The sequence below is a fragment of the Pseudoalteromonas sp. PAST1 genome, from assembly GCF_021532515.1.
GTDB lineage: Bacteria > Pseudomonadota > Gammaproteobacteria > Enterobacterales > Alteromonadaceae > Pseudoalteromonas > Pseudoalteromonas simplex.
This window is the reverse complement of record NZ_JAKGBH010000002.1, coordinates 115343-173013: the sequence shown is the minus strand read 5'-3', so window position 1 is coordinate 173013 and position 57671 is coordinate 115343. Positions and strand designations below refer to the sequence as shown.

At 41.3% G+C, this 57671-nt stretch carries 59 protein-coding genes, 1 pseudogene and 1 riboswitch (2 of these 61 running past the window's edge); of the genes and pseudogenes, 18 read left to right on the top strand and 42 right to left on the bottom strand.

The features are described from left to right. On the bottom strand, positions 1-655 hold the 5' portion of the coding sequence (locus L1272_RS01700) for an ExeA family protein (protein WP_138599682.1). Its footprint begins 266 nt before the window's first position; only the first 655 of its 921 coding nucleotides appear in the window; the start codon lies at positions 653-655; its stop codon lies off the left edge, out of view. Positions 656-780: 125 nt separating this feature from the next. Here L1272_RS01700 and L1272_RS01695 point away from each other — a divergent pair, with 125 nt between their 5' ends. Then, positions 781-1890: a tRNA nucleotidyltransferase gene (locus L1272_RS01695; protein ID WP_054551114.1), complete on the top strand. Its 1110-nt coding sequence runs from the start codon at positions 781-783 to the stop codon at positions 1888-1890. On the opposite strand, the gene L1272_RS01690 is transcribed toward L1272_RS01695, so the two are convergent. The 4 genes from L1272_RS01690 to L1272_RS01675 all read right to left on the bottom strand — a co-directional run bounded on the left by L1272_RS01690 (position 1878) and on the right by L1272_RS01675 (position 5234). Continuing rightward, entirely contained in the window at positions 1878-2399 is a 522-nt protein-coding gene (locus L1272_RS01690) for an Lcl C-terminal domain-containing protein (RefSeq protein ID WP_194441804.1), read from the bottom strand. The two genes, L1272_RS01695 and L1272_RS01690, sit on opposite strands and share 13 nt — an antisense overlap. A 1-nt stretch (position 2400) precedes the next feature. Then, a complete protein-coding gene (locus tag L1272_RS01685) occupies positions 2401-4077 on the bottom strand; it encodes an Lcl C-terminal domain-containing protein (protein WP_194441805.1) in 1677 nt (558 codons plus the stop codon). Between the two features lie 83 nt (positions 4078-4160). Further along, positions 4161-4493 carry a hypothetical protein gene (locus tag L1272_RS01680; protein WP_054551111.1) on the bottom strand — a complete coding sequence of 111 codons (333 nt, stop codon included), beginning with the start codon at positions 4491-4493 and terminating at the stop codon, positions 4161-4163. 27 nt (positions 4494-4520) lie between these two features. Continuing rightward, positions 4521-5234, bottom strand: a complete 714-nt coding sequence (locus tag L1272_RS01675) for a DUF2982 domain-containing protein (RefSeq protein WP_138599679.1) — start codon at positions 5232-5234, stop codon at positions 4521-4523. A gap of 242 nt (positions 5235-5476) precedes the next feature. Here L1272_RS01675 and L1272_RS01670 point away from each other — a divergent pair, with 242 nt between their 5' ends. The 3 genes from L1272_RS01670 to msrA all read left to right on the top strand — a co-directional run bounded on the left by L1272_RS01670 (position 5477) and on the right by msrA (position 10249). Further along, positions 5477-6529 carry an efflux RND transporter periplasmic adaptor subunit gene (locus L1272_RS01670; protein ID WP_138619266.1) on the top strand — a complete coding sequence of 351 codons (1053 nt, stop codon included), beginning with the start codon at positions 5477-5479 and terminating at the stop codon, positions 6527-6529. A 3-nt stretch (positions 6530-6532) separates the two neighbouring features. After that, on the top strand, positions 6533-9631 hold the full coding sequence (locus tag L1272_RS01665) for an efflux RND transporter permease subunit (RefSeq protein ID WP_235372613.1): 3099 nt from the start codon (positions 6533-6535) through the stop codon (positions 9629-9631). 84 nt (positions 9632-9715) lie between these two features. After that, positions 9716-10249, top strand: coding sequence for a peptide-methionine (S)-S-oxide reductase MsrA (msrA, locus tag L1272_RS01660; RefSeq protein ID WP_054551107.1), 534 nt, complete (start codon positions 9716-9718; stop codon positions 10247-10249). Between the two features lie 60 nt (positions 10250-10309). Here msrA and L1272_RS01655 read toward each other — a convergent pair whose 3' ends face one another. The 3 genes from L1272_RS01655 to L1272_RS01645 form a co-directional block, all read right to left on the bottom strand. Continuing rightward, positions 10310-12163 carry a TonB-dependent receptor domain-containing protein gene (locus tag L1272_RS01655; protein WP_138599676.1) on the bottom strand — a complete coding sequence of 618 codons (1854 nt, stop codon included), beginning with the start codon at positions 12161-12163 and terminating at the stop codon, positions 10310-10312. A 34-nt stretch (positions 12164-12197) separates the two neighbouring features. Beyond that, positions 12198-12353, bottom strand: a riboswitch (cobalamin riboswitch). A 189-nt stretch (positions 12354-12542) separates the two neighbouring features. Continuing rightward, the gene (locus tag L1272_RS01650; RefSeq protein ID WP_054551105.1) at positions 12543-12782 is read right to left on the bottom strand and encodes a hypothetical protein; all 240 of its coding nucleotides are present in this window, start codon (positions 12780-12782) and stop codon (positions 12543-12545) included. A 143-nt stretch (positions 12783-12925) separates the two neighbouring features. After that, positions 12926-13408, bottom strand: a complete 483-nt coding sequence (locus L1272_RS01645; RefSeq protein WP_054551104.1) for a YajQ family cyclic di-GMP-binding protein — start codon at positions 13406-13408, stop codon at positions 12926-12928. Positions 13409-13565: 157 nt separating this feature from the next. On the opposite strand from L1272_RS01645, the gene L1272_RS01640 reads away from it, so the two are divergent. Further along, positions 13566-13916: a VanZ family protein gene (locus tag L1272_RS01640; RefSeq protein ID WP_054551103.1), complete on the top strand. Its 351-nt coding sequence runs from the start codon at positions 13566-13568 to the stop codon at positions 13914-13916. Further along, positions 13909-14802: a ketopantoate reductase family protein gene (locus L1272_RS01635; protein ID WP_235372612.1), complete on the top strand. Its 894-nt coding sequence runs from the start codon at positions 13909-13911 to the stop codon at positions 14800-14802. The genes L1272_RS01640 and L1272_RS01635 overlap by 8 nt, the downstream gene beginning before the upstream one ends. A gap of 192 nt (positions 14803-14994) precedes the next feature. Here L1272_RS01635 and thiI read toward each other — a convergent pair whose 3' ends face one another. Together thiI and L1272_RS01625 are read right to left on the bottom strand one after the other, a co-directional pair. After that, positions 14995-16452, bottom strand: coding sequence for a tRNA uracil 4-sulfurtransferase ThiI (thiI, locus tag L1272_RS01630; protein ID WP_235372611.1), 1458 nt, complete (start codon positions 16450-16452; stop codon positions 14995-14997). A gap of 108 nt (positions 16453-16560) precedes the next feature. Beyond that, complete coding sequence (locus L1272_RS01625) at positions 16561-17214, bottom strand: TetR/AcrR family transcriptional regulator (RefSeq protein WP_054551100.1); 654 nt, start codon at positions 17212-17214, stop codon at positions 16561-16563. Between the two features lie 217 nt (positions 17215-17431). Here L1272_RS01625 and coaD point away from each other — a divergent pair, with 217 nt between their 5' ends. Both coaD and L1272_RS01615 read left to right on the top strand, forming a co-directional pair. Further along, positions 17432-17914 carry a pantetheine-phosphate adenylyltransferase gene (coaD, locus tag L1272_RS01620; protein WP_054551099.1) on the top strand — a complete coding sequence of 161 codons (483 nt, stop codon included), beginning with the start codon at positions 17432-17434 and terminating at the stop codon, positions 17912-17914. After that, positions 17911-19287, top strand: a complete 1377-nt coding sequence (locus L1272_RS01615; protein ID WP_235372610.1) for a capsule assembly Wzi family protein — start codon at positions 17911-17913, stop codon at positions 19285-19287. The genes coaD and L1272_RS01615 overlap by 4 nt, the downstream gene beginning before the upstream one ends. A gap of 10 nt (positions 19288-19297) precedes the next feature. On the opposite strand, the gene L1272_RS01610 is transcribed toward L1272_RS01615, so the two are convergent. The 9 genes and pseudogenes from L1272_RS01610 to argC all read right to left on the bottom strand — a co-directional run bounded on the left by L1272_RS01610 (position 19298) and on the right by argC (position 27493). After that, complete coding sequence (locus L1272_RS01610; RefSeq protein ID WP_054551097.1) at positions 19298-19831, bottom strand: hypothetical protein; 534 nt, start codon at positions 19829-19831, stop codon at positions 19298-19300. Then, complete coding sequence (locus L1272_RS01605) at positions 19824-20390, bottom strand: hypothetical protein (protein ID WP_138619254.1); 567 nt, start codon at positions 20388-20390, stop codon at positions 19824-19826. Before L1272_RS01605 ends, L1272_RS01610 begins: the two co-directional genes overlap by 8 nt. A 264-nt stretch (positions 20391-20654) precedes the next feature. After that, the gene (locus L1272_RS01600; RefSeq protein WP_138619252.1) at positions 20655-21173 is read right to left on the bottom strand and encodes a hypothetical protein; all 519 of its coding nucleotides are present in this window, start codon (positions 21171-21173) and stop codon (positions 20655-20657) included. Between the two features lie 32 nt (positions 21174-21205). Further along, the gene (locus tag L1272_RS01595; protein WP_138619250.1) at positions 21206-21415 is read right to left on the bottom strand and encodes a hypothetical protein; all 210 of its coding nucleotides are present in this window, start codon (positions 21413-21415) and stop codon (positions 21206-21208) included. A 252-nt stretch (positions 21416-21667) separates the two neighbouring features. Then, a pseudogene (argH, locus tag L1272_RS01590) lies at positions 21668-23532 on the bottom strand (argininosuccinate lyase). Between the two features lie 52 nt (positions 23533-23584). Then, the gene (locus L1272_RS01585) at positions 23585-24787 is read right to left on the bottom strand and encodes an argininosuccinate synthase (RefSeq protein WP_054551091.1); all 1203 of its coding nucleotides are present in this window, start codon (positions 24785-24787) and stop codon (positions 23585-23587) included. Between the two features lie 9 nt (positions 24788-24796). Beyond that, positions 24797-25717 (bottom strand): ornithine carbamoyltransferase, encoded by a 921-nt coding sequence (locus tag L1272_RS01580; protein WP_054551090.1) that lies wholly within the window; start codon positions 25715-25717, stop codon positions 24797-24799. Positions 25718-25724: 7 nt separating this feature from the next. After that, a complete protein-coding gene (gene argB / locus L1272_RS01575; RefSeq protein WP_235372609.1) occupies positions 25725-26483 on the bottom strand; it encodes an acetylglutamate kinase in 759 nt (252 codons plus the stop codon). Beyond that, positions 26483-27493, bottom strand: coding sequence for an N-acetyl-gamma-glutamyl-phosphate reductase (gene argC / locus L1272_RS01570; RefSeq protein WP_235372608.1), 1011 nt, complete (start codon positions 27491-27493; stop codon positions 26483-26485). Before argC ends, argB begins: the two co-directional genes overlap by 1 nt. A 221-nt stretch (positions 27494-27714) precedes the next feature. Between argC and argE the strand changes: the two genes are divergently transcribed. After that, the gene (argE, locus tag L1272_RS01565) at positions 27715-28866 is read left to right on the top strand and encodes an acetylornithine deacetylase (protein WP_138599665.1); all 1152 of its coding nucleotides are present in this window, start codon (positions 27715-27717) and stop codon (positions 28864-28866) included. Between the two features lie 22 nt (positions 28867-28888). Here the strand turns inward: argE and panP are convergent, their stop codons facing one another. Further along, the gene (panP, locus tag L1272_RS01560; RefSeq protein WP_194441811.1) at positions 28889-30517 is read right to left on the bottom strand and encodes a pyridoxal-dependent aspartate 1-decarboxylase PanP; all 1629 of its coding nucleotides are present in this window, start codon (positions 30515-30517) and stop codon (positions 28889-28891) included. Positions 30518-30877: 360 nt separating this feature from the next. Here panP and L1272_RS01555 point away from each other — a divergent pair, with 360 nt between their 5' ends. Further along, positions 30878-32617 carry an EAL domain-containing protein gene (locus L1272_RS01555; protein WP_328249617.1) on the top strand — a complete coding sequence of 580 codons (1740 nt, stop codon included), beginning with the start codon at positions 30878-30880 and terminating at the stop codon, positions 32615-32617. On the opposite strand, the gene trmB is transcribed toward L1272_RS01555, so the two are convergent. From trmB to folB, 8 genes are all read right to left on the bottom strand, one after another. After that, a complete protein-coding gene (trmB, locus tag L1272_RS01550) occupies positions 32614-33279 on the bottom strand; it encodes a tRNA (guanine(46)-N(7))-methyltransferase TrmB (protein ID WP_194441812.1) in 666 nt (221 codons plus the stop codon). The genes L1272_RS01555 and trmB overlap by 4 nt on opposite strands. Further along, positions 33279-34046, bottom strand: a complete 768-nt coding sequence (locus L1272_RS01545) for an ABC transporter permease (RefSeq protein WP_054551083.1) — start codon at positions 34044-34046, stop codon at positions 33279-33281. The genes trmB and L1272_RS01545 overlap by 1 nt, the downstream gene beginning before the upstream one ends. Next, positions 34046-34975, bottom strand: coding sequence for an ABC transporter ATP-binding protein (locus L1272_RS01540; protein ID WP_166340578.1), 930 nt, complete (start codon positions 34973-34975; stop codon positions 34046-34048). Before L1272_RS01540 ends, L1272_RS01545 begins: the two co-directional genes overlap by 1 nt. Beyond that, entirely contained in the window at positions 34972-35595 is a 624-nt protein-coding gene (locus L1272_RS01535; protein ID WP_054551081.1) for a flavin prenyltransferase UbiX, read from the bottom strand. Before L1272_RS01535 ends, L1272_RS01540 begins: the two co-directional genes overlap by 4 nt. Before the next feature lie 22 nt (positions 35596-35617). Then, complete coding sequence (mpl, locus tag L1272_RS01530; protein ID WP_054551080.1) at positions 35618-36961, bottom strand: UDP-N-acetylmuramate:L-alanyl-gamma-D-glutamyl-meso-diaminopimelate ligase; 1344 nt, start codon at positions 36959-36961, stop codon at positions 35618-35620. A 159-nt stretch (positions 36962-37120) separates the two neighbouring features. Further along, positions 37121-37924: an undecaprenyl-diphosphate phosphatase gene (locus L1272_RS01525; protein ID WP_194441813.1), complete on the bottom strand. Its 804-nt coding sequence runs from the start codon at positions 37922-37924 to the stop codon at positions 37121-37123. Then, complete coding sequence (folK, locus tag L1272_RS01520) at positions 37921-38409, bottom strand: 2-amino-4-hydroxy-6-hydroxymethyldihydropteridine diphosphokinase (protein WP_194441814.1); 489 nt, start codon at positions 38407-38409, stop codon at positions 37921-37923. The genes L1272_RS01525 and folK overlap by 4 nt, the downstream gene beginning before the upstream one ends. A 2-nt stretch (positions 38410-38411) precedes the next feature. Beyond that, the gene (gene folB / locus L1272_RS01515) at positions 38412-38768 is read right to left on the bottom strand and encodes a dihydroneopterin aldolase (protein ID WP_138599658.1); all 357 of its coding nucleotides are present in this window, start codon (positions 38766-38768) and stop codon (positions 38412-38414) included. A gap of 227 nt (positions 38769-38995) precedes the next feature. Here folB and plsY point away from each other — a divergent pair, with 227 nt between their 5' ends. Next, a complete protein-coding gene (gene plsY / locus L1272_RS01510) occupies positions 38996-39598 on the top strand; it encodes a glycerol-3-phosphate 1-O-acyltransferase PlsY (protein ID WP_194441815.1) in 603 nt (200 codons plus the stop codon). Positions 39599-39607: 9 nt separating this feature from the next. On the opposite strand, the gene tsaD is transcribed toward plsY, so the two are convergent. The 3 genes from tsaD to L1272_RS01495 all read right to left on the bottom strand — a co-directional run bounded on the left by tsaD (position 39608) and on the right by L1272_RS01495 (position 41623). Further along, positions 39608-40621 carry a tRNA (adenosine(37)-N6)-threonylcarbamoyltransferase complex transferase subunit TsaD gene (tsaD, locus tag L1272_RS01505; protein WP_054551076.1) on the bottom strand — a complete coding sequence of 338 codons (1014 nt, stop codon included), beginning with the start codon at positions 40619-40621 and terminating at the stop codon, positions 39608-39610. 62 nt (positions 40622-40683) lie between these two features. Then, on the bottom strand, positions 40684-41274 hold the full coding sequence (locus L1272_RS01500) for a YjaG family protein (RefSeq protein ID WP_054551075.1): 591 nt from the start codon (positions 41272-41274) through the stop codon (positions 40684-40686). Further along, positions 41258-41623, bottom strand: coding sequence for a putative signal transducing protein (locus L1272_RS01495; RefSeq protein WP_054551074.1), 366 nt, complete (start codon positions 41621-41623; stop codon positions 41258-41260). The genes L1272_RS01500 and L1272_RS01495 overlap by 17 nt, the downstream gene beginning before the upstream one ends. A gap of 86 nt (positions 41624-41709) precedes the next feature. Between L1272_RS01495 and L1272_RS01490 the strand changes: the two genes are divergently transcribed. The 4 genes from L1272_RS01490 (at position 41710) to L1272_RS01475 (ending at position 45462) form a co-directional block, all read left to right on the top strand. Next, the gene (locus L1272_RS01490) at positions 41710-42117 is read left to right on the top strand and encodes a DUF2721 domain-containing protein (RefSeq protein WP_054551073.1); all 408 of its coding nucleotides are present in this window, start codon (positions 41710-41712) and stop codon (positions 42115-42117) included. A 51-nt stretch (positions 42118-42168) separates the two neighbouring features. Further along, entirely contained in the window at positions 42169-43695 is a 1527-nt protein-coding gene (locus tag L1272_RS01485; RefSeq protein WP_054551072.1) for a response regulator, read from the top strand. A gap of 119 nt (positions 43696-43814) precedes the next feature. Continuing rightward, positions 43815-44702 (top strand): LysR family transcriptional regulator, encoded by an 888-nt coding sequence (locus L1272_RS01480; RefSeq protein WP_054551071.1) that lies wholly within the window; start codon positions 43815-43817, stop codon positions 44700-44702. 139 nt (positions 44703-44841) lie between these two features. Next, positions 44842-45462 (top strand): 2OG-Fe(II) oxygenase, encoded by a 621-nt coding sequence (locus L1272_RS01475; RefSeq protein WP_054551070.1) that lies wholly within the window; start codon positions 44842-44844, stop codon positions 45460-45462. Here the strand turns inward: L1272_RS01475 and ubiA are convergent, their stop codons facing one another. Together ubiA and L1272_RS01465 are read right to left on the bottom strand one after the other, a co-directional pair. Next, positions 45463-46341, bottom strand: a complete 879-nt coding sequence (gene ubiA, locus L1272_RS01470) for a 4-hydroxybenzoate octaprenyltransferase (protein WP_194441816.1) — start codon at positions 46339-46341, stop codon at positions 45463-45465. Beyond that, complete coding sequence (locus L1272_RS01465) at positions 46338-46883, bottom strand: chorismate--pyruvate lyase family protein (protein WP_235372607.1); 546 nt, start codon at positions 46881-46883, stop codon at positions 46338-46340. The genes ubiA and L1272_RS01465 overlap by 4 nt, the downstream gene beginning before the upstream one ends. A gap of 201 nt (positions 46884-47084) precedes the next feature. On the opposite strand from L1272_RS01465, the gene L1272_RS01460 reads away from it, so the two are divergent. Next, positions 47085-47453: a flagellar basal body-associated protein FliL gene (locus tag L1272_RS01460; protein ID WP_371351978.1), complete on the top strand. Its 369-nt coding sequence runs from the start codon at positions 47085-47087 to the stop codon at positions 47451-47453. A gap of 41 nt (positions 47454-47494) precedes the next feature. On the opposite strand, the gene glpG is transcribed toward L1272_RS01460, so the two are convergent. The 6 genes from glpG to L1272_RS01430 all read right to left on the bottom strand — a co-directional run bounded on the left by glpG (position 47495) and on the right by L1272_RS01430 (position 52723). Next, entirely contained in the window at positions 47495-48310 is an 816-nt protein-coding gene (glpG, locus tag L1272_RS01455) for a rhomboid family intramembrane serine protease GlpG (RefSeq protein WP_209327193.1), read from the bottom strand. Then, positions 48307-48624: a thiosulfate sulfurtransferase GlpE gene (glpE, locus tag L1272_RS01450; RefSeq protein WP_054560963.1), complete on the bottom strand. Its 318-nt coding sequence runs from the start codon at positions 48622-48624 to the stop codon at positions 48307-48309. Before glpE ends, glpG begins: the two co-directional genes overlap by 4 nt. Positions 48625-48678: 54 nt before the next feature. Continuing rightward, positions 48679-49704 carry an L-threonine 3-dehydrogenase gene (gene tdh / locus L1272_RS01445; protein ID WP_054551064.1) on the bottom strand — a complete coding sequence of 342 codons (1026 nt, stop codon included), beginning with the start codon at positions 49702-49704 and terminating at the stop codon, positions 48679-48681. Positions 49705-49759: 55 nt separating this feature from the next. Continuing rightward, positions 49760-50956 (bottom strand): glycine C-acetyltransferase, encoded by a 1197-nt coding sequence (locus tag L1272_RS01440; protein WP_138599652.1) that lies wholly within the window; start codon positions 50954-50956, stop codon positions 49760-49762. Positions 50957-51119: 163 nt separating this feature from the next. Next, the gene (gene gmhB / locus L1272_RS01435) at positions 51120-51665 is read right to left on the bottom strand and encodes a D-glycero-beta-D-manno-heptose 1,7-bisphosphate 7-phosphatase (protein ID WP_235372606.1); all 546 of its coding nucleotides are present in this window, start codon (positions 51663-51665) and stop codon (positions 51120-51122) included. Next, complete coding sequence (locus L1272_RS01430) at positions 51665-52723, bottom strand: glycosyltransferase family 9 protein (RefSeq protein ID WP_235372605.1); 1059 nt, start codon at positions 52721-52723, stop codon at positions 51665-51667. The genes gmhB and L1272_RS01430 overlap by 1 nt, the downstream gene beginning before the upstream one ends. Before the next feature lie 124 nt (positions 52724-52847). Here L1272_RS01430 and L1272_RS01425 point away from each other — a divergent pair, with 124 nt between their 5' ends. Further along, complete coding sequence (locus L1272_RS01425) at positions 52848-53570, top strand: 3-deoxy-D-manno-octulosonic acid kinase (RefSeq protein ID WP_235372604.1); 723 nt, start codon at positions 52848-52850, stop codon at positions 53568-53570. On the opposite strand, the gene hldE is transcribed toward L1272_RS01425, so the two are convergent. The 3 genes from hldE to L1272_RS01410 are packed head-to-tail and all read right to left on the bottom strand — an operon-like array spanning position 53560 to position 57076. Continuing rightward, positions 53560-54999: a bifunctional D-glycero-beta-D-manno-heptose-7-phosphate kinase/D-glycero-beta-D-manno-heptose 1-phosphate adenylyltransferase HldE gene (gene hldE, locus L1272_RS01420; RefSeq protein WP_138599690.1), complete on the bottom strand. Its 1440-nt coding sequence runs from the start codon at positions 54997-54999 to the stop codon at positions 53560-53562. The two genes, L1272_RS01425 and hldE, sit on opposite strands and share 11 nt — an antisense overlap. Continuing rightward, complete coding sequence (locus tag L1272_RS01415) at positions 54999-55589, bottom strand: D-sedoheptulose-7-phosphate isomerase (RefSeq protein WP_054560969.1); 591 nt, start codon at positions 55587-55589, stop codon at positions 54999-55001. The genes hldE and L1272_RS01415 overlap by 1 nt, the downstream gene beginning before the upstream one ends. 32 nt (positions 55590-55621) lie before the next feature. Beyond that, positions 55622-57076 carry a capsule assembly Wzi family protein gene (locus tag L1272_RS01410; protein WP_235372603.1) on the bottom strand — a complete coding sequence of 485 codons (1455 nt, stop codon included), beginning with the start codon at positions 57074-57076 and terminating at the stop codon, positions 55622-55624. Positions 57077-57230: 154 nt separating this feature from the next. Between L1272_RS01410 and waaA the strand changes: the two genes are divergently transcribed. Then, positions 57231-57671: the 5' portion of a lipid IV(A) 3-deoxy-D-manno-octulosonic acid transferase gene (waaA, locus tag L1272_RS01405; RefSeq protein ID WP_235372602.1), read on the top strand. Its footprint extends 819 nt past the window's final position; 441 of the gene's 1260 nt are visible here — the first part of the coding sequence; it begins with the start codon at positions 57231-57233; its stop codon lies off the right edge, out of view.

Here is a 57671-nt window from a genome sequence, read left to right as displayed (position 1 = left end):
CCCCTGAGAACAAGGCTTGCTCTGTCCCCGCTTTAAATAAACGATGCTTAACATAGGCAAACACCTGCCCTTCAGTAAGTGGCAATAAGTGATAACGAGCCGTAATGCGCTGGGCAAGCTGCCTTAATTCAGTGCGTTTTAATAACTCTTGAAGCTCAGGTTGCCCTACTAACACAATTTGCAGTAGCTTTTTATGATCTGTTTCGATATTGGTTAACAGGCGCAATTGCTCTAGCACATCAGGGGCGAGTAATTGAGCTTCATCAATAATTAAAATGGTATGACCGCCCGCTTGATTATTTGCCTCAAGGTGCTTTTTAATCACATCAGTAAGCGTCTTCAGAGTCGCATTCGCGCTGTCATACTCAATCTTTAATTCGTCACAAATACTGGCAAGCAGCTCAAGCTGTGACAAAGCTGGGTTATGAATTTGTGCCACTTGCGTGTTTTCAGGTAACTGCTCTTGCAGGCTTCTTGTTAGTGTTGTTTTACCTGTACCCACTTCGCCTGTTAATAATACGAAGCCTCCCGCTTCACCTAATCCATAGGTAAGGTGCGCTAATGCCTCTTTGTGGCGCTCACTAAGAAATAAATACTCAGGATTTGGGGCAATCGAAAAGGGTTTTTCTGACAAGCCAAAATAGCTTAAATACACCGTGTTATTCCTTGCGTTTAAAATCACGGTCTATAATGGCAAAAAACATCGCTACTTAAAACCTTGTTTACATTTTATTGGTTAAATAACGTAAAATAGCGAAAAGGTAAAATTATAGGTGTTTTATGCAGGTTTATTTAGTCGGTGGCGCAGTCAGAGACGCCCTACTTGGTCGTGACGTTAAAGAACGCGACTATGTGGTAGTTGGTGCCACGCCAGAACAACTGATCAGCCAAGGTTATCAACAAGTTGGTAAAGATTTTCCGGTATTTTTACACCCACAAAGTAAAGAAGAATATGCGCTGGCGCGCACCGAGCGAAAACAAGGTCAAGGTTACACTGGCTTCATTTGTGATTTCGCGCCGGATGTCACATTAGAGCAAGACTTAGTTCGTCGAGATCTCACCGTAAACGCCATAGCACAAGCCCAAGATGGCAGCTTAGTTGACCCATTTTCTGGCCAGCAGGATCTTGAAAATCGTGTCTTACGCCATGTCTCAGATGCCTTTAGTGAAGACCCTCTACGAATATTGCGAGTAGCCCGCTTTGCTGCTCGTTATCATTACCTAGGTTTTACTATTGCGCCAGAAACCCAGTCACTATTGACCGAGATGGTTAAAGCCGGTGAACTGAACACGCTAACTGCTGAACGCGTTTGGTTAGAATGCGAAAAATCCCTCAGTGATGGCGCATTTAGCGAGTTTCTAAATGTACTTGCCAGCATCCATGGCCTGTATGTAATTAGCCCTGAGCTTGAAAGTAAATGGTGTGATGAGCTTTACCGTACCTTACAAGCTCGATTTGCCTATGCGAATGAACAACAAATTAGTGACACTGCGTTATTATTCAGCCAAGTTACCTTAGCGCTTTCAAGCAATGAGATAAAAGCGATAGCTAGCAACATACGCTTACCTAATGAAGTGCGCGATTTAGCGCTGTTTAGCCAAACTCATCAAACAAGTTTAAGTGCAGAAAAGCCGACTAGCGAGACCGTTTTTGCTTGCTTTAATCAACTTGATTTATGGCGTCGCCCTGAACGTTTTGAGCAAGTACTCAAAACATTAGAAGTTAGTCACCAACAGCCTGTAGTTTGTTATGACTCTCTCAAAAACGCAGCCACGCAAGCACGAGCAGTCAGCCCGCAACAGTTTATTGCACAAGGTATTAAAGGCGCAGAAATAAAAACCGCGCTTGAGCAAGCGCGGTTAGAGATTATTAAAGGCTACTTTTCGTAGCGCACTAAACGCAAATAAACATCGGACGTTTTTGCGTGAAGACTGTTGATGCCTTTATCAAATTGATACACCCAAGCTAGATCAGTACGACTGATACCTGAAGTGCTACTCCAATAGTTTTGCAGCTTAGTCGATAAAAATGCGTTTTCGTTAATGCTAGGCTGCACACAACTGTGCTCTAAAATACTGGCTAACTCTTTAACATTTGGCACATGCCAATCGCTGTAATCAGCAAAGGTTGCATTTTCAGCCCCGCGTAAAGCTTCGCCCCAAGTAAGCTGCTGACTATTACCTTCACACGTATCCGTTTCAGTGTTGTAGCTTTGACCAAACGTACAACGTTGCCACATTAGACCTGTTTCGCTGTCGCTCACTGTGCCATCTTCGTTAATAATAAAGCGGCTATCAGGAGTCGTTTCATTGACAGCGCTATAACATACTTGCGCAGCGGCATAACCCGATTGCAGAGCAATAACAGTAAGTGCTGTAATTAATGGTAACTTTCGCATATTACTCTCCTGGCGTTCTAACTAAGCGCACAAAGGCGGTGTTACTTTTCGGATACGCTAAATCATTAGCACTACTCATATCGATAATATAAGCTTGCGATAAACTTGTACCGTCTGCCGCGGTTTGCGAAGTCCAATAAGGCATAAATGAACTGCTACCAGTGCTTAACTGAGTATCACTTGGTTGATTTGGGAAGAAGTCACTGTTAAGTAACGTAGACTCACCTTGCTTGGCATAATCTAATAACCCTAATAATTCCGTGTAAGTTGGCACACGCCAGTTTGTACCACCGCAAAAGTCGCTGCTGTTCACATCATTAATGTAAGTTTGTAGGCCACAGTCACTGGTGCTTGGACAGGTAGAGCCCGCAGCCCCTTGTACACTACCCGTTTGCACACCGCTTGAACCATTTAAATACCAAGTATAATGATTTGATGCTGCACGCTCGGAGGTTGCCGGTGGCAATGTTGAACTTGCTTCTTTTACTTCCCAAATAAGCCCAGTTACATTATCGCGTACGCAACTAAAGCTAGTCGCATCATCTGGAAGTTCGTCAGCAAACTCATTCATCTTAGTAAAATCAAATGCCAAATCACCTAGGCCGACTTTATCGAGCTGATTTGCGACGCTGTCACGACCTATATCTGCGTCTTGGCTTGGGAAGTCTTCGCTGTCACAGTTAATTTTTTGCGAATTGTTGTAGCAATCACTCATCCCGGTATCGTTAATTAACCCCAGTGGTTTTGGGCTAATATCAATAATCACTGTATCTGTGTCGCTACGCGATTTACTGTCTGTCACGGTAACTTCAAAACTAAGCTCTGAATCGGTATCAACATCAGGGGCTACAAACGTCGTGATACATTGGTTCTGGTTTGCCAAGGTCACAGTTTCGCCTGTTAATTGCTGCCAAAAACATGATTTTGTTGCCGTCACAATTTCACTATTGCTGGCATCAAGGGTTACGGTATCAAACTCGATAACCTGCTGATCAACACCTGCATCAGCAATAATTACCTCAACCGTTTTGTTTAAGGTGAACGACGCCTCTGTACTTGCTGATCCACCTTCATCATCCGTTACAGTTAAACGCCATGTCATCGCTGTATTTGATTCAAGTAGTGGGTGAGTAAAGCTAATGGTTTGGTTGTTGTAGCTGTCAGCCGTTAAATCAGGGCCATCAAGTTGAGTCCATAAATAACTGTCAACTGTACCGTTTTCATCTATATCAGCAGATTCTTCGCCACTTAATGTGATCACATCATTATATTTTGACGGTAACTCTTCTGGCGCAGTTTGGGTGATCACTGCAACTGGCAGTTGATTATTCGAGGTAATAAAAATACTGACCTGATCGGAAACAAGTTGCCCATCGTCGGTTTGGTAATTTACTTTTAAAACAAGTTCTGAGTTAAGTTTAATATCAGGAGCTGTAATGGTTTGTTCAGCACCTTCGGCAGGAAAACCTTCTACTGCGGGGCCACTGACTCGCTCCCAGGTAAAGGTACCATCAGCAGGAGAGCCTTTAGCTGAGACAGTAAATTCACTTTTTTCAATAATTTGTTGATCTGAGCCAGCATTAACTGTCGCTGCGATTGTATTCGAATCACTCGAACCGCCACCACCACAAGCTGTTAATGTTGTTAATGCTATTAGGCTAAGAGGCACTAATCTCATGAATACCACCTTAAAATACAAAGCCGGCAATAACCGGCTGCCAAATAAACTAACAACTAGCAATTAAAATGCCAAACTTGGGGTTATAAATAACTTTCTTGGTGGATACGTACGAAGAGCTTGGTGCCTATTTTACTGTAATCTACTTTGTATTCTCTGCCATCTAGGGCTTGGATAAACAACAAACGTTTTTCTTCTGCAAATACATCTGGGCTTGATACATACACCATTTCTAAATAACGCTCTTTAGCCTCGCGACGATTTTTTGGCAGGTCTTCTTTAAACGGCTCTAAACCATTTTGAGTTACTTTAATGCGCGGATGGTTCTCACCATTCACAACCACTAAATCGAGTTTCTTATCTTTATGTATAATTGTGTTTCGACCGCTTTTAATAAAAGAACGTTCTTGACTCATAGTCTTTTCCTACTACATAACTGCCGCCTATAGCTTACTTTTCTGTAAGCGAGTCTCTAAAAACTCTTTAGGGTTCAGTTTCCAACGATTCAAATCAGCACTGAATTGCCAAATATCAACATCAAGAACATTGGCAGGTAATAGTAAATCGTATCCTGTCAACTGCCTTAAATGTTGCGTACGATTGGCAAACATGGCAATCAATCCTTTATAAATCTGACCACTAGGGGCCGTGTAGTCCGTCTCTTCTATTAACCATTCTGATGGGCAATCACCATTTTTGCAATACTTTTGAATGACTTGCATAAATAAATGACGTTGCTCGATAAGTAATCGTCCGGCAATTCTTGGGTGAATCTGTGTTAAAAATTCATCTATGTTATTGAGTTTAATACCAACTGCATTTAACTCAAGGTATTCTAAGCCCTGTTCCACTTTTGGTATACCACTATGATGAAAATTAGCACGATTTAACTGCCAATTCCCAATCTTATGATGATAAATAAGCAAATTCTGAGTAAAAGTTAAGCTAAAGTATGGTTCTTGAGTTTTTAAAAAGCCAATAAAAATTGCCGCTATGCAGGTTGTGGCTAAAAAAATCTCAACAATGCTAATTTCACCGGGTCTCAATAAGTTAACCAGCATAATAATGATTAACCCAATTCCGCCAACAATTAAAAACTCACTGCCATGGCGAGATGATTGAGCACGCACTTTTAGTGCAGGAAGATTTTTATCCATAAACAGAGAAGTAAAAAATAAACATCACAATTGTGACCAATATTATTTTTCTGAGCGTTAAACAATAATTACACTTTGGTGCTTTACTCATTCTAAACCTTTCTTAATTTGTCACAATAAAGGAACAAATTAGCATAACTTTTCACTTTTACGCTAAATGCACAAATTTATGAGATACCTGACATACGTGGCACGTACTAATTTTGTACACTACACTCAACTAAATTTCTGGTAACACGACGATGTACTCTACACAATCTGGTAAGGCACTATTCCCTTTTATTATTACCCTTTTTCTAGGGTTATGCATTTACTTATACCTTCCTTCGAGCCAAGGTGAGCAGAGCAACTTCTCAGGCGCTGCAACTCAAGTAACAGCTCACACTGTCACATCTGAAGAAAATGCTGTGCTCATAGAAGCAATAGGTAGTGCTCGTGCTAACCAAGCGATCTATATTCGCAGTGCGCAAAACGATTATGTTACCGATATATTTTTCAATGATGGCGACTTAGTCAGTAAAGGTCAAAAACTGGTTCAGTTACAGTCTCAAGAAGAAGAATTAGCAGTTAAAGAGCTAAGCATTAATTTACGCGAAGAGCGCCGTCAACTTGATCGTCTCACTGAACTATCACGCTCACAATCAACGGCTAAATCTTTACTAGAAGAGCAGCTTTCACGTGTTGATGCAACCGAGGCGCAGCTTGAGAGCGCCAAAACCAAGCTGGCAGAAATGACAATTAAAGCACCGTTTTCTGGCTTACTTGGCAAGCGCGAGATTTCAATTGGTACTTATGTTAGCAATACTACAAACATCACCACCCTTGATGATATCAGTATCATTAAAGTCGACTTTAAAGTGCCAGAAAAATACCTAGCGCAGTTACAACTGGGTATGAAAGTGATGACGCAAAATGATGCTTACCCAGAAAAAACCTTCAACGGTAAAGTGACCCACATTAGCTCGCGTATCGATTCAGTCACTCGTAGCGTTGAAGTGACAGCAAGCTTTATCAATGAAAAAGGCCTATTACGCCCAGGCATGCTGTTAAATACAGCATTAGAGTTAAGCTCAAACCAAGCGCTAATGGTACCAGAGAAAGCCGTCATTCCTCAGCAAGACAAACACTACGTGTTCCAAATTGAAGATGGCGTTGCTAACAAAGTCGAAGTACATGTAGCGGGTCGTCACAATGGCTGGGTAGCTATTGATAAAGGCCTTGAAAATGGTCAGCAAGTCGTGACTGAAGGCATCATTAAGATCCGTACTGGCAGCAAAGTAAGTATCAAGGGCTAAACCATGAAAATTACTGATACTAGCGTTAAACGCCCGGTCTTTGCGATCGTAATAAACCTGTTGTTACTTACCTTTGGTTTGGTGGCATTTTCTATGCTACCACTGCGCGAATACCCAGATATTGAAACACCGATTGTTAGTGTGAGCACTGATTACACCGGCGCCAGCGCAGAGATCATTGAAACTAAAATCACCCAAGTACTCGAAAACCGCATTTCGGGTATCGAAGGCATTAAAAGTATTAACTCGTCGAGCCGAAATGGCCGCTCAAACATCACCATTGAGTTTAATATCAGCCGCGATATCGATGCCGCATCAAACGATGTACGCGAACGTGTAGCTCGTGCCCTTGATAGCTTACCAGAGCAAGTTCGCCCGCCAGAGGTCTCTAAGTCAAACAGTGATGAAAGCCCTATTGCCTGGTTCGTACTAAACAGTACTACCATGGATTCATTACAGTTATCTGATTACGCACAGCGCTTTATTGTTGACCGATTAGCCGTTGTTGATGGTGTCTCTAACGTACGCGTGGGTGGCGAGCGTAAATACGCCATGAAAATCTGGTTAAACCGTAAAGCGATGGCAGCACGCGGTATTACCAGTAGCGATATTGAAAACACCTTACGCACTGAAAACGTTGAACTACCTGCCGGTGAAATCGAATCTATCGACCGTGATTTTACAGTACGTACCGCGCGTAGTTATAAAGATCAGCGAGATTTTAGAAACTTAGTGATCAAACGTGGTGATGATGGCTATTTAGTACGTTTAGGTGAAGTGGCCGATGTTCACCTAGAAGCTGCTGACGACGAAAGCTTATTCCGTGGTAATGGCCGTAATATGATTGGTTTGGGTATCGTCAAGCAAGCCAAAGCCAATACCCTAACCGTGGTTGATAATGCCCGCGCTGAGCTTGAAAAAATTAAGCGAAACCTGCCAGAAGGCACCACCATTCAAGACAGCTATGACTCATCAATTTTCATCAAAGAATCGATTGATGAAGTATATAGAACCCTTGGGATTTCAATGGCGCTGGTTGTATTAGTTATTTACCTATTCTTAGGCAATATTCGCGCAACCCTAGTGCCTGCTGTAACCGTACCAGTGGCGTTAGTAGGCAGCTTTATGTTCTTGCTCGCTATGGGTTACTCAATCAACTTGTTAACTCTTCTGGCACTCGTGCTTGCTATCGGTTTGGTAGTGGATGATGCGATTGTAATGCTTGAGAATATTCACCGCCGTATAGAGCTGGGTGAACCACCACTGCTTGCTGCATTTCGTGGTGCCCGTGAAGTTGGCTTTGCGATTATTGCCACCACCCTCGTACTGATTGCGGTGTTCGTGCCGCTAGTGTTTATGGATGGCCGTATTGGTGCCCTATTCACAGAATTTGCGATGGCAGTAAGCGCCGCAGTGTTCTTCTCTAGTATTACGGCATTAACACTTTCTCCAGCGCTTTGCTCTAAAGTATTGAAAGCTTCAGAAAAAGAAAGCAAGTTTAGCCAGTGGATGGATAGAACCTTTAACAAAATCGAAAACGCCTATCGTAACTCTCTGGCTTCAAATATGGGCCGTAAGTGGAGCTTGCTACTGACTATGATTTTGGCTGGTGTTGCCAGCTTTATGCTATTTCAAAAAGTGCCATCAGAGCTTACGCCAAAAGAAGACCGCGGTACTTTCTTTATCATGATGAGTGGTCCTGAGGGCGCAAGTTATGAAAATAACGCTGCAAACATGGCAAAAATTGAAGAACGTTTAATGCCTTACTCTGAATCTGGTGAATTAAGCCGAGTGCTTGTTCGTGTACCTGGCTGGGGTGGCCAAGGTGGTGTTGCTATCATTGGTATGGCCGACTGGGATAAGCGTAAGCGCTCAACATGGGAAGTAATGGACGAAATCAGCGGCAAAATGACTGAAGTGACCGATGTGCGTGCATTTGCAATTATGCGCCGTGGTATTGGTGGCGGTGGTTCATCTCGCCCGATTGAATTTGTACTGCAAGGTAACGATTACGACCAACTAGCCGATTGGCGAGACCGTATCATTGAGCGTGCTGAGAAAAATCCTGGCTTGGTAAGAATCGATCACGATTACAAAGAAACATTCCCGCAGTTTTTAATCAATATTGATAAAAACAAAGCCGCTGATTTAGGGGTTTCTGTATCAGATGTAGGCCGCACACTCGAAACCATGTTAGGCCAACGCCGCGTAACGACCTTTATCGACCGTGGTGAAGAATACGATGTGATTTTAAAAGGCACCAAAGAAGACTTTGCTAATCCGACTGATATCTCAAATATCTATTTAAAATCACGCAGTGGCGAATTAGTACCGCTTGATAGCTTAATTAGCTTAAAAGAAGAAGCCACAGCATCGCGTTTAAACCGTTATAACCGTATGCGCGCAATTACGTTAAGTGCGAACTTAGCAGATGGTTATACCCTAGAAGAAGCGCTTAACTTCTTAAATCAAGTTGCAGCAGAAGAAAACGACATCGACGGTGCAATTGACTACAAGGGTGAATCGCAGCTGTTCTATGAAGGCGCATCGGCAATGACCTATGTATTCATACTGGCATTGACAGTCACCTTCTTAGTACTTGCAGCCCAGTTTGAAAGCTTTATTCACCCATTTGTGATCATGCTTACTGTGCCACTTGGTTTAGTGGGAGCATTATTTGGTTTGTGGTTCACCGGACTTACTCTAAATATTTACAGCCAAATTGGTATTGTAATGCTGATAGGTTTAAGTGCGAAAAACGGTATCTTGATTGTTGAGTTCGCCAACCAACTGCGCGATAAAGGCGTTGAGTTTAACGAAGCGATTAGCCAAGCTGCTACGCAGCGTTTACGCCCAATTATTATGACCTCATTGACCACAGTAATGAGCTCGGTACCGCTGGTTCTTGCAAGTGGCCCAGGTGCAGAAAGCCGCATGGTAATTGGTGTGGTGGTGTTTACTGGTGTTATTGTTGCAACCTTACTTACCTTATTCGTGGTACCTGCAGCATACAGTGCACTTGCTCGAAATACTCAGTCGCCTGAGTACTTACAAAGCAAGTTAGAACAGCAAGCAAAAGACAAGCCGTTAGAAGAAATTTAAAACGCACTTTATTGATACAAAACGCCGTCTTTACGGCGTTTTGTTTTTTCGGCTATAGTCAGCAAAACGATAAGGGAGTTTAATATGGATAACAACATACAAATAGCCACTTTTGGCGGCGGCTGCTTTTGGTGTATTGATGCCGCATTTAGACGTGTGAAAGGCGTGCTTAATGTCAGCTCTGGCTATGCAGGCGGTGAGATTGAAAACCCTAGTTATCAGCAAATTTGTACTGGCTTAACGGGTCACGCTGAGGTGGTTCAGCTCGATTTTGACAGTAGTATCGTGAGCTATAACACCCTGCTTGAAATGTTCTTCACTTTACACGATGCCACACAATTAAACCGCCAAGGTAATGATGTCGGCACTCAGTATCGCAGTGTTATTTATTATCATAATGAACAGCAAAAAGCAGAATCTCAAGCCATGATTGATGCTTTACAAAAGCAAATTCGTGAGCCGATTGTCACCGAGCTGAGTCCGCTTACAAACTTTTACCCTGCAGAGCAGTACCATCAAGACTATTACAATGAAAACCCAAATCAAGGTTATTGCAGTATTCTTATTGCCCCAAAGCTTGCAAAGTTCGAACAGTATTACGCAGCTAAACTTAAATGAAAAAAGCCCGCTAAGTAGGTAGCGAGCTTTTAAACGCAGAACTAATAATTTTCCTTATTATTAGAACTGATAACGGGCACCTACAAACAAGCGACGCTCGGCCGTGTTGTAATAATAAAATTCGTCGTTGATGTAATCACCATCTAGGTCTGTACCATAGGCATCAACGGCGTTGTACTCTTTATCGAATAGGTTTTCTACACGAAGTGACACTGTTAAGTTGTCAGTCGCTTGGTAGTGACCAACTAAATTCCATAACGTATACGATGGTAAGTGCGTTAACTTGCCATCACGATCACCACGGTATTGCATATCGATACCAGCATCAAAATCACCCCATGCTTTGTTTAATGACCAATTCACACTGTGATTTGACACATAGGTTAGTGACTGACCTGTCTCAGTATCTTCCGCAGAAAGGTAGGTAAAGTTAAAGCTGTGATCAAAGCCAAACACTTGGTTTTTAAAGCTAAACTCAACACCTTCGTGGCGAGCTTCGTTTATATTAGTTGGGATCCACTGCCCTGATGCATTTGGTGCCCAAGCGATTTTGTTGTCGATTTCGCTGCGGAAAATCGCAATATCAAGGCTGATATCATTCACATTGAGTGATAAGCCAAGCTCTTGGTTATCTGATGTTTCAGGGTTTAACTCTGGGTTACCTGAGCCCGGGTAATATAGGTCATTAAATGTTGGAGATTTAAAACCTGTGCTTTGACTTACGCGGAATGTCGCGATGTCATTTAAGTGATAGCCAACAGCTGCAGTGTAAGTTGTTTCATCACCAAACTGCTGATCATCATCTTGGCGAACGGTTAGGTTTGCCAGCACGTGTTCGTCGTCATAATAAGCGCCAACAAACGCAGCGAATACTTCACGGCTGTCTTTTAAATAAGTACCTGAGTTAGTGTTCACTTCATCTTTATACCAATTCAGACCGCCACTAAGAGTCAGTGCTTGATTGAAAAAGTATTGACCATTGTAATCAATTTGCTCACGCTCAGTTTCAAACTTATCAACCACCGTTGCACCCGTGTAATCAATGCGCGAGTCATCTGAACTGTCACTTGATATGGCAATATCAATGGCATGGCTGTGTTTTTCGAAAGCTTTTTTCCAACCTAGTGAAGCTTGGTAATTTTCGAACTCGCCTTTTTCTACGGTGCTGTCTGCAGGGCTATAAGCGCTATCGTATTTTGCTTCGCCTTCTGAGTATTGTGCTTGCGCTAAAAACTCACCTAACTGCTCATTTTGATAACCAAGATTAAAGCCAAGGTTTTTGTTCTCGTAGCCGTCTTCATCTGGCGCTAAGCCTTGCAGAACATCAAAACCATCTGTTTTTTCATAACCGGCATTAACGGCAACATCAACACCTGCAAACTGACCACCTGTCGCTACTTGGTACTCTTGGTAAGAGTCTGAGCCAAAAGTAACATCTAAGGTCGTGTTTTGTGCTTTACGGGTAATGATATTAATCACACCAGCTAGCGCATCAGAACCATATACAGCTGCACGTGAGCCTTTAATTACTTCAACACGCTCAATACTGTTTAAAGGAATATTGCTAATACTTTTATAGCCAAGTGTTGCAGAGCCTGTGCGTACACCATCAATTAAAATAAGTGTATGACGAGAACTTGCACCACGTAATGACACACCAGAGCTTTGCCCAAAACCACCATTGGCATTAATTTGAAAGCCTGCTTGAGTGGCTAGTAAGCTTGGTAAGTCACGAACATAGCTTGCTTCAATATCAGCGCGGTCAATGACAGTAACACTGGCTAATACATCATTAATTGATTGTTCGAATTTATTGGCAGAAACTGTGATGTGCTCGATTGATTGCTCGTCAGCAGATACAGAAAAAGACAACGCAGCAGCAACCGCTACGCCTAACGCAGATTTATTTAGCATGATATCCCCTAGCCTGTGCCCACCGCACACGCGAATAGTAAGTTACTTCAAGGCCGGTCTCCGGACTCTGTACATGCATGGCATCTACATTACCGTTGCGGGGGCAGTGTTGGCATTGTTTTCTCCCTGAAAACGCACCAACTTCCCGATTATCTTGCGACTATTTCACCCTTTGAAATAAAACGTATCTGAAGATACAGCAAGCACCTCGAAAATAGGCCGTTATTGTGATGATTTTGGGGAGGAAAGTCAATGGACGGCTATACTTCTAAACCAAAGTTATAAGTCTAAAGCTTCAAGCTGCAAGTTAAGTGCCAAGGTGTAAGCCTAAAGTAAAAAAGCCAATCAGCATGGCTGATTGGCTTTTATAAAACAATGATTACCAGAAATACTCATGGGGTTTCGAGTTTCCTAACGGAAAAACAATTCCTTCTGGGTCAGCACCATTCAGCACAAGCTTACAAAGAGCTTTATTTAAACGTCTTCTTGGTTTGGTCATCGTCATTTTCACCCACCAACTTGGTGTTTGTTGGTAAAAATAAGTACTGTGTGGGCCTGTGTATTTTCTGTTTATTTTACCGTGTTTATTACGATCTATTGCTTTGTTTTTTACTGACATAAATATCCTCTAGCTGAAAATAGCTAGAAGATATCTTTTTCTCTGTAACCTAATATTTGTCTCAAAATACGCTCCTTGTAAAGTTCAAAAACTTGTAGGCTTATAGCTTAAAACTTACAGCCTAAAGCTAAAAACATAGAGTATTAATCGCGGAAGTTTTTGAACTGGAATGGTTGACCTAAATCAGCAGTACGAACAACTTGCATTGCTTCTTGTAAATCATCACGCTTTTTACCAGTTACACGTAATTCTTCACCTTGAATAGCAGCTTGTACTTTAATTTTTGAATCTTTGATTAACTTAACGATTTTCTTCGCTACGTCTTTTTCGATACCTTGCTTCAGAGCAACGTCACGCATTACGTATTTACCGCTACGCGATTCATCTTTAAGCTCAAGGCTAGATACATCTAAGCCACGCTTTGAAATTTTCGCAGCAAGAATGTCAAAAAGTTGCATTACTTGTTGCGGTGCTTCTGCTTTTAACTTGATTACTTTATCACTTAGTTCGATTGATGCATCAACACCACGAAAATCAAAGCGTGTCTCTAGTTCACGCTTTGCATTATCTACTGCATTCTGCGCTTCGTTCATTTCTACTTCAGAAACAATATCAAATGAAGGCATAGGGTTCTCCTAACATAGTCTTTTTTAAATTCATTTATGGTTGGCAATTATAACGCTTATTTGTCGATTCTTTCTATTTTTATCCGGCTTGTTCAGGTGCGATGCAAAAATTGTTTGATATACTGGCCATTCAATTTCGGCATTTTTAGGGTTTATTGTGACAAGGCGTGTTTACCAAGTTATCTTTTTAGCCAGCATTATTGGCTTTACGATTTTGTTTGCCAAAGAAATTAAAGGGGTGAGTAACCTCTTCCCACACGTAGATAAAGTGGCGCATTTTGGTATTTTCTTTGTACTGGCTTTGGTGATGGATAAAGCCTTTAAATTACCACTTATGGTGCAAATTTTACTGTTAGCCGGATATGGTGCGGCCATTGAGTTTATGCAAGATATGCTGCCTTACCGTCAAGCCTCGGTTGGTGACTTTATCGCTGACTTTATTGGTGCCATCAGCTATTTTGCTATAAAACTTGGTTTTCATTTAGGTAGAAAGCAACGTAATGGCTAATGTTTTAATTGTTGGCGATGGTGCGATTGGCTTATTGTTTAGCCATTTTTTATCTGCACAACATGACATCACATTACTGACCCGTAAGCCGACCCTGACCACACGTTTTTATCAAGCAAGCAATGGTAAATCACACCCTATCAAAGCCCATCTCATTAATCACAAAGAGCTTGGTCATACAGCGCCCTTTGATTTGGTGTTAATAACAGTAAAAGCATTTCAAGTTCAAGCGGCCTTTAAGCAAATAAAACCTTATCTCAGTAGAACATGCCAAATCGTTATTTCTCATAATGGCATGGGTAATGTTGATGAACTTAATGCCCAGCTTTTGAATACGCAAGGATTAGCGTTTTTAACAACGCGTTTAGCTGGTTTTAAAACAACGCCTTATAGCGTAAACCATACAGGTAATGGTGAAAGTGTGCTAGGCGCATGTAATGCAACTGCAAGCGAAAGGCTCAACGAGCTTGAGCAGCAGTTTAGTTACTTGCCGCATTTTTCTGTGAGCGATGATATTCACTCATTGCGATGGCAGAAACTGTTAGTGAATATTGCTATTAACCCGTTAACAGCGATTCATAACGTAAAAAATGGCCAGCTACGTGCACCGCAATTTAGCACGCGTATTATTAATTTACTTAATGAGGCGTGCCTGGTAGCCAAAAAACAGGGGGTTAAGATAAAACTCAGCGAGGCGCTGGATCAAGCCTATTCTGTGATGACAGCCACCGCTGAAAACTTTTCTTCTATGCAGCAAGACATCAGCCATAATCGAGAATCTGAAATTGATGCAATTTGTGGTTATGTGTGCGAGCAAGGTGCTAAGTTAGGGATAAAAACCCCCTATAATCAAGCCATGCTGAGCATGATAAAAATAAAAAGTTAATGAGCTACTAGTAACTAGTTACCAGGGGAAAGGAGAAAGAGTAAAGTTACTTGCTTCTTGTTTCTTGCTTCTTGTTTCTTGCTTCTTGTTTCTCGTTTCTCGTTTCTCGTTTCTCGTTTCTCGTTTCTCGTTTCTCGTAATTATTTCAGGTATTAAAAAAGCGCGAACATTTCGCGCTTTTATCAGTATCTCTTACGGACGATACACTTTTACGTTGCTAAAGCCTTCTTCGTGCAAGATCAGCGCTTGTAGCTGACTCATCACACCTTTAGCACAATATAAGTAATATTCTTTATCTTTTGGTAAGTCACCAAATTTAGTTGCTAAGCGGAAGAAAGGTAAATGTATAACTTCAATACCTTCAAGTTCTAGTGGGTTTGCGTCTTCTTCTTCAGGTGAGCGAATATCAACAACAACCGCCCCTTCAGGTAAATCAGATACAGACTCAGCTTCTTTCACCTCTTCTTTTGCTTCGGTGTCGATATCGCGAATATCCATCACACGTGCATTTTCAACAACTGTATTTAGCACGTCGAAGTCAAACTTAGCTTCTTCGGCAAGAATAGTTTTGATTTTAGCTTTAACCGTTGGCTTTTTAGAAATGACGCCACAGTATTCAGGCATGCTTTCTGCCATCTCTGCTGTGCCGATTTGACGCGCAATATTGATAATATCTTGCTTGTCGTGTTGGATTAACGGGCGAATGATTAAAGTTTCCGTCACACGGTCAATCACACTTAGATTAGCCAATGTTTGGCTTGATACCTGACCAATACTTTCGCCAGTCACTAGCGCTTGTACACCTAGTTTTTCTGCAACTTGGCTACCGGCACGCATCATCATACGCTTAAGCACAACACCCATTTGGCTGTTTTCAACATTCTCTAAAATCTCAGCAACAACAGGTTCAAAATCAACAGTAACAAACTTCACTTTGTGAGTAGAGCTGAACTGTTTCCAGATATAATAACTCGCCTGCTTAACACCGATTTCGTGCGCAGCACCACCTAAGTTAAAGAACAAGAAGTGAGTACGCGCACCTTTACGGATCATTTGGTAGCTTGCAACACCAGAGTCAAAACCGCCCGACATAAGCGATAATACATCTTCTTGTGTTGGCAACGGGAAGCCCGCCATACCTAAGTGAGTTTGAGTAACAATGTATGCTTTATCATCACGTACTTCTAAGCGAACAGTCACTTCAGGGTGAGATAATTTAACGCGCGCACCTTCAACATGCTGGTTTAAACCACCACCTACGTAGCGCTCTACATCGCTCGATGTGAAATCATGCTTACCAGAACGTTTACAACGCACACAGAAGGTTTTGCCCGCAATCGTGTGGCCGATTAGTTCAAGTGCTTTTTGGTAAATATCGTCGATTGAGTCGAAGTCTGTTTCTGTTACTTCAATAAACTGTACGATACCTGGAATGCGTTTTAAGCCGTCGATAATATCTAAGCGAACTTGCTCAGAGTCTAGCAAGCTAACAACAGAGATATTGTCCCAATTGTTTCTTACCTGCACTTTTTCGTCAACACGACGCAAAACGATCTTAATGTTATTTTCTAATAACTTGGTAAAACGCTTACGAACAGATTTACTCTTGATCGCGATTTCAGGGTGTAATTTGACGATAAATTTAAGCATAGTTCACTCTTAGACTGTGGATTTCACACGCCCTAAGGTATAGCAACCTCAAGGGCGCGCGATTATAACAAAAATTATAGCGTCTAGGAAATAAACTGCTTTGCGGGGTTATAGTTCGCTTTGCTCTGTTTCAGCAAGGGCTAAATACTTTGCCCTTAATTGATTTACTTGCTCTAAGTGTTGCTCGGTGCAATGGGCTTTTAATAGCAGCAATACCTTTAAAATACCGTTATAAATATCGGCTCTGGCAAGTTCGCCGCTTAAGCGGCGAGCTTTGATGTAAGGTGTCCAAAAGCTCACGGTCATTTTAAGCATATGCGCAAGCTCTGTGACATCTTCGTCTTCAATGCAGATGATACCGCCTTCACGTAATGCAAAAAGTACCTCTTTTACTTGTTCCAAAAGCTCAGCTTGAAACGCAATGTAGCCTTTTTTCAGCTCTTCATCACGAGATAAAATATCGCCTAAGTTGTCGTAGAAAAACTGAAAACGCCACATAAGTTCAAATAGCGAATCAAGATAGCCCGCTAGGTTTTCTAGTGCATCATCGTCAGGAGTCAGTGGCTTAAAGTGGGTATGTAAATGGTCGCTATACAAAGCAAATATGTGGCGAATAATATCTTCTTTATTTTTAAAGTGATAATACAAGTTACCTGGGCTTATCCCCATATGCGAAGCAATATGGTTAGTTGTTATGGCACGCTCACCGTGGCGATTAAATAATTCGATGCTGGTGTGTATGATCTTGTCCTTTGTGCTCATAGCCTATTTACTCTGTTTTTTATGATTATTACGGTCCCCAGCCGAGCAGTATAAACAAATGCGCGACAATTAAATACTACCTTGAAAAATATTAACCTCAATCGGCTTAGTACCTTATATAGGTGAAGGTTCCTAATCCGATACGCGTATTTTCTAAGCTGCATAGTCGAGAAAACACTGTTAATATAGCAAGCAAATTTATAAATCGCTGAATGTTATGAACGTTACTGCAATCTATCCGGGCACTTTCGACCCACTTACAAATGGCCATACAGACTTAATTCATCGCGCGGCAAAAATGTTCGATAAAGTGATTGTTGCCATTGCGCATAATCCAAGTAAACAACCTTGCTTTACCCTTGATGAGCGTGTTGAACTTGCTAATAAGATTTTGGCGCACCTTGATAACGTGAGTGTAATTGGTTTTTCTGGCTTATTGGCTGATTTAGCTCGCGACCATAAAGCCGAAGTGCTTATTCGCGGTATTCGTGCTGTGTCTGACTTTGACTATGAATTTCAGTTAGCTAATATGAATCGTCGTCTAAACCCTGATCTAGAAAGTGTATTTTTAACACCAGCAGAAAAGAATTCGTTTATATCATCAACTCTAGTTAAAGAAGTTGCACGCCACAATGGCGATGTGAGCGAGTTTGTTGACCCTATTGTAGCCAAAGCCTTACAGGATAAAATTCACGGATGAAATTAAAAAAGTTCATTAGCTTAACTGCATTACTAATGATCTCTGCGCCAAGTGTTGCTGGGCCATGGATAGAAAGCGACGACCCACTGCTTCGCGCTTCAATCGAAATGCTATTTAACCAAGGCATTATTAAACAGCCTATTAATAGCTACCCATTAATGTGGCAAGGTATCGCACGGGACCTAGACGTTGCCAATACCAGCCAACTTGATGAGCAAAGCTTATTTGCGTATCAGCATGTAAAACATGCTCTTGATAATGCAAAGCAAAAAACTAGCTCAGGTATTCGCCTAAACTACAACAGCGAGCCACTGTCTCAGCAAGGGTTTGGTAAACGCCACCAGCAAGAAAGCGGTGTAAATAGTTATGGTTCAATCACAGGGAAGCGTGTTAGCGCTAAAGTCAGTGTAAATTACGCCGATGATGCCCTTGATAAGCAGCATGTTACTTACCAAGACAGCTATTTAGCCGTACTATTAGGAAATTGGTCACTTAGTGCAGAGCAAGTAAGTCATTGGTGGGGGCCAAGTAACGATAACGCCCTACTACTATCAAATAATGCGGCGCCAATGAAAGGCGTGCGCTTTACCAGAGCAAATACACAATATGTAGGCCCAAGTTGGTTATCATTTATCGGTAACTGGCAGTTAACGGGTATTTACGCCAAACAAAAGCCATATCTAAATAGCTCAGATGACGGTGACTTTTGGGCGCTCCGATTTGCAAGTACGCCATTAACAGGCCTTGAAATAGCAATTAACAGTGCAGGCTCTGATTATTTAACTAACCTAGAAATTGACCCTGTTACACTCGAAAGCAATGAATCAACACACCGTTTAACTAGCTTAGATGTTAAGTACTCAACCACTTTAGCGGCTCAACCTATTGCTTTTTATGCTGAGGTAATGGGTCGAAATGAAAGTGGCTTAGCACCGAGCGAGCCATTTTATACGCTAGGTGTTGAAAGCTATTTTGGCTCGAAAGAAAGTCTATTAAAAAGCTACTTTGAATACTCAAATACAGAGCAAACTTGTGAGCAAATTAGTGATTGCGTATATGGCTCTGGTAGCTATACACAACGCTCACGTTTAATTGGCAGCTCAACACCACGACAAAGTAAATCTGCTATCCTTGGCGCCTATTACCACACTCTAAATGGTTATGGTGGCCATGCCAAGCTTCGTTGGATTGAAAGCGAAGCGGCGCAAGCTGAGCTCGCATCAGATATGAGTCAGCTACAGTTGGAACTCGGTTATCAACAATCTGTCTTTAATGGTCTGTGGAAAGTGACGGGGCTTATTTCAAAAGATGAAATAGGCGATGAGTCAGAAACAAACACAGCCCTTAGAACCAGTTGGGAATACCGCTTTTAACTAATTGAGGTCAAGCTGGTTCAGCTTGGCCTCGAACTCGCCTATATAGCTTCACAAGCCCTAAAAAGTCTTTATTACTGAAAAGAGCGATGAGCATCATGATATCCATCAGATTCACAGTGATACTGTAAACATCCCAAAACCACCAACTTCCAGTATAAGCATAGTTAATATCGAAATACATGGCTAAAAACAGTGATGAATTGACGAGAAGCCCAGTGTACACATAAAGCTTAGCTGGAGCCTGTGCAAGATTTCGCTTTCGAGCAATTAACCATACAATTAGCAGAATTGTTAAATCAGATAGCGCCCATATGACATAGGCAAAGCTTGAATCTAAAATATCATAACCAAGCGCGATATTGAGTAATGGGTCGCTCATCATGTAAGAAATAAACAGTGCAAGTGAGATCCACATCACTGTTTTGTCACCATTCGGTACAGATGATTTCTTTACCATGTTATAAAGAAACGACATCAAAAACCCCCACATGATGAATGCTGCGAGGTATACTCCAAAGTTGTCTTGGATTAGTTTAAGCATTTAACTCTCGCTGAACGCTACATCTAGTCTTAAGGTATTTTAACAATGCCGCTAACTTAAAAAAGTCTTTATTAGTTAACAGGGCGGCCAGCATGGTTAGATCCATCACATTGACTGTGACTGTATATACATCCCATAACCACCACCTTTCTTCGTTCCCGTAAACACTAACATCTAGGTATAAGCAGAAAAACAAACAGCTATTCGTTAGCAAGCCAATAATCACATACAACTTGGCTGGGAATTTTTCTATCGGGCTATTTCGACTAATAAGCAGAATGACACCCAAACATGTCAAATCAAGAATACACCAAATAATAAAAATAGAAGCATATCTCAACGACTCTATTTCAAAAGCCATCGATACTAATGGGTCGGTGAGTAAGTAAGAGAGAAATATAGCCAAAGAGATCCACATCAATGTCTTATCTTTACTTATGATGGATGAGCGATTTACCATATTAAATAAAAAAGTCATTAAGAAGCCCCACATAATAAATGTAGCTAGATATGTGCCTAACGTTTGCTGAATAGTTATTATTAAATTACTAATAGCCATAGATTTGAACTTTCGGATGCTCTTTTAATAGAAGGATTAACGTCACAGATGACTCTATGTAAGACAGGATGATTAAAACTGTTACACCATGATTTTTGTTACTTTTAGTCTTAGAGCCAAGTACTTTACCAACAAACACATGTACATCTGTTAGCGAAAACAGCTAGCCTTGATAAAGTAATTTGTAAACTAGAGTAAATTATGAAAATCCAGTGTCATATTTACCTTGTTATGAAGACGCTAGATGTTTTAGCAGATGAATGCTCAATAACTAATATTCTTTTGCCTTACTTTTGGCTTGAATAACTTAGATAAGCCTAACCAATCTTTTCCAAATACCAGCGTAACAACCATGAAAAAGTCAACCGTGTTAACACCTATAGAAAAGAAGCTCCAATACCACCAATACTCTTGCCTACCAAAAACAACAATATCTAAATGCAGAAGTAGGTATAAAAGAGTATTTATAGAAAGCCCAAAGGCAATGTAATAAAAAGTTGAAGTAAGTCTTAGTTTGAAGATTTTGTGTGCTAGAAAAATAATGGCTATTGTAACAAGGTCATATGTGGCCCAAATTGAATAGATTGATGTACCTGCATTCAGATCAACTATTTCATAACTAAGACCATACGAGAGGAACATAATGATTGATACAACGAGTGGGGAGTCGCTTCTTTCATCAACGGCAAATTTTAGAAATATATTATAAAGAGAAGCCATTAGAAGACCCCAAATTATAATTGTATCAAAATGAATACCTAATGACGTCAAATCAAAGTACATACACCCGCTCGTTGTTGAATCTTCATCGCCTACTATGATGGACGACGATCTGGATCAGTAGTGATACCACCACCGCCACGTTGAATCTCTACACCACCTGATAAAGACAGCGCTTCTTTTGATAAAGTTACTGTATCAGATTGCAGGGTTTTATTACTAGTAGTTTGTTCCAAAGCAGGCTTTGTTTGTTGCATTTGGCTATAAGCTTGCATTTGCAATTGGCTATTGTTTGAAACTTGCATAAGTTAATTCCTTTAAGTTAATTGTTTTTTCAGTGTAGCTTACAATAGCTTGTAAGCTGAGTTAAGCGTTCTCATTTTTTTGACGCTTTTTTATACTTCATCGCGACGTTGCCACCGCATTGATAATAAAAGCAATTAACGATCCAACTTTTACAAAAGTTGATCATTTTGATCATAAAAGTCAGTAAATCTAAATTTCAGACATAAAAAAACGCACAGGGGTAACCGTGCGTTTTTCCTATCCAGGGAAAATTAAGCCACGTGTTTACACGGGATCACCGCGCTATTACTTGGCTTTAAAATATATTCCATTGCCACTTCATCGCAATTATCTTTACGAAGGCAAAGCTCACAATCTTTGATCACTTTTTCTGGCAAACTGTCTTTGCTACAAAAGCTGAAACCTTGGCTTGCAAAAAATTCTGGCACTCTTGTCAGAACAATTACCCGACTAAGCGCCAAGCTTTTGGCTTTTTTTAGCAAATGTTCAACAAGTTGACGTCCCTGCCCGGCAATTCGTGATTCGGGGTTCACCCCAAGCGAGCGAATTTCAGCAAGGCCGGTATCGTAAATATACAGCGAGGCACAGCCAGCAACTTGGTTTTCAACTTCAGTGACAGCAAACTCATTGATTGAGTGAATCATGTCGCTTTTAGCTCGTGGTAGGTTTTCACCTACCGTAGCCCAATGCTGAATAAGCTTAGCGATGGACTCAACATCATTTAAGGTTGCGTCACGTACCGCTATTTGCTGTTTTTTTTTGCGTATTTAATGGCACTTGTTACTTGCTCAAGAGAGGTGCCACCCTGTGCTTGCCTTGCTTTAATACAGGCGTCTATTTCTAATACAGGATATACATCTGATTCGAAAATGCTATGTACTGACTTAAATTGCTCTAAACTTAAATCTTCTAAGTTATTCCCTTGTGCGATAGCCATTTGCACAAGCGTACCAACAATGTGGTGACCTTCTCTAAATGGAATACCTTTAGCCACTAAATAGTCAGCAAGTTCAGTTGCATTTGAGTGACCACCTTTTGCAGCTGCTAATGTTTTATCTGCATTAACTTTAATGCCTTTGATACACGCTTGCGCCATATGAATACATGCCAGCCAAGTTGGCATCGCATCAAATAAGCCCTCTTTGTCCTCTTGCATATCTTTATTGTAAGCAAGCGGCAGGGCTTTTAATGTCATCATCATGGCACTGAATGCGCCAAAAACGCGGCCAGTTTTACCACGAATTAACTCTAGTGCATCTGGGTTTTTCTTTTGTGGCATTAGTGAAGAGCCTGATGTTACCCCATCAGAAAGCTCAATAAAGCCCGCTTCACCCGAGTTATAGAAAATTAAATCTTCGGCCATACGCGATAAGTGAATCATCGAAATCGATGCGCAGCTTAATAGCTCAACTACAAAGTCACGGTCAGATACGGCATCTAGGCTATTGCGCGTGGCACCGGTAAAACCTAACCCTTCGGCAAGCATTTGCCTATCAATTGGGTACGCAGTACCGGCTAATGCACCGCTACCAAGTGGGCAATAATTCATACGGTTTTTGGCATCGGTTAAGCGGCTCTCATCACGCTCAAGCATTTCAACATAAGCCATACACCAATGACTAAATAACACAGGTTGTGCACGCTGTAAGTGTGTGTAACCCGGTAAAATAGTGCCAAGCTCACGCTCAGCTAAGGCAATAAACTCACCTTTCAGCTCTGCGATTGCTTCAAGAATATGCTCAGCTGTATCACGACACCATAAACGGAAATCTGTTGCTACTTGGTCATTACGGCTACGACCAGTGTGTAACTTTTTAGCAAGGTCACCCACTTTATCAATCAGTGCTGATTCAACATAAGAATGAATATCTTCATGCCCTGCTACAGCCACTGCTTGTGGGTTCGCTTTAACCTCATCTAACAGCTTATTAAGTGCCGCAACTAAGTCATCGTATTCTTGCTGATTTAAAACGTTTACTTGTTTTAACGCTCCAGCCCATGCAACTGAACCAATAATGTCTTGCTCTGCAAGTTGATAATCAAAAGGAAGTGAATCGTTGAATTGTTTAAACGCTTCATCTGGACCCGTAGAAAAACGTCCGCCCCATAGTGCCATTGAACTGTCTCCAAATTCGGCTATTGCCCTGCAATGCAGGGCAATAATTAAATTACTTTTTCGTTAGTGCTGAGATTCTGCTTGAAAGCGAGAATAAACGAATGAAGCCTTCTGCATGAGATTGGTCATATACATCATCTTCGCCGAAGGTTGCGAAATCTTCGCTGTATAAGCTATTCGGTGATTTTTTCTGTACCGCAGTGACTTGGCCTTTATAAAGCTTAAGCACTACTTCACCCGTTGCTAACTTAGACAGTGATTCAGCACCTGCAAGAATCGAGTCTTTTAATGGTGTAAACCAACGACCATCATAGACTAAATGAGAGAACTCACCACCAAGCACTTCTTTCCATTTACGGCTTGATTTATCTAGCACTAACTCGTCAATCGCTTGAAGAGCAGCCATGATCACAGTGCCTCCTGGTGTTTCATAACAGCCACGCGACTTCATACCCACTAAACGGTTTTCTACGATATCAACACGACCCACACCATGCGGCGCAGCAATGTCATTTAATTTAACTAAGCAGTCATATGGTTTTAATGACTCACCGTTAACAGCAACCACTTCACCTTCAACAACGTTTAATGTTACATATTCTGCTTCATTAGGTGCTTGCTCAGGCGAGTTAGTCCACGTCCATACTTGATCACTTGGTTGGCACCATGGATCTTCAAGCTCACCACCTTCGTGAGAAATGTGCCAAGCATTAGCATCACGGCTATAAATTTTTGTAGCTGACGCAGAACACGGAATATTACGCTCAGCTAAGTAATCAAGTAATGATTCACGGCTTGATAAGTCCCACTCACGCCACGGTGCAATCACTTTTAGATCAGGTGCAAGGGCTGCGAAACATGACTCAAAACGCACCTGATCGTTACCTTTACCAGTACAACCATGTGAAAGCGCATCAGCGCCTACTTTACGGGCAATTTCAACCTGCGCTTTAGCAATGATTGGACGCGCCATAGACGTACCTAGTAAATAAGTGCCTTCGTAAATAGAACCCGTTTTTAAAGTTGGGTAAATATAATCACTGACCATTTCGTCTTTTAAGTCTACGATATGGCATTCCGACGCACCTGAAGCAATGGCTTTTTCTTCAACGCCTTCAAGCTCCTCTGCGCCTTGGCCTACATCAGCAACAAACGCGATTACTTCACAGCCGTAGTTTTCTTTTAACCATGGCACGATTGCCGATGTATCAAGACCACCAGAATAGGCTAATACGACTTTTTTAATTGAACTCATTGGTGTTCCTTAAACAAAATTTGGATTTAATAATGTGACAAGTAGAGCGTTTTGCGCGTGCATACGATTCTCTGCTTGTTGAATAATTTTTGATGCTGGACCATCCATTACCTCAGAGGTAATTTCAAACTCACGATGCGCTGGCTGACAGTGAAGTACAGTCTGCGCACCGGTTTTCTCTAATAGGGCTTGGTTAAGCTGATAAGGCATATATTTAGCTTTTACCTGCTCAAGCGGTGTTTTATCACCCATTGAAACCCAGGTATCAGCATAGACTGCATTTGCGCCAACTGCCGCCTCAATTCTGTCACTCACCATAACAGACGCGCCATTCATTGCTGCAATTTGCTCTGCTTGCTTGAGAATTTGCGAATCTGGCGAACTGCCTTTAGGACAAACTGCAACAAAATCAGTGCCTAAATTGGCTGCTAATAGCATTAGAGAGTGTGTGACGTTGTTACCTTCACCTAAGTAAGCAAGCTTTAGTTTGCTAACATCGCCATGCACTTCTTGCAGCGTTAGAAAGTCAGCAAGTGCTTGGCATGGGTGATATAAATCACATAAGCTATTAACAACAGGCACCGATGAATATTCAGCAAGTGTGGTCAGTGTTTTGTGCGCATTCACACGAGCAACAATGCCATCAGCCCAAGTTGAGATATTAAGAGCAAAATCTTTAACCGATTCACGAGCGCCCATGGCACCATTTTGTGAATCTAAATAAACTGCGTGACCACCCAGTTTATTAATACCAATATCAAATGATAAACGAGTACGTAAACTTGGCTTTTCAAACAAGGTAACCACTGATTTGCCCGCTAATGCTTGGCTGAAGTCTGTTGGGTTTGCTTTAATTTTTTGCGCTAAGTTTAGTAATTTAAGTGCGCCTTTTTGGTCTAATTCAAGACCATTTAAGAAATTTTTTAACATGAAATACCTATGGTGTAATTTTCGTTCCTACATGCTCGCCTTTTAATAAAGCGACTAAGTTCTCTGGCTTCAGCCAGCTTGAGATATACACACCACGTCGTAAATGTTGGGCAGCAAGAAGGCTGGTCTTTACTTTGACCTCCATCCCGCCCTGAATAACTCCTTCAAGGATAAGTGTTTCGATTTGCTGCGTATTAAGTTGATGTAGTGGCTGCTTATTGGCATCAAGCACAGCCTCTACATCTGTCATAAAAATAAGTTCTGCATTAAGCTCTTTAGCGATAGCCGCTGCAGCTTCATCTGCATTGACGTTGTACCATTGGCCATCTTCCCCAAAACCAATTGAGCTCACTAGAGGTAAACGACCTTGTTCAAGCATGCTAGGTAGCACGCTGTCACAATTCCCTGAGCACTGACCTACTTGCGCCAATACTTTAAGTTTTTCAGATACCAGTACACCCGCTTCATAAAGGCTTAAACCAACAGGTTTGTGGCCAGCGCTGATTGCTTGGCTCATCAATTGTTTATTGGCACAACCGGCAAGAGCACCAACAATATATGGCATTTGCTCATTTGGGCTGATACGTAAACCTTGATGTTTTGCAGTTACAAAGCCGGCGTCTTTAAGCCAAGCATCAACCAAGGCACCACCACCATGAACAATAACAAAGTTATCTTGTTCAGAGGCTAAAACATCAAAAAGCGCTTTTGCGGCATCTGCGCTATTTAACACAGCACCACCGACTTTAATGATCCAAGTTTTCATTACAGCGCTCCTACCAAACCAGTGTGGTGAGGTTCACCCATGGCTAAATTAATACACTGTAATGCTTGCCCAGCTGCGCCTTTTAGAAGGTTATCAATCGCTGACATAACGATGAGTTGCTCACCTTTTTGCTGCCATGCAATATCAACAAATGGTTGTTTAGCGACGCCTTTAATGCTTGGAATTTTATTACCAAGTAAACGAATTAACGGCTCGTTAGCTAACACTTGATACGCCGCGCTCACTTGCTCTACTGTTACGCCTGGTTTTAATTGCACATAAATAGTTTCTAAGATTCCGCGAGGGAAATTACCTAAATGTGGGGTGAATAGCACAGGGTGACCAAGGTGCTGCTCAATCTCAGGTGTGTGTCTGTGGTTAAACAAGCCATAAGGAGCAAGTGACACTTCGCAAAAGTGCGTGTTAACACTGGCTTTTCTGCCAGCGCCTGTAACACCTGACACCGCATTAACAATAATGGCTTGATCAGCTAATAGCCCTGCTTCTTTAAGTGGTTTTAAAGAATTAAGAGCCGCTGTTGGGTAACAACCCGCGACAGCTACAAGGTTCGCTTTACTAATTGCATCGCTATTCCATTCGGCTAAACCATACGCTGCTTGCTCTAAAAGCGCAGGGTGTTCATGTGCGAAACCGTAATAATTCAGGTAATCCTCATTCCCAGCTAAACGGAAACCACCAGATAGGTCGAATACTTTTTTACCCATGGCTAAAAATTTCGGAGCAAGATCAACACTGACCTTGTGATCAGTACACAGGCATACATAGTCAGCATTGCTTTCGATATCTTGGAAAGCCTCAGCTGTTAGAGGTTGTAGTGGATACTCTAACAATCCAAGGTGCTCAGGGTATAAATCGCTTAATAATTTGCCTTTATCTAAACTCCCTTCAGACACATAACATGCTTGTAGGGTCAGTTTGGGGTGCTTAGCAACTAAACTTGCTAGCTCTGCGCCGCTATAACCACTTGCGCCAATAATCACTACATTCATTGCTTACTTTTACCTATTAAATCTGTTTATCGATACGCCTAAAATTACTCGCTCAATTGCGAATAAAAACACTGTCTAAAGTAATCAAATCAGGTTATCGTCGTTTCGTGTTCATCGTACAGCTTTACTAATATTTATGCTCAAAAAGTGAATTGATATTCATCATAAATACTTTTATATTGTTATGCAATTAGATTGAATAATTATTTTTGGATTTTTTTATGTCGCTACCCTCTTTTATATCTATGTATCAGCAGCTAATTGCTGCCCCTTCAATTAGTGCGATTGAAGATTCTTTGTGCATGAGCAATAAAGGGGTAATTACCTTGCTCGCAGACTGGTGCGAAAGCCTGGGTTTTACATGTGAAATCACAGAGCTTGAAAACGGCAAAGGTCGTTACAACTTATTAGCGAAACGCGGTAAAGGAGATGGCGGTTTAATGCTTGCAGGTCATACTGATACTGTGCCATTTGATGATAGCCGCTGGAACTACGATCCATTTAAACTCAGCGAGCATGACAATAAACTTTATGGCTTAGGTAGTATTGATATGAAAGGCTTTTTTGCCTTTGTACTACAGGCTATCAGCGAGCTTGATGAAACTAAGCAAACAGAGCCACTTTTAATCCTAGCCACAGCCGATGAAGAAACCACAATGGCGGGGGCACAACAAATTTGCCGCCACCCAGACTTAAAACCAGCGCGCTGCATCATTGGTGAGCCAACTGATATGACACCGGTATTTACTCATAAAGGCCATATGAGTACAGCCATTAGAGTAATTGGTCGCTCAGGCCATAGTTCCGATCCTGAACGTGGTTTAAACGCCATCGAAGTCATGCATAAAATGATTACAAAATTGTTAATCATCAAAGAAGAATTAAAGAATAAATATTCAGTTGAGCACTTTGAAATTCCGTACCCTACTTTGAACCTTGGTCATATTCATGGTGGCGATAATGCCAACCGCATTTGTGGTTGTTGTGAAATGCACATTGATATGCGGCCTTTACCTGGTTTAAGTGTGCAAGAACTACAAGCGATTTTGCTAACAGCCGCAGAAGAGATTAATGCCCAATACCCAAATGCAGTGAGCGTTATCGACATGCATGAACCTATCCCAGCATTTAGTGGTAGCACTGATACAGCACTTGTAAAGCTGGCCGAAAAAGTCTCAGGTCAACCCGCTGTCGCTGTAAACTATTGTACAGAAGCTCCTTTCATTCAACAGCTTGGCTGTGAAACCATCGTCATGGGGCCCGGCTCAATTAACCAAGCCCACCAGCCAGATGAGTTTTTAGCAATGGAAAAAATTAAACCTTCGCAAGCGATTATCAGTGACATGATTAAAGCAAGCTGCTTTAGTGAATAAAGGGAGCATCACGCTCCCTTTGTTAATCCATATACTTACTTAAATATTTTTTAAATACCGGGTCGGTTTTCGCCAGCTCTTTTTGCTCCGCTAAAATATCTTTTAGAATTGCTTTAGAGGTTAACGGGTTGGCTAATACAACACGAAAAACCACGGTGGGCTGATGGTCATATTTTGCAGGTGTTAAACGTGTACGCGATACAAAAGAGCGACCCGCTTCACGCTGACGCTTTTGCATGCTTGCAGTAAAGCGATTCAACGAAGCGTAAATATCTAATTTAGTTTCTTCGTCTGCTTCTTTCAGTTTCGCTTGGATTTCTTTTGGTACGTAACGATAGGTTAATAGGCAAAGTTCAGGCTCAGAGATTAATTCAAAATCTTCATCCTGCTTGATCATATCGGCAAAAGTGCGCGCTTTCACGATACTGCGATCAATTAGCATCTCGTAGCCTTTACGGCCAATAACACGTAAGCAAGCATGCACTAACATTGCCATACCTGGGCGGCTGCCCTCAAGGGTATGACTGCCTAAATCTTTTGAGCCTTTACGAAGAATATATTCCGCATGATGCTCAATAGCATCCGTCGCTGCAGGGTCTTTAAATAACACTAACCCCGCTCCCATTGGTACATACATTTGTTTGTGTGCATCAATAGTTATTGAATCAGCGCGCTCAATACCGCTCAATAGGTGGCGGTAATTTGAAGATAGTAAGGTTGCACCACCCCATGCAGCGTCGACATGAAAATGACAGCCAAGTTCTTCGCTCAAATCAGCCATTTCATTTAGTGGATCTATGCTGCCCGTTTCAGTCGTACCAGCAACACCCACAAGTGCCATTACCTTAATGCCAGCCGCTTCAAGCTCATGAGCCTTTTTACGCATCGCATCGACATCGACTTTATTATTTTCGCCGGTTGCAATTGCGACAATGTTATCGCGACCAATACCTAGTAGATCAACGGTTTTACCTAATGAGTAATGGCCTCGCTCAGAAACAAGCACAGCTAAGCCTTTGTAACCATAGTGCAGCATTCCCGCGATTAATCCCTGTGCAGCAATGCCTTTATAGTCACCATCGGCTTTTAATAAACGGTTGCGGGCAATCCATAGCGCAGTAATGTTAGCGACAGTGCCACCTGAACAGAATGCACCTAATGACGTTTTCGCACTGTGCATCCATTTGCTATAAAAGCTGTCGTCTTCACCATAAGCAAGGTGATGCATCATGCCCAAAACTTGTCTTTCAAGTGGCGTAAATGCCTTTGAAGTTTCAATTTTTACTAGGTTTTGGTTTAGACCGACCATTAATTTAGAAAGCGGTAACACAAAATGCGGTAACGCTGAGGTCATGTGACCAATAAAGCTTGGTGCAGCAGTGTGCACTGAATGAGCAACCAACTGCTCCATAATATCTTGAGCATAATCAGAAACAAAGGTTGGCTCTTCTGGGATAGTGGCCGTTTGAAAGTCTTTTTCAATTTCGTGCAAAGGCTTTTCAATTGCAGCTATATTCTCATTTAAGAACCCAGCTAAGTTGCTAGAAATTTCAGATTCGATTTTACTTAATGTCGAGTCTGGTGCTTCTGGCACCGTAAAAATACGAATCAAGCTTTCTTTAGAGGCGACGGCACAACGCTTTTGATCCATCCTAATACCCATAATTAGCAGCTAAAAATGCACCTGATGATGGGACATCTTGGTGAACACTTTTGCGGCACTGTTGCTACGAAATTGGCTAACTTTACTGGAATATCACGAAAATGTCTCGCATAAAGCTAAAAAGGCATAATTTCGATGACAAAAAAATGATTTATTGATGAAATTTGCGGTCAATTTATACTATCAGAGAAGTATTTTTTAAGTATAATCAAACGATAACCGCAAAGGGAACGTTTATGCCCAAAGGAATGCAAAAAACTAGCTGGCTGCTATATGGTTTCGCCGTTTTTTTTTATTAGTTTATTTGGCTATATCTATTATACCTATGAAACCACACGTAGTGAGATCATGGCAAATATCGATAGCAAATTGCTAAATGCCGCGGTCAGTGTCAAGCATATCCTAGGTGATGACTACCATAATACAGTCAATGCTGGTCTACCTATTTCCAGTTCTACCTACAAAGAAAAGAGTCTTGCCCTTTCAGAGTACGCAAAGCAAATGCAACTTGCTTATGTGTATGCAATGGTCCTTCGCGATGACAAAGTCTACTTTAGCGCCTCAAGTTACACTCAAAAAGATCAAAACACTGGTCGTGTCACACAGTTTTTAGATGCCTACCCCGAAGCGACAGAACTTAACAAAGAAGCCTTTTATTCGACCGAACCCGTTTTTGAAATATCGCAGGATCAATGGGGGTATTTTAAAAGTATCTTTGTTACTTTTGTCGATGATAATGGCCAAACTTATATAACTGGCGCAGACATTACTATAAGTGACTTAAACCAGCAGCTTCAGCAAAGCGTTACAAGGGCGATGGTTACCAGTAGCTTTTTCTTCTTTATTGCATTACTTATAGCAGGATTATATTTCTTACAGCTTAAACGCTCGCTATCAACAGACGCACGCACTGGCTTTGCTAATCATGTTGCCCTTGAATATCACATAAAGAAAACGACCAAACACCGTATGGAATTGGCGATTATCATCATCAACGAGCTTGAAGACATCAGCAGTTTTTATGGCAGTGAAGTGAGTGATAAAGTAATGGCTAACATACTTAGGTACTTTCAATCACGTATACCTCGTGATGGCGGTATTTACCGTTTAACAACCAATAAAATCGCATTATTACGTACTCATACTGATGAGCATAATATCGACGAAGTAATAAACGCTTTTAACAATGCGATCCCAGCACTGAAAGAACCGTTTATTTATGTCAGCTTATCCGCAGGTGTCGCTACAGGTAATAAATTATTACTGATAGAAAACGCCCACATAGCACTTCAGCAGGCCAAACTAAACAACCAGCGTTTAATACGCTATGAAAATGTTTTTAAACAAGTTGAAGAACAATTTAAAAGTAACGTTTTCCTTGCTAAAGAAGTCAAAGAAGCCTTCGATAACAATCGCATAGTGCCTTATTTTCAAGCAATTTATAACAACCAAAGTAAGGCCGTAGATCATTATCAATGCCTTGCCAGAATGGTAAGTTCAACTGGTCGTATTCACGCACCTGATTACTTTATGATGGTACTAAAGCGCTCACGCATGGATGGCCCCTTGAGACGTACTATATTTACTCGTTGTATTGAGCAGTTTAGGAAAACCAATGTACGCTGGAGTATCAACATTACAGCACAGGATATCCTTGACCCAAGCTTGAGCGAGTTTTTTGAATTACAGCTAAGGCGTTATCCACAACCCCATAATATTATCTTTCAATTCCATGAACGCGATGCGATTGCTTACTTTGGTGAAATAAAAACCTTTATTAGCACTTTAAAGAATAAAGGTGCTCAGGTTTTTATTAATGAATTTGGCGCAGGCTTTTCAAACTTGCCTCACATTAGGAAGCTTGAGATCGATGGCTTGAAATTAGATAAAGGGTTGGTAAGCCAAATTCATACTAATAAAGATAACTATCTGTTTATTGAAAACTTGGTGAAATACGCTCAGCAACTCAAATTAGATGTAATCGCTGAGCAAGTTGATAACGAACAAATAGCAGACGCGCTTGCTCGTGCAGGTGTTACTTTAATGCAAGGGAGTCATTTTGCACCGCCAACTCCCTATATTCATTAAAGGTTGATCACCAAGCGGTGGCTTTGTTGACCACTGGCCCAATATTTACGTTCGAATGGGGTAATTGCAGTATCGCTTTCATACAGCTCAACATCGCACTTATGCCCTGCAAGCTCTAATGAGCGAGCAAACTCTTTTACGTATATATCCCAATTGCTTCTGAGCTCTAAGCGACCGCCTAATTTAACGATAAACGGAAATATAGCAGCGCCATGCCATCGTCTTTGCAAGTGCTTGGCTTTTGGCCAAGGATTTGGATACAGCAGATAGTGATGGCTTGGCTGCCAGTTTGCAGCCACCGCCAAGCGCCAGAAATCGTTTAAATCAGCTTGCACTAAAATGTACTGTCCCGCATCCGTTTGCTTGTATTCGATATCATGCTTATCTAGACGATGTGATGATTTATCAATGCCAATCACTAACGCATCTGGGTGGCGCTTTGCTAAGTTTGCGGTGCTTTCACCTACCCCACAACAGGAATCAAGAATAATAGGCCCTGCAAACGCTTGCACCTTTTCGTTTACCTGATCAAAAGCCGCTTGCGTATGCTCTGCAATCGGCTTTTTAAATTCAGCACTTAAGTGCTTTAAAACAATTTCGTCTAGCTTTTCATGTAAGCCAGGTTGATTCGATACAATACTTCTCGAATTTGCATCCGTCATTAGTGTCTAAGCCCCACACCACGTTTAATAAGGGTTAATGCTAAGGTAAATAACCCCACAATAAATAAACCAAGTACACCAAATGCTACCGATAAGTCGACATCAGACACACCTAAGAAGCCATATCTAAATGCATTCACCATATAAATAATTGGGTTTACTTGCGATACGCCTTGCCAAAATTCTGGCAACAAGGTGATAGAGTAAAACACCCCACCTAGATAAGTCAGCGGCGTTAAAATAAAGGTCGGGATAATACTAATATCATCAAAGCTATTAGCATAAATAGCATTGATAAGTCCGCCTAATGCAAACACAGCCGACGTTAAAATAACCGTAGCCATAATCACAAAAATATTATGAATTTGAATATCAACAAATAGCAAAGAGACACAGGTAACAATTAAACCAACCAGCATGCCTCGTGTCATACCACCGCCCATGTAGCCAAGTACAATGATGTAGTTTGGCACTGGTGCAACTAAAAGCTCTTCAATGCTTTTTTGAAATTTAGTCGAATAAAAACTCGAGGCAACATTCGAGTAAGAGTTGGTGATCACCGACATCATAATCAGACCCGGGACAATAAACTCCATATAAGTAAAGCCACCCATATCACCGATACGAGAACCAATCAGATTACCAAAAATCACAAAATACAGGCTCATCGTGATTGCCGGCGGAACTAAGGTTTGCACCCAAATACGTAAAAAGCGAATACACTCTTTGATCCAAATACTTTTTAGCGCTACTCCATATTTAAACATTATTCGCCTCGCCCTTGTTCTAATAACCCTACAAACAGCTCTTCTAAACGGTTTGCTTTATTTCGCATACTCAGCACTGTGTTACCTTGCTCGCTCAAGGCACTAAATACTTGGTTTAAGCCCTGAGACTTCGCCACTTCAACTTCTAAAGTGTGGTCGTCAGTCAGTGTGTATTTGTAACCGTCGATGCTAATTGGCTGCACAGGTTGCTTTAAATCCAGTACAAAGGTTTCTTTATCAAGCTTGGCAAGTAACGCTTTAATGGTGGTGTTTTCAACAATCACACCGCTGTCGATAATCGCGATGTTTTTACATAACAGCTCAGCCTCTTCAAGGTAATGGGTAGTCAAGATGATGGTCACACCTTGCTTATTTATCTCGCGAAGAAAATCCCACATAGAGCGGCGTAGCTCAATATCAACACCGGCTGTTGGTTCATCTAAAATAAGCAATTTAGGTTCATGCATCAGTGCACGAGCAATCATTAAACGACGCTTCATACCACCTGAAAGGGTGCGCGCTTGTTTATCTTTTTTCTCAAATAAACCAAGCTGCTTTAAGTATTTTTCAGCACGCTCATGCGCCAGCTTTCTTGGTACACCGTAATAGCCCGCTTGGTTCACCAAAATTTGATTTAGTGTTTCAAACTGACTGAAATTAAATTCTTGCGGCACTAAGCCAAGTTCTGACTTAGCTGCTTCAAGGTCTGTATCAATATCGTGACCAAATACCTGGACACGACCGGCACTTTTATTCACTAACGATGAGATAACACCAATAGTGGTTGATTTACCTGCCCCGTTTGGTCCAAGTAAGGCAAAGAAGTCGCCTTGCTGAACTTGTAAATCAATGCCTTTTACGGCTTCAACACCATTTTTATAAACCTTTTTTAGGCCTTCAATATTTAATGCGATCGTTTTTTCGCTCACTGTTTGCCCTCTCCATAACCCCAACGTTTCGTCAAAGTATGTTCAATGTTTAAATGATCTAAAATTCGCGCCACCATAAAATCAACCAAATCGGAAATCTGCTCTGGTTGATGATAAAAGCCCGGTGCCGCAGGCATAATAGTTACGCCTAGTCGTGCTAGCTTCAGCATGTTTTCAAGGTGGATTTCGCTAAATGGCGTTTCACGCGGGACTAAAATCAGCTGCCCACGCTCTTTAATGACCACGTCAGCGGCGCGTTCGAGTAAGTTATCTGATGCCCCGACCGCAATTGCAGATACTGAACCTGCACTACACGGGCATACCACCATTTTTTTCGGCGCAGCAGAGCCAGATGCAACAGGGCTAAACCAGTTGTCTTTACCAAATACTTTAAGTTGCTCAGGAGCGGCATTAAAAAGTGTACTCAGTTGCTCTGTCGCTTTGTCTTCATTACCCGAAAGTTTGATATTCGATTCTGTATCAAAGACCACTCTTGCCGCACTTGAAATCAATACATACACCTGAAACTGCTGTTCAAGTAATACTTCTAATAACCTTAAGCCATAAGGAGCCCCAGAGGCACCACTAAAAGCTAACGTTATTTTATCTTTAAATTGCATACAGTTAAGCTCCGTATACTGGTTAGTTTTGTTCAAGAGCAGTGATTAAACGCTGATGAATACCTTCAAAACCACCATTACTCATAATTAAAATATGTTGTGACGGCGCACTGTTGCCAACAACCTGAGTAATGATTTCCTCAGTGCTTTTCATGCAATGCATACCTGCTTTGTCTGCATATTCTTTCAGCGACCAGCTTAAATTTTCTGGCTCAAATAAATACACATCATCTGCTGCATCGAGTGAATCAATTAAGGTTTGTTGATGCACGCCCATTTTCATAGTGTTTGAACGAGGCTCTAAAATAGCAACTATCTTATCAGTGCCTACTTTTGCACGTAGCCCTGCTAAGGTCGTTTTAATTGCCGTTGGATGATGGGCAAAGTCGTCATACACTTTTATTGAGTTAATGTCGGCTTTCAGCTCCATACGACGCTTAGGAGAGATAAACTCAGCTAAGCCTGCAATACTGACTGATACCGCGATGCCTACGTGTCTGGCTGCTGCAATGGCCATTATGGCATTTTTGACATTGTGCTCGCCCATGGCTTGCCAGCTGACAACACCTTGTACTTGTGAATCTAGTAGCACTTCAAATTCACTACCATCAGCTTTAAGTAAGCGGTAATCCCAATCACCTAACAGTGTTTCGCTTTCGCTCCAAAGGCCACGTTCAATCACATCTTGTAGTGCTTCGTCTTGGCTTGGCCAAATTACTTTGCCACTACAGGGTAATGTACGCATCAAATGATGAAATTGTTTCTTTATCGCGTTTAAATCTTCAAAAATATCAGCATGATCAAATTCAAGATTATTCAGAATTAAGGTACGCGGTAAGTAGTGTACAAATTTACTGCGTTTATCGAAAAACGCCGTGTCGTATTCGTCGGCTTCAATAACAAAAAATGGTGTTTCGCCAACACGAGCAGAGACACCAAAGTTTTGCACGATTCCACCAATCAAAAAGCCCGGTGTCATTCCAGCGTATTCAAGTAACCATGCTAGCATACTAGCAGTGGTTGTTTTGCCGTGTGTGCCTGCTACAGCCAACACCCACGAATTTTGCAGTAAATTATGCTTTAACCATTCTGGGCCAGAAGTATAAGGTAAGCCTTTATCAAGAACGTATTCAACGCAAGGATTGCCTCTACTCATAGCATTACCAATTACCACCATATCTGGCGCAGGTTCTAGTTGGGCAACGTCATATCCTTGAGTGAGCTTTATACCTAGCTCTTCTAATTGTGTGCTCATCGGTGGGTACACATTTTGATCAGAGCCTGTCACTGTGTGACCTAACGATTTAGCGATTGCGGCAATACCACCCATAAAGGTGCCACAAATTCCAAGAATATGAATATGCATCTACTGTCCTGAGCAAAATGAATAAGAGATAAGTAAGGCGCTATAATGCCAAATATAAGCTTTACTTACCATTACTACACGGCATTAGACTTTTGCCAAATAGCCAACATAAAAAAACACCTCAACGTGAGGTGTTTTTGAATTAAGTTTAAAGCCTGTTTACAGCATTAAGAATGCAAACAAACCAACACCTAATAGTAAGCGATAGATAACAAATGGCATCATGCCCATGCGCTCAATCACTTTTAAGAAAAAGAAAATACAGGCGTAAGCCGACACAAATGATAAACCAGCGCCTAGTAAAATTGCATGCCAATCAATCGCCTCACCTGCAGTAGCCAACTGATATACATAATATGAACCTGCTGCAGCAATAACTGGAATTGACATTAAAAATGAAAAACGCGCAGCACTTTGTTTGTTTAGGCCCAGCATTAAACCCACTGTAATAGTAATACCTGAACGGGATGTACCAGGGAATACCATAGCAAGCACTTGTGAAAAGCCCAGCAATAGCGCACTAAAAAAGTTTACTTGGTAAATATTTTTAACTTGCTTTGCTTTAGCATCGGCATACCAAAGTAGCAAACCAAATACGATGGTTGAGGTGGCAATAACCCATGCATTACGCGAGTAGCTCTCTACAAAATCTTTGAATAAGTAACCAATTAATAATGCAGGAATAGTCGCAACAATAATCCACCAGCCTAAACGACTATCATCGGTTGCACCTTGTGCACCAAACGACTTAAACCAAGCACCAAGAATATCGACCACTTCTTTTCTAAAGTACAATACAACAGCACCTAAGGTTCCAACGTGAACAGCCACATCAAATGCTAAGCCTTGATCGTGCCAACCTAAAACTTGTGAGGGTAAAATTAAATGCGCTGAGCTCGAAATAGGTAAAAACTCAGTCAATCCTTGGATCAGGGCTAAAACAATTATCTCAATAATACTCATGGGTTAGAAAACTCCACCTTCCATAGTTTTTGTTGGGGGTTGTTATAATTATTCCATAACTCAGCCAAAGTTAGCTTAGCTACGGGGTGATAAAAATCAGGCGCTATTTCAGCAAGAGGCTGTAATACAAACGCATTTTTGGTTATTTCATCCCGCGGTAATTGCGCAGGTGTTTCACAGATAATGTCATCATAAAACAATAAATCGAGATCTAATGTCCGCGGGCTAAACTTTTTATCTTCACGGGTGCGGCCATTATCAAGTTCAATTTTTTTCAGTAATTTACATAGTTCAGCTAATGGCATATCTGTTTTTGCTGCAACAACTGAATTATAAAAATTACTACCTGCAAACCCCACCGCTTCACTTTCGTATACTGATGAATGAATAAAATCAGGAAAGTAAGCTTTCAGCGCGATAAGCGCCTGTCGAAGATAATGCTCTTTATTGACATTAGAACCTAGGCTTATAAAAATTTGCGCCATCTCTAATTTGCCTTACACCGGGTGATCTCAACTCCAACAGTTTGCGCTTGTGGCACTGCGGCTGGTTTACTCACGCGAATAGTGACTTGGCTGGTCGCAAACTCAGCTAAAATAATGGCAGCTAATTGCTCAACTAAAGTTTCTAGTAACTCAACAGGTTTTGCCGTTGTGTGCTCAATCACTCGCTCACTCACTTTGGCATAATCAAGAGCCAAATTTATATCATCTGTCGCCGCTGCGGCAGAAATATCACATAACATTTCGATATCAAAATACAGGCTTTGTTTACTTTCTTTTTCAAAATCATACACGCCAATGATGGTGTCTACGTGCAGTTGTGATATATATACCTTGTCCATTGATACTCCAAGCGACATAAATATTAAAAACAATACTCAGCCTTAACGCTTATTAATTTTAATAATGCGCTATATAAGCTGTCATACTGTTTTAATATGTAAAAATTACCCCTACAATAACGAATAGATGCATTGCATAGGGTGCTTACATCCGACTCGACGAGAGTGGCAAATGGTTTTGCCGCCAATGATAGCCCAAAAGTGCAGATTAAAAAATAAGGAAGCGCGTGTTAGAAGTTTTAATGTTAGTTTTGGCTTACATACTAGGTTCGGTCTCTTCCGCTATCCTTGTATCTCGGCTGTTTAAACTACCAGACCCACGCAGTCATGGATCGAATAACCCGGGTGCTACAAATGTTTATCGCCTTGGTGGTAAAGTCCCCGCTGTTTTAGTTCTTGTCTTTGATATTTTAAAAGGAACCATCCCTGTTTGGGGTGCTTACTTTTTAAAGATAGAGCCACTAATGTTAGGTTTAATTGGTGTAGCTGCTTGTTTGGGTCATATGTATCCACTGTTTTTTAGCTTTAAAGGTGGTAAAGCCGTCGCGACCGCTTTTGGCACGTTATTACCCATTGGTTTATCGCTAGGGGGGATGTTGATTGCAACTTGGCTTTTAATTATTGCTATCACGCGTTACTCATCTCTCGCGGCACTGGTTACGGTTTCATTAGCGCCTATTTATACTTGGTGGATAAAACCTTTGTATACTCTGCCAGTTACCTTTTTAACCGTACTGATAATTTTCCGCCACAGAGCAAACATTACTCGCTTGATGGCTGGGGAAGAACCTAAAGTAGGGGCTAAGAAGAAAGCCCCAGAGCAGGAATAGTGATGTAAATTAAAGCGCTTCGAGTGAATCAATAGGCCAGCGCGGCTTAGTTTTCATATCAAGGCTAGCAAACTGCCCTGCCTTTAAGCGCTGCATACCAGCGTAAGCAATCATTGCACCGTTATCTGTACAAAACTCTGTGCGCGGGTAATACACACGCCCTTTCATGCCTTGCATTACTCGTTCAAGTTGCGCACGCAATTGCACGTTTGCACTCACACCACCGGCGATCACTAAACGTTTGATACCGGTTTGCTTTAATGCACGTTTGCATTTAATGATTAAGGTATCAATTACCGCTGTTTGGAATGCATGAGCTATATCAGCTTTGGTTTGCTCGTCATCATCGCTATCACGAATAGCAAGCGATGCCGCCGTTTTTAAACCACTAAAACTAAAATCTAAGCCTGGTTTATCAGTCATCGGACGTGGAAATACAAAACGCTTAGGCGTACCCTGCTCCGCAAGTTTTGCTAAACGCGGGCCACCTGGGTAATCAAGACCTAATAACTTCGCGGTTTTATCGAATGCTTCACCAGCCGCGTCATCAACTGACTCTCCCAGCACTTCGTATTCACCAATGCCAGATACTTTTACCATCATAGTATGGCCGCCAGACACCAGTAGTGCGATAAACGGAAATTCCGGTTTGTCCTCTTCAAGCATTGGCGCAAGTAGGTGACCTTCCATATGATGTACAGCAACCGCTGGAATATTCCAACCATAAGCCAGTGAGCGACCAATTGAGGTTCCCACCAGAAGCGCACCAACAAGTCCAGGGCCTGCGGTGTATGCAATGCCATCTAAGTCTTCAGGACCACAGCCAGCTTGCGCAAAGGCAGCATCAATCAAAGGTAAGGTTTTACGTACGTGATCGCGTGAAGCAAGCTCAGGAACCACACCGCCATAATCAGCATGTACTTTTACTTGGCTATACAGTTGATGTGCTAATAAGCCTTGTTCATCATCATAAATGGCAATACCCGTTTCATCACATGATGATTCAATACCTAAAATTCGCATCAATTACTCCGCCAAGAAAAAACAAATGCGTATTTTACAGTGAAAATACGCATTACTGAATATTAAATTGCAATACCAATATTGGTTTGACCGTCAGATACCGCAAGTTGCTTAAGCTCTTTTACGTTCTCTGAGGTAATTCGGCCCATTTGCTCTACAAAATCAATAAGCTCTGCAAGCACATCAATTTCATACTGCATTAAAGGGTGTTCACGAACAGCTTTGTTATCAGCAATTTCACCATCCACTGTTAGTTGATATTCAATGAAACGAGCCACTGAAGCCTGTGAAATTTTACTAATATTTAAAAACTCTTGTTCATCTTTGGCTATCAAACCGTGCAGCATGCCAAGCAAAGCTGTCGCTGTATCGATTGCGGGATAGGTGCCAAACATGTCAAAGTCAGTAAGCTCTGGCACGTTTGGTTCAATTTTTTCAATTTGCTTTTCAAGGCTGATTTTACTTTTTGGCAGTAAGATTTTTTCCCAGCAAACACTCAATGCGCTACGAAAAACCGCGGCATCACCGAACCCTGTTGCTTCACTAAATAAGCTGTAATTAGGCAGCATACGCTCAAGTAATGCGCCACCTAATACCGCTTTTTGCAAATAGTTTAATTCTCTAATACGTTGAAAATTATTCGCTTTCGTCATTCTTTACAGTCCCACAAGACCAACATATTTCAAATGTTGCTCCGTTAAGCTCATGACATTTTGGGCATACCCAGTCAGGAGCCGATTGTTTTAATTGCCGGTAGTTTAGCAATATTTCTTGCGCCTGGCGCTCTTTTAATGCGTAAACAAGTATATCGACCCCTGTTTGTTCAAATGGGATCTCCCCAAGCGCCCCTTGTAAAAGCTCACCTTGCAGTTGCGATTCGATCCCTTTACTTTTTAAAAGCCCTTTAATAATGTTTGCCTCTAAGCCATTTTCAGCCTGAAACACTTTTACCCAAGTGAATGGGTCCTGCTTCGCAGGTTGATTTAAATTACTGTTTTGCAAATCACTTCCCTTTTACTTTTCTATCTTTAAATCCTAAACTACGCTAGCAACTAACTTCGCTGCAATGCTTATTTCAAGGTAGCCACATGACTTTAACAACACCGGGATTGTTATTCCCAGCAATTTCTTTACTGTTACTTGCTTACACCAACCGTTTTTTGGTGCTTGCTCAGCTTATTCGAGAGCTCAATGCACGTGAAGGAGAAAGTATCCGCCCATTAGTTGTTGCACAGATTACCAATTTAAGAAAACGCATTAAATTAATTCGCGTAATGCAAGTTTATGGTGTTGCCTCTTTTTTAATGTGTACCTTATCAATGTTTGCATTATTTATAGAATTTAATACTACTGGAATCATTTTATTTGGCATCAGCCTCGCGTGCTTAGCCTTGTCGCTTCTCACCTCTTTGTATGAGATCCACATTTCTTGCGATGCAATCGAGATTGAATTGAAAAATATCGAAAAAAAACCTCTTTCAGATAAGGCAGAGTAAAATTCACCCTCTATACTTATTGTATGAGATACAACAATAAGTGGTGCTTTTGTGGATGATTTTTTATTTTCTGAAGAATCCTTAGAAGAAAATAATGTAGGTACGGAAGAGGCTGAATACTGGCATATTCTTGTTGTTGATGATGAAGAAGATATTCATCAAGTTACGAAACTAGTATTAGCTGGGTTCACTTTTGAAAATAAAGCGCTTCGCTTTTATCATGCCTATTCTGCTGCTGAAGCGAGAGAGCTTTTAGGTAAAGGAACTCCATTTTCAGTGGCACTTGTTGATGTGGTAATGGAAACAAACCACGCAGGCCTCGATCTCATTCAATACATCCGCGATGAAATAGAAAACCATGATATACGTTTAATACTGCGTACAGGTCAGCCTGGGGAAGCCCCTGAAGAAGCCATCATTCGTGATTACGATATCAATGATTACAAAAATAAAACTGAGCTCACCGCGATAAAAATGAAAACTTTGCTCTATTCAGCGCTACGTTCACATCGTGATATTCAGATTATTGATCATCATAAACATGGCCTCGAACAAATTATCAATGCCTCAGCCAATTTCCTAAAATGTGATAGTGTGCAAGAGTTTGCCTCCACAATTTTAAACCATGTTACTAACGTAATGGGGATAAGTGACAGAGAAATATATTGTGCCGCTGCGGTTAACCTGCAATCATCGCCAGCTAATGACTTTCAATTACTTGCCGCTTCAGGTGTTGAGCCAACTCCATGTAAAAATAAAATTCCTGAGGATGTAAAAAACTTATTTATTGATGCACATGAAAGAAAATCGTCTTTAAAAAACAGCACAGATTACATTGGCTACTTTCCAACAAAAGCAGGCCTTGAAACTATGTTGTATGTCAATAAAGGTTCAAAACTGCAAAATACAGACTATCAACTGCTAGAATTTTACGCCAATAATATCGCACTTGCTTATGACAACTTAAAGCTTAGAGAAATGGTCAAAGAGTCACAAAAAGAGTTGTCGTATATTCTTGGCGAAGCAGTCGAAAAGCGCTCAAAGGAAACTGGCTCACATGTTAAACGTGTCGCTTTGTACAGTGAGTTACTCGCAAAATTATATGGCTTGGATTCGTTCCGCTGTGAAATCATTAAACTGGCTTCACCATTACATGATATTGGTAAAATTAGTATTCCAGACAAGATTCTAAATAAGCCTGGTAAACTCACTGATGAAGAATGGGAAATAATGAAAACTCATGCCGAAACTGGCTATGAAATACTAAAAAACTCAACAAACGAAATATTAAACTGTGGGGCCTTAATTTCCTACCAACACCATGAAAAATGGGATGGAACTGGTTATCCGCAAGGACTAATTGGTGATAATATCGATATTGTTGGTCGAATTACTGCAATTGCAGATGTATTTGACGCACTTTGCAGTGACCGATGCTACAAAAAAGCATGGCCACTCGATGATGCTCTCTCATTGATAAAAGAGCAACGTGGGAAACATTTTGATCCAATTTTAGTCGATCAGCTACTTGAAAATTTAGCGCTTTTCTTAGAAATTAAGGAACGTTATCCTGATTGATGTAACTTTTCTGTAAAACAAGTACTTCCCAATACGGGTACAATACTTTACTATGCCTCTCGTGATGTAAAATTGTACCGCCTGGATGTAGGGCTTACTTATAACAAGGGACTATTAAAGTGAGATTTGAACAACTTGAACAATTCGTAGCATTAGGCGTGCTAAGGCATTTCCGCCAAGCTGCAGAGAAAACTCAAATAAGCACTTCTGCATTAACTAGAAGTATTCAAACACTTGAAGATGAAATTGGTTATGAGCTAGTTACTCGCTCTACTCGCTCAGTAAAGTTAACCAAAGAAGGTGAGCTTTTCCTAGAGTATGCAAAACAAACTCTCGACAATCTTGAAGAAACCAAGAAGCATTTATTTGAATCATTAAACGGCTGCGCAAGTGAAAAACTGATTATTGGCTACACCAACAAAGCGAGCACGGTTGTGCCTGTTTCTTGCGGTCAGTTTTTAGCGCAGTACCCTCATGTGAAAATCGAGATGCAGCTGCAAGAGCAAAGTGAACTAGTACGTAAACTGCAATTAGGTGAAATTGATATCAGTGTATGTTCGCAAGCGATGAACAGCATTGGCAGCGATATACATTTACCTGATCAACTAATCATTTTCGTGGCTAAAAATCACCCGCTTGCAAATAAAAGTGACATTAGTAAACGCGACTTAGCTGACTACCCTATGTACAGCTGTTTTTCACAGTCAAAACAAGTGCAATCTATGCTAAACGATGCAATTGATTCTTTTGATAAGACATCAAGCATCAAAGTAGGCAGTATTGAACAAGTTATGGATGGTCTGAAAAAATCAAACCATATCGCGATTGCCAGCATTGAGCATGCTAATAGTGTGTCATCTGATCCGGAGTTACTATTATTAAAAACTAATAAAGGTATCGCACACGACCAGCTAATAATCCAAACAAACCAACAAATCAATGAGAATTCTCACGTTAGCCACTTACTCGATCTCATTGAAAAAACGGCCCTTTCAAGCCAAGGTTAGAAGCTATTTAATCTACTGCTAGCCTGTAATTAATCAGGCTAGCCAATCTTTTTTATTTCTTCATTTTTACTGCATAAAAAGCGTGCATCACACAATTTTTCATATACACTTACGCACCTTTTTTTGATTGTTCACATGAATGACCGCACCGCTTATTACCGACACATACTTAGATGCTATTGAACGTACTGGTTATGCTGTTGTTGAAAACGCGATTAATGAAAGCTTAATTGCTGATTTAATTGCCGATTGCTATCGCATTAATCCGCATTTTCATACCGCAGGTATTGGCCGATTAAACGACCAACAAATAGATAAAACTGTGCGTAAAGATAAAACCTTTTGGTTTGATAGCTCAAGCCAAGCACAAATTACTTATCTGGCAACCATGGAAGCAATAAAGACACAGTTAAACCGTGGCTTTTATTTAGGCTTATTTGACTATGAATGCCATTATGCAAAGTATCAACAAGGTGACTTTTATAAAAAGCACTATGATGCCTTCAAAGGCCGTTCTAATCGCATTTTTACAACGGTTTGTTACTTAAATACGCCAGAATCTGGCGGTGAATTGGTGATCTACAAACCAAAGAGTAAAGAGATTGAAATAGTCATTAAACCTCAAGCGGGCTTATTGGTGATGTTTGAAAGCGAACGCTTTATGCATGAAGTATTACCCGCAAACGATGTACGCTACTCAATTGCGGGTTGGTTCAGAAAAAATGCCTCAATCAGCGGTATTATCGACCCACCAAGATAATTAAAAGGACAGTGGCAAGGATGCTGCTAAACCGATAAAAATCACTAACCCCACATAGTGATTATTCAAAAATGCTTTGAAGCAAGGCTCTCGTTCTCGTTTATGAATAAGCGTTTGTTGATAAAGTAAAAAACCAACCGCTGCAGCTAAGCCCAGCCAATATGGCAAGCCAAGCTGATGACTCATACCTATGTAAGCAAGAATCGCAATAAATAAGGCATTGAGTAAAAAGATGATATGTCTGTCATAGCTGGCAAACAAGATTGCTGTCGATTTAACGCCAATCTTTAAGTCATCATCTCTATCAACCATGGCATACATGGTGTCATAAGCCACAGTCCAAACAAGATTCGCGATAAATAGGAGCCAGGCTTCTAATGGTACTGAGCCAATTGATGCCATATAGGCCATTGGAATAGCCCAACTGAATGCCGCGCCAAGTACAACTTGCGGCAGCTGGGTGTAGCGCTTCATAAATGGATAACAGAACGCCAGTGCTAAAGCACCAAACGACAATAATATCGTTGACCATCCAAGTGTTAACACTAAACCAAACGCCACCACAATGAGCAGTACAAATAAGCTCAGAGCTTCACCACTTGATACTAAACCTGCTGCCAGCGGTCGCTGGGCTGTGCGCTTAACTGAGCCATCGATTTTACGATCGGCAAAGTCATTAATTACACACCCAGCACTGCGCATCACAAAGACACCCAAACTAAATACCACAAAATTGAATAAGCTCGGCGTGCCAAGCTCAGCAAGCCACAACGCCCAATAAGTTGGCCATAATAGCAACAAGGTACCAATAGGCTTATCGGTACGCATTAACTGTTTATAGTAAGGTATATGTGCGACCTTAAGTGCAGCTAGCTTCATAGGTAAATATACGCTCCAGGTAAGAATACTTCAGCTACGAGAAAATGAGCATTAGATAAGCTAAATACACTGCGCCTTCCCCACAATGCTTGTGAAGAGTAGCCTATTTCAGCTGTTAAAGCTTGAATAGCGTGCTGCTGTGAAAACTCAGCAACTTCTATTTCAGTGCGCGATAAGTTTGGGTCTTGAAAAATAACATCGCCCAGCGGCCTTGTCCCCATACTTAGTAACTGCTGCTTTTTTAATGTATCATCTGCCGGCAACCAGCTTTGTGCATAAACCATTGGTTTACCATCGCATAGTAGTAACACTTCGCGATTTAATGCCTGACTTAAAGAGGTATTGAGTAATGCTTGTTGCTCGCAGGTTAGGTCAAAAGGTGCTTCGTTTAAAACTTTAACTGAAAAGACTTGACAGTGACTTTTAAGCTTAGCTGTTAAAGACCCAGCTTCAAGCAGCCAACTTTGCTGTTGTTGCGTCAAATCTGGAAATGCTGAAGCAGGCTGCCAATTTGCAGCTAATGAAACTGGGAATGTGATCACAACGACTCATTATTTTTAAAAACCGTGCAAATGATATCACTGCTGCACGTTTCGAAAAAGTCATGATTTAATCTCAAGCTGGGTTAAAAAACGCAGAACAGCCTGTATCTTAAGTGAATTTGGGTATAGACTAAAAATCATTGAAAGGGTGGAATATTCTTAACTATGAAAAAATCATTGTTATCAATTTACTTGATAAGCATGCTACTTGTTACTGCAACAAGTTGGTCTGTACGCGCTGAATCAAATGTTGGCTACTTTGGTTTTGAGCCTGACATCATCACTAACTACATAGGCCAAGGTAATAAAAAGCTTGGCTATGTTCGTATTACGGTGGATCTCATGCTCAATGATCTATCTGATATCGCAATCGTAGAACACCACACTCCACTATTGCGTGATGCGATTGTTGAAATACTCTCCAAAGAGCCAGAAGAAAACATTAAATCGCTGACCGGCCGCGAAGAAATCAGAAAGCGCTGTACCGAAAAGCTAAAAGCACTACTAAAACAAGAAACAGGACAAGAGATTGTCCGAGAAGTGTTATTTACTAAGTATTTATACCATTAATTGTAAAATGGCGGCATAAGCCGCCATTTTTGTTTACGCGATTATTTGCGTGAAAGCAGCTTGTCTGACACAGCATAAGCCATACCAGCCAATAACCCCGCTAAATGCGCCCAGTTCGCCATACTCACAGGCAACATATCTACAAAGCCTAGAATAAGCCAAACCAACATAAAACCAACGATGCTATTACTTACTAGTGGCGGCTCTGTTGGCCTCATTACGCTGTAGATCCAACAAAAACCAAGTAAGCCATACACAACGCCGCTTAAACCACCAAAGTTAGGCCCAACAACTAAAAACTGTGCCCAGTTACTAATGAATGCCGTCACTAAAAATAAACCCACTAAGGTTAATTTACCGCTGCGTTTTTCTATATCGTTACCCAGCGTCATCCACCAGATCAGATTAAAAATAAGATGAACAGCGCTAAAGTGCACAATGGCAGGTGTAAACCAAGTTAGAGGCTGTGCAGGGTTGAACTGCAACATACTATAAATAGTTTCAAAACCACCCAATAAGAAGGCCACAAATATAGCTATCGAGACTAGAGTAACTGTACGGTTTAGCCAGCTTAATGCCTTAAAACGGGCTTTTAAATTAAGTGATTGGCCTTGATATGACAGAGGCGATTGTGTACTGCCCACCTGCCATGAAGCTTGTTGGTATTTTTCGTCATGAGGGTTAGCCGCAAACTCCTGCCAAAGTGGTTGAGCCTGATGAAAGTGCTCTGGAGCAACACAAATAATCACAGTTTGCCCATCTTGCGAGCGCAGCTCACCATGTAAGCCCTTACTTTTGATGTAATCTATAAAGCCTTGTGCGGCGCGAGGATTATTTATGCTACCCAACTCAATCATCGTTCAATATGCTCCGGAAGTTGCGTCTGCCAAGCTGTAAAGCCACCATCCATGCTGTATACGTCTTCAAACCCCTGCTCAACTAAATAGCTTGCAGCACCTTGAGAGCTCACACCATGATAACAAACGATGATGATTGGCTGGTCAAACTCTTTATGCATCATAAATTCGCTGATGTTGGCATTTGATAAATGCTCAGCACCTGGGATATGACCCGTTTGAAATGAGTTAGGATCGCGAATATCAGCAATCACAACCTCTTCTTTATCTAACAGCGCAAATGTTTCGCTCACTGAAATATGTTTATACGACATAGTACTCTCTAAACTAAAAAGGCGGCCAAAGCCGCCTTATCAAATTACTCGGTATTAATCCCAGTTGAGGATTACTTTACCTGATTGGCCTGAAATCATTGTATCAAAGCCTGCTTGGAAGTCATCCACGGAGAACTGGTGAGTGATAATTGGTTTCAGATCAAGACCTGACTGAATTAGACTCGCCATCTTGTACCAAGTTTCAAACATTTCACGGCCGTAAATACCTTTAATAATTAGACCTTTGAAAATAACCTGGTTCCAATCAACCGCCATATCTGAAGGTGGAATACCTAACATGGCAATTTTACCGCCGTGATTCATGTTGTTTAGCATGCTGTTAAATGCAACTGGCACACCTGACATTTCAAGACCAATATCAAAGCCTTCGGTCATGCCAAGCTCTTTCATTACATCTTCAAGCTTTTCAGTTGCTACGTTTACAGCACGAGTCGCGCCCATTTTACGTGCTAAATCTAAGCGGTATTCGTTCACATCGGTGATAACCACATGACGTGCACCAACATGTTTGGCAACAGCAGCTGCCATAATACCAATTGGGCCAGCACCTGTGATTAATACGTCTTCACCTACTAAGTCAAACGACAACGCTGTGTGTACTGCATTACCGAATGGGTCAAAGATTGATGCTAGTTCATCAGGAATGTTATCTGGAATTTTAAATGCGTTGAAAGCTGGGATCACAAGGTATTCAGCAAATGCACCTTCGCGGTTAACACCTACGCCTGTTGTATTACGACATAAATGAACACGACCAGCGCGACAGTTACGACAGTGACCACAGGTAATATGGCCTTCGCCAGAAACACGGTCACCCACTTGGAAACCACGTACTTCCTGACCCATATCAACCACTTCACCTACATACTCGTGACCAACAACCATTGGCGTAGGAATTGTATTTTGTGCCCACTCATCCCATTTATAAATATGGACATCTGTTCCACAAATTGCTGTTTTGCGGATTTTAATAAGCAGATCGTTATGGCCAACTTCAGGTTTTGGCGCATCAGTCATCCAGATCCCTGGTTCTGCTTTTAATTTAGATAATGCTTTCATGATTTATACTCAATTAAACAAAACCGAAGCAAATGCTTCGGTTTAGGAAATAAAATTAGATAACACCCATTTCTTTACCAATACGGGTAAAGGCAGCAATAGCGGTATCTAATTGCTCTTTTGTATGCGCCGCAGAAATTTGCGTACGGATACGTGCTTGGCCTTTAGGTACTACAGGGAATGAGAAACCCGTTACGTAAATACCTTCAGCAAGTAATTTGTCAGCCATGGCTGAGGCAACTTTAGCATCGCCTAACATGACAGGGATAATAGCGTGGTCCTTACCTGCACAGGTAAATCCTGCAGCTTCCATTTGTTCACGGAAATACTTTGCGTTATCCCAAAGCTTAGCGCGTAACTCGCCGCCATTGCTTAGCATCTCAAGTACTTTAATTGATGCAGTAACAATTGATGGTGCAAGTGAGTTTGAGAAAAGATAAGGACGAGAACGCTGGCGTAACCACTCAACAATTTCTTTTTTACCTGATGTGTAACCGCCTGATGCGCCACCAAGTGCTTTACCAAGGGTACCCGTGATGATATCAACACGGTCTAGTACACCGCAGTACTCCGGCGTACCTTTACCATTTTCACCAACAAAACCAACAGCGTGAGAGTCATCAACCATCACTAATGCATCATATTTATCGGCAAGATCACAAACCGCTTCAAGGTTACAAATAACGCCGTCCATTGAGAAAACGCCGTCAGTAGCGATTAACTTAGTTTTAGCGCCCGCTTCATCAGCAGCAATAAGTTGCTTTTCAAGGTCACTCATGTCGTTATTTGCATAGCGGAAACGCTTTGCTTTACAAAGACGTACACCATCAATGATCGAAGCATGGTTTAGTGCATCAGAGATAATCGCATCATCTGGACCTAGAATTGTTTCGAATAAACCTGCGTTTGCATCAAAGCATGATGAGTAAAGAATGGTGTCTTCTGTTTCTAAGAACTCAGAGATCTTTTGTTCTAAAGTTTTATGAATATCTTGAGTACCACAAATAAAGCGTACAGATGCAACACCAAAACCGTGCTCATCAAGGCCTTGTTGAGCTGCTTTAATTAACGCTGGGCTATTTGCTAAGCCAAGGTAGTTATTAGCACAAAAGTTAATAACCTTATCGCCAGAGGCAACTTCAATTTGAGCCTGTTGCTGCGACGTGATAACACGTTCGCTTTTGTATAATCCCTCAGCTTTCACTTCATCAATTTGCTGCTGCAACTGATTAAAAAACGCAGATGCTCTCATCTGTAATCTCCACATATTCTTGTACCTAATCAGAAATGATTAGCATGAATTTAAATTTTGCACCTATTGTAAAAGCTTAGACGAACAATTGCACTGTTTGCAGTTCGTCGCAAACCCTCAACTGGTGTGGGTTTGTGAACTTAAACTGGTCTTACCTCATAAATTATAAATATAAATTGGGTAAATCAGCTAAAGATTCACAAACAATATCGGCATGTTGTTCTGTTGACTCAGCATAACTTTGCCCTGAGCGAACTAAAACACGGGTAGCGATGTTAGCTCTTTCAGCAGCAATAAGGTCGCCAAGCTTATCACCGACCATAATACTTTGTGATGGGTCGATTTGATGCTCATCAATGGCTTGTAAAAGCATACCTGGGGCAGGCTTGCGACAATTACATTCTTGCAAATAGGAAGGCTCTGCTTTGCTTGGATGATGCGGACAAAAATAGACATCAAGAATTGTAACGCCATGGCGTAAAAATTCGCCCTTCATCCACTCAGTAAGGTTGGAAAAATCTTGCTCTGAATAATAACCACGGCCAATACCCGACTGGTTAGTTACCACCACAATTTTATAACCAGCATCAGCAAAAGCTTTGCACGCCTCGAATACACCGGGTACAAATTCAAACTCTTCTGGTTTGTATACATAGCCATGATCAATATTGACCACACCATCACGGTCTAAAAATAAAACTTTGCTCATTACAATTGCTCTTTTTCTACCACGTGGTCAAACATCGAAATCACCTTTTCTACACTTATTTGCGCCATTAAATCAGCCCCTTTCACGCGTGTTCCCCAAGGTAGCTGTTGCGCTGTTTTGCCTGTTTGTTCACGTAAATTTTGGTGATAAACCTCAACAACATACTTTTGATACAAATAAGGTCCTGTGCGTTTTGGGTTTGAGTGGGCATACAAACCAATAACAGGTGTTCCTACCGTTACAGCCATATGCGCAGGCCCAGTATCAGGCGCTAACACTAACGCAGCACGTTTCAAAACACATAACAGTTCTTTTAGTTGAGTTTTCCCTACTAAGTTAAGCACAGGTGCCGAACTCTGCGCGATAATTTGCTCGGCAAGTTCAATCTCTAAAGGGGTTGGGCCGCCAGTAATAACCACCGAAAAGCCTTGTTGATGAGCATGTTCAGCAAGTGCAGCATAACGCTCAGGTAACCAATTTCGCTCTTTTTTACTTGCCGCAGGCGAGATAACAAAAATACGCCCAGCTAAACGTTCTTCACCTAATAGCGCATCGGCTGCTTGTTGATGCTGCTCAGTAATTGGCATTTGCCATTGAGGTTTGTAATCAGGGATGCCAATTGCTTGAGCAAAGCCTTTAAAACCTTCTAATACATGCGCCTCTGATTGCGGGGCAATACGCTTATTAATGAACAAACTATGCAACTCTTTTGAGCGTGCCCAATCAAACCCCACTTTGATCTTTGCAGGAATACAACGGGCTGCTAAATTCGCTCTGAGTGCGACTTGCATATGTAATAGCACATCAAATTTACGCCCCTTGAACGTGTCTTTAAGTTGTTGATAAGCCTGTTTGCCCTGCTTTTTATCGAACACAACAAACTCAACACCTGGTAAATCGGCCAGTAACATAGCCTCAACTTTACCAATCACCCAGGTAATTTTTGCCTTCGGATGTGCCTTTTGAATTTCTTGCACTGCTGATACGGCATGACATACATCACCAATAGCCGAAAGCCTTAAAATACAAATATCTGAATAGGAGGTTGATTGAGTCACGTGCGCCCTTAGCTACAGCAAATAATATGCGATCTTAAATTAACTTGATGCTAATGCAAGCACTTATGCGAAAAGCTAAAAATACGGTAAGATAGCGCTAATTTTATTTAATCTTGAAGTTGTTATGTTTGAAACTCAGCATCTGCAAAACACCACCCTTTTGTGTCACCCAGCTTATAAAGACGAGCTCACGCAACAGTGGTTCGATGCCAATTATTGGCAACAACAAGATAAAATCGTTGGTGCCAAAAAAGGTCGTGCAACAGCGTGGTTTTTTAAACATCAACAGCTTACAGGCGTTCTGCGCCACTATTGGCGCGGTGGTTTAATAGGTAAGTTACTGAGCGATCAGTACCTATATGTTGGTTTGAAGCAAACTCGTGTCTATAAAGAATTTACACTGATGATGCGTTTGCTTGAGCTTGGCCTAAATGTGCCGACACCCATTGCGGCAAAAGTTACTGCCCATGGCTTAATCTATCGCGGCGATATCATCACCGAGGCAGTAACAGGCGCCAAAAGCGTGTTAGATATTTTAATCACGCGTCCACTTAGTCAGTCTGAGCTAAAAGCGATAGCAGTCACTCTCAGCGAGTTTCACAATCATGGCGTCTATCACGCAGATTTAAACATCAATAACATCCTGTTCGATGATACTGGTAAGGTGTTTATAATCGACTTTGACCGCGGTGAAATCAAACAGCCACATGCTAGCTGGCAAACAGAGAACATTAAGCGCCTTGCCCGTTCATTTGCAAAAGAGCAAGGCCGTAATGAAGTGATGCATTGGCAACAAAGTGATTGGCAGTCACTGGTGTGTGACTACCAAGCATTGCTTAAGACTTAATTTTGCTAATTACGTTTGATGTTGAGCAGCCATTAAGAAACTCAAGTACTTCGACTTTTCCGCCATGGCGTAAAACATGATCGGCACCAGCAATTTGGTCAACGGTGTAATCCCCGCCTTTTACTAGCACATCAGGGCTAATTTGCTCAATCAGCTTAGCTGGCGTGTCATTTTCTTCAATGCTGCCAAATGGAATAACCCAATCAACTGACGCAAGCGCACTTAATACCATAGCACGCTCATCCAATGGATTAATTGGTCTTTCTGGGCCTTTTAAGCGAGTGATTGATTCATCATTATTTAAGCCAACAACCAGCCTATCACCTCGTGCTTTAGCCTGTGCTAGGTAGCGCACATGGCCTGCGTGAAGAATATCAAAGCAGCCATTAGTGAACACTATTTTTTCACCATTTTGCTTAGCAAACTCAATATGCTGAAGCACATCTTCAAACGGCGTTTGGTAATGCTCGCCAGTTTGCTGCAAATATTGACCAAGCTTACGGCTCAACTCTTCTGGGGACACGGTTGCGGCACCCAGTTTACTCACCGCAATACCAGCAGCGAGGTTGGCAATTTCAACTGCATCTTTTGCAGCCATTCCCGCACCAAGCATCACTGCTAATGTTGCAATTACAGTATCGCCTGCGCCGGTTACATCGCTGACTTCAAGTTGTTGGGCTGCAAAATCATGTTTTTCTGCTTGGCTAATTAACGACATGCCCTGCTCTGAGCGCGTTAATAGCATCGCTGCAATACCAGCCTCATTGATTAGATCACGAGCGCTTTGGGTTAAGCTTTGCTCAGAATCAGTTTTACCACCAGCAAGTTTAAATTCGTTTAAGTTAGGTGTTATATAATCAGCACCTCGGTATAAGCTTAAATCAGATGATTTAGGATCAATAAGCACCGTTTTACCCGCTTTCTTTGCAACCTGAACCATTTGTTGAATTAAGCTCAGTGAGCCTTTGTTGTAATCAGAAAACAACACAAAATCGTAGTCATTTAAAACCAGCTCTAAACGGTTTAATAACAGTTGACTGTGTTGCTCAGTAAAGGTCTCCTCAAGATCAAGACGCACAACTTGTTGATGGCGGCTGATTACTCGCATTTTAGAAATAGTCGGTAAATCGCAAACACTCACTAATTGCGAATCAATTTTCTCTGAACTTAAAATTGTTTCGAGGATTTGCCCACTTTCATCTTCACCAACTAAGCCTAGTAGGCCCACTTTACCATCTAAACGGGCAATATTTTTTGCAACGTTTGCTGCACCACCGGCTTTGTCTTCAAACTTACTGACTTTTACAACAGGTACAGGGGCTTCAGGCGAAATACGACCTGAGTCGCCATGCCAGTATCTATCTAGCATGACATCACCAACGACTAAAATACGCGCCTTTGAAAGGTTTTTTAGTAACGCTAAATCCATTACTTTTGCTCCGCTACAACCATATCGATGGCTTCGCATAACCAATGCCCGATAAACATGTGCGCCTCTTGGATACGCGCGGTTTCATCATTTTTAATAATAATCGGTAGCTTAGCGATATCTTTTACCTTACCACCATCTCGACCTGTTAATGCCACAGTAAAGGCGCCGATTTCATTTGCCGCTGCCAGTGCAAGATTGATGTTAGGGCTAGTGCCAGATGTGGTTAAGCCAATCACCAAATCTTCAGGCTTACATAACGCCTGCACTTGGCGCTCAAATACAGTATCAAAGTGATAGTCGTTACTGTGAGCGGTTAAAATTGAGGTGTCTGTTGTTAATGCTATAGAAGCCAGCGGACCGCGCTCCAATTTATAACGCACAACAAACTCAGCAGCTAAATGCTGCGCATCAGCCGCACTACCGCCATTACCAAACCAAATTACTTTACCACCTGCTTGTAAAGCACTGTGACAAGCTTCTAGTAGTTGCATTACTTCAGGGTGGTAAGTTTCCATCGTCTCAAACAACATTTGATGACGATTTAAACTTTCTAGGTAGCTTGCCGCTACAGAATCAAGATTTGACATAAATATTCCTTAAAAAGTATTAACGGCTTTGCTTACCAAAAATAGGCTACAGATAACCAAGTATAGTTATCGCCAAAAACATCTTCACCATAGGTAAGAGTTGTCTCTAATGTATGCTCGTTTAATTGACGCGTGTTACTTAGTTGAAGTTCAATTGCATCATCATATTCTCGACTAAATCCACCTATATCATACTCGTAGTTACTTTTATTCGAAATGGTTGAAACTTTAGCACGCCATAGAGACTGAAAAGATTCAGAGTAAGTCACTTCTAAAACATTTACTTCAGACGGTACGCCGTCACCAAAGTAACGCTGATCTGCAGCAAAATGTCCAACAACAAATCCATCTACCGTATTACCCTTAGTAGGATAAATATAATTTTTATACCAAAAGCTGTGCATATTGGTATGTTCAAATCTAAAACTTATTGAGTCTGTTAATTTTGGGAAAAAAGCCCCTAAACTATAAGCGACATTACCAAACTGATAGTTTTTGTGCTCTTTAGTATCTTCACCACCGTATTCAAAATAAAGCTCTGTTGGCAATCCCCAATTAAAGTTAATTACATTTGTAATTGAAGCGAACTGATCGCCCAGCTCCGCATCAGAGCTACCTACTAATGCAACATTATCATTTCCGGCAGGATCAAAAAAAGCGTCAAATACATCTCCAGCATCTACTTTACGAGGCCCACCGCCAAACTGCATCATTCGGTTAAGGCCAATTTTCCAACCACTAATAGGTTCAATACTGAAGTGAGTACCCGCAAGTTTAGGCGTACCACTATGAAGTTCACCTTGATATAAAATACCATTCTCAACATGTTCTAACTCTGAATAGTACAATTCAAAATCAAAATTCCACCAATTATAAGCAGGCTTTACCATACCAATCGAAATTGACGGGGCTGTTTTTGCGTTGGTTGAAATGATTTGTGCAGAATGCTTAAACGGCGAGAACCAATGTTCTTTATACCCAAGGTTGAACTGTAAATCTTCACCAGCAAAACTAATAAACGAATTGTAATTTACAAACTTATTTGCCTTGGCTCGGTAATCAACTCCAACCTGTACTAGCGTGTAATCATTGGCACGCCAAATACCTTCAAAAAAGCCTTGTCCCCATTCATCAGAGCTAAGTCCGCGTTGATTTGCTATTTTTTTACTGTTGTCTGTATCAACTTGTAATTTAACACCTGCACGTGTTACTGCATCATCACTTTGATAAGGCTTTATTTTATAACGGATAGCTGCGACTAGTCCTGGCTCTTTTTTTTCAAGCTCAAGAAGCGCACTTTCTACTTCCGATAAACGATAAGGTTTAACCATAGGCGCGCCTGTGGTTAAGGCAAACAAAGTCTCTAATTGATGATCAAGCTGTGCATCCATGCCAATCGGTAAGTAGGCGGTAGGTGCTGCAAATAAAGGCATTGAACAACTTAGAAAAGCACCAATTACCGAGGCTTTTATCATTTTAAATTTCATAACTGCTTCGTTGATTTATTAAGTAACCGAAATATTACCAAATTAGCTAACAGTAAACACTTTAAAACTTTCTTTAATAACCCTTTTTAACATTTTATATTTAGATCCCAAAGGTTCCACGCTATCATAACGTTTTACCTATATAGGCTAAGCAATGGCGCGCATTTTATACTCTTTACTTTTATACCTACTAAGCCCACTGGTTGTTTTTTACCTGTATGTTTTACGCGGCAAAAAGAATAAGGGTTACCGTGAACATTTTGCTGAGCGCTTTGGCTTTTCGAACTTATCTCATCACGATGTTGTTTTTCATTGTGCCTCTGTAGGGGAAGTGTTAGCAGCAACGCCGCTTATTAAGGCCGTTCAATCAAAAAACCCTTCACTTACTATTTTAGTAACCTGTAATACCCCAACGGGTCGCGAGCAAATAAAAAATAACTTTAAAGATGCAGTTAGCTGCTGTTATTTACCGATTGATTTTTTCTTCGCTACGAAGCGATTTTTAAAACGTATCCAGCCAAAGGTACTGTGTATTTTAGAAACTGAGCTTTGGCCAAACCTGATGGCGCAAAGCAACAATAACGGCACAAAGGTA

Excerpts from the sequence above, each read along its gene's own strand:
- L1272_RS01695 (WP_054551114.1), top strand. The coding sequence starts at position 781 with ATGCAGGTTTATTTAGTCGGTGGCGCAGTCAGAGACGCCCTACTTGGT.
- L1272_RS01690 (WP_194441804.1), bottom strand. The coding sequence starts at position 2,399 with ATGCGAAAGTTACCATTAATTACAGCACTTACTGTTATTGCTCTGCAA.
- L1272_RS01685 (WP_194441805.1), bottom strand. The coding sequence starts at position 4,077 with ATGAGATTAGTGCCTCTTAGCCTAATAGCATTAACAACATTAACAGCT.
- L1272_RS01680 (WP_054551111.1), bottom strand. The coding sequence starts at position 4,493 with ATGAGTCAAGAACGTTCTTTTATTAAAAGCGGTCGAAACACAATTATA.
- L1272_RS01675 (WP_138599679.1), bottom strand. The coding sequence starts at position 5,234 with ATGGATAAAAATCTTCCTGCACTAAAAGTGCGTGCTCAATCATCTCGC.
- L1272_RS01670 (WP_138619266.1), top strand. The coding sequence starts at position 5,477 with ATGTACTCTACACAATCTGGTAAGGCACTATTCCCTTTTATTATTACC.
- L1272_RS01665 (WP_235372613.1), top strand. The coding sequence starts at position 6,533 with ATGAAAATTACTGATACTAGCGTTAAACGCCCGGTCTTTGCGATCGTA.
- msrA (WP_054551107.1), top strand. The coding sequence starts at position 9,716 with ATGGATAACAACATACAAATAGCCACTTTTGGCGGCGGCTGCTTTTGG.
- L1272_RS01655 (WP_138599676.1), bottom strand. The coding sequence starts at position 12,163 with ATGCTAAATAAATCTGCGTTAGGCGTAGCGGTTGCTGCTGCGTTGTCT.
- L1272_RS01650 (WP_054551105.1), bottom strand. The coding sequence starts at position 12,782 with ATGTCAGTAAAAAACAAAGCAATAGATCGTAATAAACACGGTAAAATA.
- L1272_RS01645 (WP_054551104.1), bottom strand. The coding sequence starts at position 13,408 with ATGCCTTCATTTGATATTGTTTCTGAAGTAGAAATGAACGAAGCGCAG.
- L1272_RS01635 (WP_235372612.1), top strand. The coding sequence starts at position 13,909 with ATGGCTAATGTTTTAATTGTTGGCGATGGTGCGATTGGCTTATTGTTT.
- thiI (WP_235372611.1), bottom strand. The coding sequence starts at position 16,452 with ATGCTTAAATTTATCGTCAAATTACACCCTGAAATCGCGATCAAGAGT.
- L1272_RS01625 (WP_054551100.1), bottom strand. The coding sequence starts at position 17,214 with ATGAGCACAAAGGACAAGATCATACACACCAGCATCGAATTATTTAAT.
- coaD (WP_054551099.1), top strand. The coding sequence starts at position 17,432 with ATGAACGTTACTGCAATCTATCCGGGCACTTTCGACCCACTTACAAAT.
- L1272_RS01615 (WP_235372610.1), top strand. The coding sequence starts at position 17,911 with ATGAAATTAAAAAAGTTCATTAGCTTAACTGCATTACTAATGATCTCT.
- L1272_RS01610 (WP_054551097.1), bottom strand. The coding sequence starts at position 19,831 with ATGCTTAAACTAATCCAAGACAACTTTGGAGTATACCTCGCAGCATTC.
- L1272_RS01605 (WP_138619254.1), bottom strand. The coding sequence starts at position 20,390 with ATGGCTATTAGTAATTTAATAATAACTATTCAGCAAACGTTAGGCACA.
- L1272_RS01600 (WP_138619252.1), bottom strand. The coding sequence starts at position 21,173 with ATGTACTTTGATTTGACGTCATTAGGTATTCATTTTGATACAATTATA.
- L1272_RS01595 (WP_138619250.1), bottom strand. The coding sequence starts at position 21,415 with ATGCAAGTTTCAAACAATAGCCAATTGCAAATGCAAGCTTATAGCCAA.
- L1272_RS01585 (WP_054551091.1), bottom strand. The coding sequence starts at position 24,787 with ATGAGTTCAATTAAAAAAGTCGTATTAGCCTATTCTGGTGGTCTTGAT.
- L1272_RS01580 (WP_054551090.1), bottom strand. The coding sequence starts at position 25,717 with ATGTTAAAAAATTTCTTAAATGGTCTTGAATTAGACCAAAAAGGCGCA.
- argB (WP_235372609.1), bottom strand. The coding sequence starts at position 26,483 with ATGAAAACTTGGATCATTAAAGTCGGTGGTGCTGTGTTAAATAGCGCA.
- argC (WP_235372608.1), bottom strand. The coding sequence starts at position 27,493 with ATGAATGTAGTGATTATTGGCGCAAGTGGTTATAGCGGCGCAGAGCTA.
- argE (WP_138599665.1), top strand. The coding sequence starts at position 27,715 with ATGTCGCTACCCTCTTTTATATCTATGTATCAGCAGCTAATTGCTGCC.
- panP (WP_194441811.1), bottom strand. The coding sequence starts at position 30,517 with ATGGATCAAAAGCGTTGTGCCGTCGCCTCTAAAGAAAGCTTGATTCGT.
- L1272_RS01555 (WP_328249617.1), top strand. The coding sequence starts at position 30,878 with ATGGCAAATATCGATAGCAAATTGCTAAATGCCGCGGTCAGTGTCAAG.
- trmB (WP_194441812.1), bottom strand. The coding sequence starts at position 33,279 with ATGACGGATGCAAATTCGAGAAGTATTGTATCGAATCAACCTGGCTTA.
- L1272_RS01545 (WP_054551083.1), bottom strand. The coding sequence starts at position 34,046 with ATGTTTAAATATGGAGTAGCGCTAAAAAGTATTTGGATCAAAGAGTGT.
- L1272_RS01535 (WP_054551081.1), bottom strand. The coding sequence starts at position 35,595 with ATGCAATTTAAAGATAAAATAACGTTAGCTTTTAGTGGTGCCTCTGGG.
- mpl (WP_054551080.1), bottom strand. The coding sequence starts at position 36,961 with ATGCATATTCATATTCTTGGAATTTGTGGCACCTTTATGGGTGGTATT.
- L1272_RS01525 (WP_194441813.1), bottom strand. The coding sequence starts at position 37,924 with ATGAGTATTATTGAGATAATTGTTTTAGCCCTGATCCAAGGATTGACT.
- folK (WP_194441814.1), bottom strand. The coding sequence starts at position 38,409 with ATGGCGCAAATTTTTATAAGCCTAGGTTCTAATGTCAATAAAGAGCAT.
- folB (WP_138599658.1), bottom strand. The coding sequence starts at position 38,768 with ATGGACAAGGTATATATATCACAACTGCACGTAGACACCATCATTGGC.
- tsaD (WP_054551076.1), bottom strand. The coding sequence starts at position 40,621 with ATGCGAATTTTAGGTATTGAATCATCATGTGATGAAACGGGTATTGCC.
- L1272_RS01500 (WP_054551075.1), bottom strand. The coding sequence starts at position 41,274 with ATGACGAAAGCGAATAATTTTCAACGTATTAGAGAATTAAACTATTTG.
- L1272_RS01490 (WP_054551073.1), top strand. The coding sequence starts at position 41,710 with ATGACTTTAACAACACCGGGATTGTTATTCCCAGCAATTTCTTTACTG.
- L1272_RS01475 (WP_054551070.1), top strand. The coding sequence starts at position 44,842 with ATGACCGCACCGCTTATTACCGACACATACTTAGATGCTATTGAACGT.
- ubiA (WP_194441816.1), bottom strand. The coding sequence starts at position 46,341 with ATGAAGCTAGCTGCACTTAAGGTCGCACATATACCTTACTATAAACAG.
- L1272_RS01460 (WP_371351978.1), top strand. The coding sequence starts at position 47,085 with ATGCTACTTGTTACTGCAACAAGTTGGTCTGTACGCGCTGAATCAAAT.
- glpG (WP_209327193.1), bottom strand. The coding sequence starts at position 48,310 with ATGATTGAGTTGGGTAGCATAAATAATCCTCGCGCCGCACAAGGCTTT.
- glpE (WP_054560963.1), bottom strand. The coding sequence starts at position 48,624 with ATGTCGTATAAACATATTTCAGTGAGCGAAACATTTGCGCTGTTAGAT.
- tdh (WP_054551064.1), bottom strand. The coding sequence starts at position 49,704 with ATGAAAGCATTATCTAAATTAAAAGCAGAACCAGGGATCTGGATGACT.
- L1272_RS01440 (WP_138599652.1), bottom strand. The coding sequence starts at position 50,956 with ATGAGAGCATCTGCGTTTTTTAATCAGTTGCAGCAGCAAATTGATGAA.
- gmhB (WP_235372606.1), bottom strand. The coding sequence starts at position 51,665 with ATGAGCAAAGTTTTATTTTTAGACCGTGATGGTGTGGTCAATATTGAT.
- L1272_RS01425 (WP_235372604.1), top strand. The coding sequence starts at position 52,848 with ATGTTTGAAACTCAGCATCTGCAAAACACCACCCTTTTGTGTCACCCA.
- hldE (WP_138599690.1), bottom strand. The coding sequence starts at position 54,999 with ATGGATTTAGCGTTACTAAAAAACCTTTCAAAGGCGCGTATTTTAGTC.
- L1272_RS01415 (WP_054560969.1), bottom strand. The coding sequence starts at position 55,589 with ATGTCAAATCTTGATTCTGTAGCGGCAAGCTACCTAGAAAGTTTAAAT.
- L1272_RS01410 (WP_235372603.1), bottom strand. The coding sequence starts at position 57,076 with ATGAAATTTAAAATGATAAAAGCCTCGGTAATTGGTGCTTTTCTAAGT.